This is a genomic window from Nocardia sp. CA-119907 (genome assembly GCF_050955995.1).
Classification (GTDB): Bacteria; Actinomycetota; Actinomycetes; order Mycobacteriales; family Mycobacteriaceae; genus Nocardia.
In genome coordinates this window covers 3277002-3332563 of the sequence record NZ_CP192091.1, presented here as the reverse complement: position 1 = coordinate 3332563, position 55562 = coordinate 3277002, and the positions used below count along the sequence as shown (strand labels likewise).

58 protein-coding genes, 4 tRNA genes and 2 pseudogenes (2 of these 64 cut by a window edge) are annotated in these 55562 nt (G+C 66.3%); 23 read left to right on the top strand and 41 right to left on the bottom strand.

Annotation, left to right across the window (positions count from 1 at the left end; all coding sequences use genetic code 11):
- On the bottom strand, nt 1–65 hold the 5' end (the start) of the coding sequence (locus ACQP2D_RS14770; RefSeq protein ID WP_433684263.1) for a flavin-containing monooxygenase. 1426 nt of this gene lie to the left of the window's left edge; 65 of the gene's 1491 nt are visible here — the first part of the coding sequence; it begins with the start codon at nt 63–65; its stop codon lies off the left edge, out of view.
- A 98-nt stretch (nt 66–163) separates the two neighbouring features.
- On the opposite strand from ACQP2D_RS14770, the gene ACQP2D_RS14765 reads away from it, so the two are divergent.
- Both ACQP2D_RS14765 and ACQP2D_RS14760 read left to right on the top strand, forming a co-directional pair.
- The gene (locus tag ACQP2D_RS14765) at nt 164–814 is read left to right on the top strand and encodes a TetR/AcrR family transcriptional regulator (protein WP_433684262.1); all 651 of its coding nucleotides are present in this window, start codon (nt 164–166) and stop codon (nt 812–814) included.
- Between the two features lie 164 nt (nt 815–978).
- Nucleotides 979–1554, top strand: a complete 576-nt coding sequence (locus tag ACQP2D_RS14760) for a DivIVA domain-containing protein (protein WP_433684261.1) — start codon at nt 979–981, stop codon at nt 1552–1554.
- A 10-nt stretch (nt 1555–1564) separates the two neighbouring features.
- On the opposite strand, the gene ruvB is transcribed toward ACQP2D_RS14760, so the two are convergent.
- From ruvB to ACQP2D_RS14740, 4 genes are all read right to left on the bottom strand, one after another.
- Nucleotides 1565–2647, bottom strand: a complete 1083-nt coding sequence (ruvB, locus tag ACQP2D_RS14755; protein ID WP_433684260.1) for a Holliday junction branch migration DNA helicase RuvB — start codon at nt 2645–2647, stop codon at nt 1565–1567.
- A 6-nt stretch (nt 2648–2653) separates the two neighbouring features.
- Nucleotides 2654–3259 carry a Holliday junction branch migration protein RuvA gene (gene ruvA, locus ACQP2D_RS14750; protein WP_433684259.1) on the bottom strand — a complete coding sequence of 202 codons (606 nt, stop codon included), beginning with the start codon at nt 3257–3259 and terminating at the stop codon, nt 2654–2656.
- Nucleotides 3256–3825, bottom strand: a complete 570-nt coding sequence (gene ruvC / locus ACQP2D_RS14745; RefSeq protein WP_433684258.1) for a crossover junction endodeoxyribonuclease RuvC — start codon at nt 3823–3825, stop codon at nt 3256–3258. The genes ruvA and ruvC overlap by 4 nt, the downstream gene beginning before the upstream one ends.
- Nucleotides 3826–3932: 107 nt before the next feature.
- Nucleotides 3933–4418 carry an MmpS family transport accessory protein gene (locus tag ACQP2D_RS14740; RefSeq protein WP_433684257.1) on the bottom strand — a complete coding sequence of 162 codons (486 nt, stop codon included), beginning with the start codon at nt 4416–4418 and terminating at the stop codon, nt 3933–3935.
- A 200-nt stretch (nt 4419–4618) separates the two neighbouring features.
- On the opposite strand from ACQP2D_RS14740, the gene ACQP2D_RS14735 reads away from it, so the two are divergent.
- Nucleotides 4619–6085: an alpha/beta hydrolase gene (locus tag ACQP2D_RS14735; RefSeq protein ID WP_433684256.1), complete on the top strand. Its 1467-nt coding sequence runs from the start codon at nt 4619–4621 to the stop codon at nt 6083–6085.
- Nucleotides 6086–6119: 34 nt separating this feature from the next.
- Here the strand turns inward: ACQP2D_RS14735 and ACQP2D_RS14730 are convergent, their stop codons facing one another.
- A complete protein-coding gene (locus ACQP2D_RS14730) occupies nt 6120–7109 on the bottom strand; it encodes a GlxA family transcriptional regulator (protein ID WP_433684255.1) in 990 nt (329 codons plus the stop codon).
- Here ACQP2D_RS14730 and ACQP2D_RS14725 point away from each other — a divergent pair.
- Nucleotides 7108–8130 (top strand): NADP-dependent oxidoreductase, encoded by a 1023-nt coding sequence (locus ACQP2D_RS14725; protein WP_433684254.1) that lies wholly within the window; start codon nt 7108–7110, stop codon nt 8128–8130. The two genes, ACQP2D_RS14730 and ACQP2D_RS14725, sit on opposite strands and share 2 nt — an antisense overlap.
- 10 nt (nt 8131–8140) lie before the next feature.
- Here ACQP2D_RS14725 and ACQP2D_RS14720 read toward each other — a convergent pair whose 3' ends face one another.
- Nucleotides 8141–8392 carry a hypothetical protein gene (locus ACQP2D_RS14720; RefSeq protein WP_433684253.1) on the bottom strand — a complete coding sequence of 84 codons (252 nt, stop codon included), beginning with the start codon at nt 8390–8392 and terminating at the stop codon, nt 8141–8143.
- Between the two features lie 203 nt (nt 8393–8595).
- Between ACQP2D_RS14720 and ACQP2D_RS14715 the strand changes: the two genes are divergently transcribed.
- Nucleotides 8596–8802, top strand: a complete 207-nt coding sequence (locus ACQP2D_RS14715; RefSeq protein ID WP_354950689.1) for a DUF5988 family protein — start codon at nt 8596–8598, stop codon at nt 8800–8802.
- Between the two features lie 167 nt (nt 8803–8969).
- Here ACQP2D_RS14715 and ACQP2D_RS14710 read toward each other — a convergent pair whose 3' ends face one another.
- Both ACQP2D_RS14710 and pdxT read right to left on the bottom strand, forming a co-directional pair.
- Nucleotides 8970–9725 (bottom strand): YebC/PmpR family DNA-binding transcriptional regulator, encoded by a 756-nt coding sequence (locus ACQP2D_RS14710; RefSeq protein WP_433684252.1) that lies wholly within the window; start codon nt 9723–9725, stop codon nt 8970–8972.
- A gap of 113 nt (nt 9726–9838) precedes the next feature.
- Nucleotides 9839–10489: a pyridoxal 5'-phosphate synthase glutaminase subunit PdxT gene (pdxT, locus tag ACQP2D_RS14705; protein ID WP_433684251.1), complete on the bottom strand. Its 651-nt coding sequence runs from the start codon at nt 10487–10489 to the stop codon at nt 9839–9841.
- A 195-nt stretch (nt 10490–10684) separates the two neighbouring features.
- Between pdxT and ACQP2D_RS14700 the strand changes: the two genes are divergently transcribed.
- Complete coding sequence (locus tag ACQP2D_RS14700; RefSeq protein ID WP_433684250.1) at nt 10685–12400, top strand: APC family permease; 1716 nt, start codon at nt 10685–10687, stop codon at nt 12398–12400.
- 113 nt (nt 12401–12513) lie between these two features.
- On the opposite strand, the gene ACQP2D_RS14695 is transcribed toward ACQP2D_RS14700, so the two are convergent.
- Nucleotides 12514–13335 (bottom strand): acyl-CoA thioesterase, encoded by an 822-nt coding sequence (locus ACQP2D_RS14695; RefSeq protein ID WP_433684249.1) that lies wholly within the window; start codon nt 13333–13335, stop codon nt 12514–12516.
- Nucleotides 13336–13455: 120 nt separating this feature from the next.
- Here ACQP2D_RS14695 and ACQP2D_RS14690 point away from each other — a divergent pair, with 120 nt between their 5' ends.
- Complete coding sequence (locus ACQP2D_RS14690) at nt 13456–14082, top strand: hypothetical protein (protein WP_433684248.1); 627 nt, start codon at nt 13456–13458, stop codon at nt 14080–14082.
- A gap of 397 nt (nt 14083–14479) precedes the next feature.
- Here the strand turns inward: ACQP2D_RS14690 and ACQP2D_RS14685 are convergent, their stop codons facing one another.
- The 3 genes from ACQP2D_RS14685 to ACQP2D_RS14675 all read right to left on the bottom strand — a co-directional run bounded on the left by ACQP2D_RS14685 (nt 14480) and on the right by ACQP2D_RS14675 (nt 15687).
- Nucleotides 14480–14974 (bottom strand): hypothetical protein, encoded by a 495-nt coding sequence (locus tag ACQP2D_RS14685; protein ID WP_433684247.1) that lies wholly within the window; start codon nt 14972–14974, stop codon nt 14480–14482.
- 92 nt (nt 14975–15066) lie between these two features.
- Nucleotides 15067–15372, bottom strand: coding sequence for a hypothetical protein (locus tag ACQP2D_RS14680; protein ID WP_433684246.1), 306 nt, complete (start codon nt 15370–15372; stop codon nt 15067–15069).
- Nucleotides 15373–15426: 54 nt separating this feature from the next.
- On the bottom strand, nt 15427–15687 hold the full coding sequence (locus tag ACQP2D_RS14675) for a hypothetical protein (RefSeq protein WP_433684245.1): 261 nt from the start codon (nt 15685–15687) through the stop codon (nt 15427–15429).
- A 58-nt stretch (nt 15688–15745) separates the two neighbouring features.
- On the opposite strand from ACQP2D_RS14675, the gene ACQP2D_RS14670 reads away from it, so the two are divergent.
- Both ACQP2D_RS14670 and ACQP2D_RS14665 read left to right on the top strand, forming a co-directional pair.
- On the top strand, nt 15746–16027 hold the full coding sequence (locus ACQP2D_RS14670) for a sensor histidine kinase (protein ID WP_433684244.1): 282 nt from the start codon (nt 15746–15748) through the stop codon (nt 16025–16027).
- A complete protein-coding gene (locus tag ACQP2D_RS14665) occupies nt 16024–16728 on the top strand; it encodes a response regulator (RefSeq protein WP_433684243.1) in 705 nt (234 codons plus the stop codon). Before ACQP2D_RS14670 ends, ACQP2D_RS14665 begins: the two co-directional genes overlap by 4 nt.
- A gap of 105 nt (nt 16729–16833) precedes the next feature.
- Here the strand turns inward: ACQP2D_RS14665 and pdxS are convergent, their stop codons facing one another.
- The 12 genes from pdxS to ACQP2D_RS14605 all read right to left on the bottom strand — a co-directional run bounded on the left by pdxS (nt 16834) and on the right by ACQP2D_RS14605 (nt 32310).
- Complete coding sequence (pdxS, locus tag ACQP2D_RS14660) at nt 16834–17736, bottom strand: pyridoxal 5'-phosphate synthase lyase subunit PdxS (RefSeq protein WP_355178285.1); 903 nt, start codon at nt 17734–17736, stop codon at nt 16834–16836.
- Between the two features lie 538 nt (nt 17737–18274).
- Entirely contained in the window at nt 18275–19318 is a 1044-nt protein-coding gene (locus ACQP2D_RS14655; protein WP_433685656.1) for an NUDIX hydrolase, read from the bottom strand.
- 47 nt (nt 19319–19365) lie between these two features.
- The gene (locus tag ACQP2D_RS14650; RefSeq protein WP_433684242.1) at nt 19366–20490 is read right to left on the bottom strand and encodes a glycosyltransferase family 4 protein; all 1125 of its coding nucleotides are present in this window, start codon (nt 20488–20490) and stop codon (nt 19366–19368) included.
- Nucleotides 20487–21452 carry a phosphatidylinositol mannoside acyltransferase gene (locus tag ACQP2D_RS14645; protein WP_433685655.1) on the bottom strand — a complete coding sequence of 322 codons (966 nt, stop codon included), beginning with the start codon at nt 21450–21452 and terminating at the stop codon, nt 20487–20489. Before ACQP2D_RS14645 ends, ACQP2D_RS14650 begins: the two co-directional genes overlap by 4 nt.
- A gap of 101 nt (nt 21453–21553) precedes the next feature.
- Nucleotides 21554–22237, bottom strand: coding sequence for a phosphatidylinositol phosphate synthase (pgsA, locus tag ACQP2D_RS14640; RefSeq protein ID WP_433684241.1), 684 nt, complete (start codon nt 22235–22237; stop codon nt 21554–21556).
- 1 nt (nt 22238) lies between these two features.
- The gene (locus tag ACQP2D_RS14635) at nt 22239–22829 is read right to left on the bottom strand and encodes an HIT family protein (protein WP_364777794.1); all 591 of its coding nucleotides are present in this window, start codon (nt 22827–22829) and stop codon (nt 22239–22241) included.
- Nucleotides 22826–24877, bottom strand: a complete 2052-nt coding sequence (thrS, locus tag ACQP2D_RS14630) for a threonine--tRNA ligase (protein ID WP_433684240.1) — start codon at nt 24875–24877, stop codon at nt 22826–22828. Before thrS ends, ACQP2D_RS14635 begins: the two co-directional genes overlap by 4 nt.
- 252 nt (nt 24878–25129) lie before the next feature.
- The gene (locus ACQP2D_RS14625; protein WP_433684239.1) at nt 25130–25978 is read right to left on the bottom strand and encodes a (2Fe-2S)-binding protein; all 849 of its coding nucleotides are present in this window, start codon (nt 25976–25978) and stop codon (nt 25130–25132) included.
- The gene (locus tag ACQP2D_RS14620) at nt 25975–26403 is read right to left on the bottom strand and encodes a TIGR02611 family protein (RefSeq protein ID WP_433684238.1); all 429 of its coding nucleotides are present in this window, start codon (nt 26401–26403) and stop codon (nt 25975–25977) included. Before ACQP2D_RS14620 ends, ACQP2D_RS14625 begins: the two co-directional genes overlap by 4 nt.
- A 151-nt stretch (nt 26404–26554) precedes the next feature.
- Nucleotides 26555–28810 (bottom strand): solute carrier family 23 protein, encoded by a 2256-nt coding sequence (locus tag ACQP2D_RS14615; RefSeq protein WP_433684237.1) that lies wholly within the window; start codon nt 28808–28810, stop codon nt 26555–26557.
- A 289-nt stretch (nt 28811–29099) separates the two neighbouring features.
- A complete protein-coding gene (locus ACQP2D_RS14610) occupies nt 29100–31364 on the bottom strand; it encodes a SulP family inorganic anion transporter (RefSeq protein ID WP_433684236.1) in 2265 nt (754 codons plus the stop codon).
- Nucleotides 31365–31752: 388 nt separating this feature from the next.
- On the bottom strand, nt 31753–32310 hold the full coding sequence (locus tag ACQP2D_RS14605) for a TetR family transcriptional regulator (protein WP_433684235.1): 558 nt from the start codon (nt 32308–32310) through the stop codon (nt 31753–31755).
- Between the two features lie 297 nt (nt 32311–32607).
- Here ACQP2D_RS14605 and ACQP2D_RS14600 point away from each other — a divergent pair, with 297 nt between their 5' ends.
- Nucleotides 32608–34179, top strand: a complete 1572-nt coding sequence (locus ACQP2D_RS14600; protein WP_433684234.1) for an LVIVD repeat-containing protein — start codon at nt 32608–32610, stop codon at nt 34177–34179.
- Nucleotides 34176–34823, top strand: a complete 648-nt coding sequence (locus ACQP2D_RS14595; RefSeq protein ID WP_433684233.1) for a DUF305 domain-containing protein — start codon at nt 34176–34178, stop codon at nt 34821–34823. The genes ACQP2D_RS14600 and ACQP2D_RS14595 overlap by 4 nt, the downstream gene beginning before the upstream one ends.
- A gap of 151 nt (nt 34824–34974) precedes the next feature.
- On the opposite strand, the gene ACQP2D_RS14590 is transcribed toward ACQP2D_RS14595, so the two are convergent.
- Nucleotides 34975–36483, bottom strand: a complete 1509-nt coding sequence (locus tag ACQP2D_RS14590) for an MFS transporter (RefSeq protein WP_433684232.1) — start codon at nt 36481–36483, stop codon at nt 34975–34977.
- Between the two features lie 19 nt (nt 36484–36502).
- On the opposite strand from ACQP2D_RS14590, the gene ACQP2D_RS14585 reads away from it, so the two are divergent.
- Nucleotides 36503–37042 carry a MarR family winged helix-turn-helix transcriptional regulator gene (locus tag ACQP2D_RS14585; RefSeq protein ID WP_433684231.1) on the top strand — a complete coding sequence of 180 codons (540 nt, stop codon included), beginning with the start codon at nt 36503–36505 and terminating at the stop codon, nt 37040–37042.
- Nucleotides 37043–37184: 142 nt separating this feature from the next.
- A complete protein-coding gene (locus ACQP2D_RS14580; RefSeq protein ID WP_433684230.1) occupies nt 37185–37517 on the top strand; it encodes a hypothetical protein in 333 nt (110 codons plus the stop codon).
- A 365-nt stretch (nt 37518–37882) separates the two neighbouring features.
- Here ACQP2D_RS14580 and ACQP2D_RS14575 read toward each other — a convergent pair whose 3' ends face one another.
- Nucleotides 37883–38353, bottom strand: a complete 471-nt coding sequence (locus tag ACQP2D_RS14575) for a MarR family winged helix-turn-helix transcriptional regulator (protein WP_433684229.1) — start codon at nt 38351–38353, stop codon at nt 37883–37885.
- A gap of 224 nt (nt 38354–38577) precedes the next feature.
- Between ACQP2D_RS14575 and ACQP2D_RS14570 the strand changes: the two genes are divergently transcribed.
- The gene (locus ACQP2D_RS14570; protein ID WP_433684228.1) at nt 38578–40173 is read left to right on the top strand and encodes a GMC oxidoreductase; all 1596 of its coding nucleotides are present in this window, start codon (nt 38578–38580) and stop codon (nt 40171–40173) included.
- A 129-nt stretch (nt 40174–40302) separates the two neighbouring features.
- Here ACQP2D_RS14570 and ACQP2D_RS14565 read toward each other — a convergent pair whose 3' ends face one another.
- The 5 genes from ACQP2D_RS14565 to mftA all read right to left on the bottom strand — a co-directional run bounded on the left by ACQP2D_RS14565 (nt 40303) and on the right by mftA (nt 44526).
- On the bottom strand, nt 40303–41250 hold the full coding sequence (locus tag ACQP2D_RS14565) for an undecaprenyl-diphosphate phosphatase (RefSeq protein WP_433684227.1): 948 nt from the start codon (nt 41248–41250) through the stop codon (nt 40303–40305).
- 358 nt (nt 41251–41608) lie between these two features.
- The gene (mftF, locus tag ACQP2D_RS14560) at nt 41609–42934 is read right to left on the bottom strand and encodes a mycofactocin biosynthesis glycosyltransferase MftF (RefSeq protein WP_433684226.1); all 1326 of its coding nucleotides are present in this window, start codon (nt 42932–42934) and stop codon (nt 41609–41611) included.
- A 14-nt stretch (nt 42935–42948) separates the two neighbouring features.
- On the bottom strand, nt 42949–44118 hold the full coding sequence (gene mftC / locus ACQP2D_RS14555; protein WP_433684225.1) for a mycofactocin radical SAM maturase: 1170 nt from the start codon (nt 44116–44118) through the stop codon (nt 42949–42951).
- Nucleotides 44115–44408, bottom strand: coding sequence for a mycofactocin biosynthesis chaperone MftB (gene mftB / locus ACQP2D_RS14550; protein WP_433684224.1), 294 nt, complete (start codon nt 44406–44408; stop codon nt 44115–44117). Before mftB ends, mftC begins: the two co-directional genes overlap by 4 nt.
- 4 nt (nt 44409–44412) lie before the next feature.
- A complete protein-coding gene (gene mftA, locus ACQP2D_RS14545; RefSeq protein ID WP_433684223.1) occupies nt 44413–44526 on the bottom strand; it encodes a mycofactocin precursor MftA in 114 nt (37 codons plus the stop codon).
- Nucleotides 44527–44597: 71 nt separating this feature from the next.
- Here mftA and mftR point away from each other — a divergent pair, with 71 nt between their 5' ends.
- On the top strand, nt 44598–45209 hold the full coding sequence (gene mftR / locus ACQP2D_RS14540; RefSeq protein WP_433684222.1) for a mycofactocin system transcriptional regulator: 612 nt from the start codon (nt 44598–44600) through the stop codon (nt 45207–45209).
- A 49-nt stretch (nt 45210–45258) separates the two neighbouring features.
- Here mftR and ACQP2D_RS14535 read toward each other — a convergent pair whose 3' ends face one another.
- Entirely contained in the window at nt 45259–45783 is a 525-nt protein-coding gene (locus ACQP2D_RS14535; protein WP_433684221.1) for a VOC family protein, read from the bottom strand.
- Nucleotides 45784–45969: 186 nt separating this feature from the next.
- Between ACQP2D_RS14535 and ACQP2D_RS14530 the strand changes: the two genes are divergently transcribed.
- Both ACQP2D_RS14530 and ACQP2D_RS14525 read left to right on the top strand, forming a co-directional pair.
- The gene (locus ACQP2D_RS14530; RefSeq protein ID WP_433684220.1) at nt 45970–49386 is read left to right on the top strand and encodes a protein kinase domain-containing protein; all 3417 of its coding nucleotides are present in this window, start codon (nt 45970–45972) and stop codon (nt 49384–49386) included.
- Nucleotides 49387–49609: 223 nt separating this feature from the next.
- Complete coding sequence (locus ACQP2D_RS14525) at nt 49610–50323, top strand: hypothetical protein (RefSeq protein WP_433684219.1); 714 nt, start codon at nt 49610–49612, stop codon at nt 50321–50323.
- Here the strand turns inward: ACQP2D_RS14525 and ACQP2D_RS14520 are convergent.
- From ACQP2D_RS14520 to ACQP2D_RS14510, 3 genes are all read right to left on the bottom strand, one after another.
- The gene (locus ACQP2D_RS14520) at nt 50277–50666 is read right to left on the bottom strand and encodes an endo alpha-1,4 polygalactosaminidase (RefSeq protein ID WP_433684218.1); all 390 of its coding nucleotides are present in this window, start codon (nt 50664–50666) and stop codon (nt 50277–50279) included. The genes ACQP2D_RS14525 and ACQP2D_RS14520 overlap by 47 nt on opposite strands.
- Nucleotides 50667–50846: 180 nt before the next feature.
- The gene (locus ACQP2D_RS14515) at nt 50847–51269 is read right to left on the bottom strand and encodes a tautomerase family protein (RefSeq protein WP_433684217.1); all 423 of its coding nucleotides are present in this window, start codon (nt 51267–51269) and stop codon (nt 50847–50849) included.
- Nucleotides 51270–51297: 28 nt separating this feature from the next.
- Complete coding sequence (locus tag ACQP2D_RS14510; protein WP_433684216.1) at nt 51298–51999, bottom strand: SDR family oxidoreductase; 702 nt, start codon at nt 51997–51999, stop codon at nt 51298–51300.
- A 177-nt stretch (nt 52000–52176) separates the two neighbouring features.
- Here ACQP2D_RS14510 and ACQP2D_RS14505 point away from each other — a divergent pair, with 177 nt between their 5' ends.
- Together ACQP2D_RS14505 and ACQP2D_RS14500 are read left to right on the top strand one after the other, a co-directional pair.
- Entirely contained in the window at nt 52177–52392 is a 216-nt protein-coding gene (locus ACQP2D_RS14505) for a hypothetical protein (RefSeq protein ID WP_433684215.1), read from the top strand.
- 58 nt (nt 52393–52450) lie between these two features.
- A complete protein-coding gene (locus ACQP2D_RS14500; RefSeq protein WP_433684214.1) occupies nt 52451–52621 on the top strand; it encodes a hypothetical protein in 171 nt (56 codons plus the stop codon).
- A 117-nt stretch (nt 52622–52738) separates the two neighbouring features.
- Here ACQP2D_RS14500 and ACQP2D_RS14495 read toward each other — a convergent pair whose 3' ends face one another.
- From ACQP2D_RS14495 to ACQP2D_RS14480, 4 genes and pseudogenes are all read right to left on the bottom strand, one after another.
- Nucleotides 52739–52906 (bottom strand): hypothetical protein, encoded by a 168-nt coding sequence (locus ACQP2D_RS14495; RefSeq protein ID WP_433684213.1) that lies wholly within the window; start codon nt 52904–52906, stop codon nt 52739–52741.
- Nucleotides 52907–52940: 34 nt separating this feature from the next.
- The gene (locus ACQP2D_RS14490) at nt 52941–53138 is read right to left on the bottom strand and encodes a hypothetical protein (protein ID WP_433684212.1); all 198 of its coding nucleotides are present in this window, start codon (nt 53136–53138) and stop codon (nt 52941–52943) included.
- Between the two features lie 6 nt (nt 53139–53144).
- Nucleotides 53145–53231 (bottom strand): annotated as a pseudogene (locus ACQP2D_RS14485) (YciI family protein); the annotation flags it as partial.
- Between the two features lie 48 nt (nt 53232–53279).
- A complete protein-coding gene (locus ACQP2D_RS14480; protein ID WP_433684211.1) occupies nt 53280–53777 on the bottom strand; it encodes a pyridoxamine 5'-phosphate oxidase family protein in 498 nt (165 codons plus the stop codon).
- Nucleotides 53778–54134: 357 nt separating this feature from the next.
- Between ACQP2D_RS14480 and ACQP2D_RS14475 the strand changes: the two are divergent.
- Nucleotides 54135–54315 (top strand): annotated as a pseudogene (locus ACQP2D_RS14475) (IS21 family transposase); the annotation flags it as partial.
- Nucleotides 54316–54716: 401 nt separating this feature from the next.
- Here ACQP2D_RS14475 and ACQP2D_RS14470 read toward each other — a convergent pair.
- Nucleotides 54717–54788 (bottom strand) — tRNA-Val (locus tag ACQP2D_RS14470).
- Nucleotides 54789–55320: 532 nt separating this feature from the next.
- Between ACQP2D_RS14470 and ACQP2D_RS14465 the strand changes: the two genes are divergently transcribed.
- The 3 genes from ACQP2D_RS14465 to ACQP2D_RS14455 all read left to right on the top strand — a co-directional run.
- A tRNA-Gly gene (locus ACQP2D_RS14465) sits at nt 55321–55393 on the top strand.
- Nucleotides 55394–55437: 44 nt separating this feature from the next.
- A tRNA-Cys gene (locus ACQP2D_RS14460) sits at nt 55438–55508 on the top strand.
- A gap of 1 nt (nt 55509) precedes the next feature.
- A tRNA-Val gene (locus ACQP2D_RS14455) sits at nt 55510–55562 on the top strand; it runs 22 nt beyond the window's last position.

Genomic DNA, 55562 nt, shown 5'->3' with positions numbered 1-55562 from the left:
TCGATACCCGCACCCATACCGCCGAATCCCGCACCGACCACGACCGCGTCGTACTGAGGCGCCACGTCGAACCTCCTGCTAATTACATTCCAACGGGAATGTAGGAACCGTCTCTCACAGAATGACATCTCATTCCGTTTGTGAACACAGTATCATCGGGTGCGTGACGAAGCCATCCACGCGTGCGCCCCGACCGGCGGCCGGTAATGCGATCCAGCGACGCAAGGCCGAGCTGCGCCAGGAGATCATCGACACCGCGTTCATCTGCTTCGCCGAAAAGGGCTATCACGCCACCGGCATCGCCGATATCGCCAACGAGCTGGGCATCGGGCACGGCACGTTCTACCGGTACTTCAGCAACAAACGCGAGATCATCGACGTGGTCATCGACGATCTGGCCGCGCGGATCATCGACGCGCTCGGCACCGATAACGCGCCCGACGCCGCCACCTCCCTTGACGAATACCGCGCCCAGATCGATCGCATCGGCGCCGCGCTCACCCGGATCCTGGTGGCCGACCGCCGGGTCGCCCAGCTGCTGCTGTTCCACGCCACCGGTATCGATGACGAACTCACCACCCGGCTCTACGGGCTGCTCGATATGGCCGACGCGCTCACCGCCGGTTACCTCTCGCACGGTGTCGAGCTGGGCTACCTGCGGGCCGACCTCGACACCAAGAACACCGCCAAGGCCGTTACCGGCATGCTCATCGCGGGCATCGTGCAGGGGCTGCGCAATCCGGACGAAACCGCGGTCAACGAACTGAACGAGGCGATCCGGCGACTGCTCATCGACGGTGTGCGCAAGGACTGAATCGGCTCCGGCGAAACCGACAAATCTCCACCGGTTCGCCGCGGCGATCAGCGCTAGGGTGTAGCCAGATCGACTGTGGCCAACGGGGGCAGCACGTGTTCGGTAGAGACCGCCGAGTTCGAAAAATGCGTATTCGACCAGAGCAGGGCACCGCCCCTGACACAATGTCGCGAGTGACCCCCGAAGACGTGAGCCGCATCCATTTCGCCATGCCGCCGATGGGACACCGCGGCTATCACGCCGATGAGGTCGACGCCTTCCTCGAACTCGTCTCCGCGACGCTCGATGGGCAGGGTGTGCTGACCGCCGACGATATCCGGCACGTCGCCTTCGACGCCCCCCGCTTCGGCGGCCGCGGCTACCAGGCCGACCAGGTCGACGAATTCCTCGACCGGATCCGCATCGAACTGGAATTCCGCCAGCGCGGCAGCCGCCCGGTCCCCGCGGGCGGCAATGGCTCCGGCCCCGCCCTGCTCACTCCCGACGATGTGCACCACATGCAGTTCACCCAGGCCGCGGTCGGCCGCCGCGGCTACGACACCGATGAGGTGGACGCGTTCCTGGACTTGGTCGCCGCCACCCTGGCACACGGGGGCCCCGGCAGCCTCACCGTCATCGATGTCCGCGCGGTCCGCTTCACCGAGGCCCGTCTCGGCACCCGCGGCTACACCCGCGAAGAGGTCGACGCCTTCCTCGACCTGGTCGTCACCGCCCTGGAAAACGGAGCCAACCACCGCTAGTGCCGGTGGGTCATTCGAAGAGGTCGAGGGTGGGATGGGGTTCGCGGCCGCGGACCTCGATGGAGCCGAAGACCAGGTCCGGGGGCGGTACGAGGCCGAGATGCTCCCAGGCGGCGGCCGTTGCGACACGACCGCGGGGAGTGCGCGCCACCATGCCCGCGCGCACGAGAAAGGGTTCGCAGACCTCTTCGACCGTGGCGGCCTCCTCGCCGACGGCGACGGCCAGCGTCGAAACCCCAACGGGCCCACCGCCGAAACTGCGGACCAGGGCGCCCAGGACGGCGCGGTCCAAGCGGTCCAAACCCAGCACGTCGACGTCGTAGACCTCCAACGCCGCTTGGGCGATGGGACGGGTGATCAGGCCGTCGGCGCGAACCTCGGCATAGTCGCGGACGCGACGCAGCAGGCGGTTGGCGATGCGCGGGGTGCCGCGGGAGCGTCCGGCGATTTCGGCGGCTGCGTCGCGATCGATGGTGACGCCGAGGATATGGGCCGAGCGCTGCAGGATGCGCAGGAGCTCTTCGGGATCGTAGAAGTCCATATGGCCGGTGAAGCCGAAGCGGTCACGCAGCGGACCGGTGAGCGCACCTGAGCGGGTGGTCGCACCGACCAGGGTGAAAGGCGCGATATCGAGCGGAATCGAGGTTGCCCCAGGGCCCTTGCCGACGACCACGTCGACGCGGAAGTCCTCCATCGCGAGATAGAGCATTTCCTCGGCGGGCCGGGCGATCCGGTGGATCTCATCGATGAACAGCACATCGCCCTCGACCAGGTTGCTCAGCATGGCAGCGAGATCGCCCGCGCGCTCCAACGCCGGACCCGAGGTGATGCGCAGGGCCGTACCGAGTTCCGCGGCGATGATCATCGCCATACTGGTCTTGCCGAGGCCGGGCGGGCCGGACAGCAGCACGTGGTCCGGAGTGCCGCCACGCTGTTTGGCACCGCGCAGCACCAGCGTCAACTGTTCGCGCACGCGGGGCTGGCCGATGAAATCGTCGAGGGATTTCGGGCGCAGGTTGGCCTCGATCTCCCCGTCGGATTTGAGATAGCCTGCGGTGACCTGGGATTCGGATTCGGTGTCGTCGTAGTCCATGACGGTTTACCGGTTCTTGGCGAGCGAGCCGAGTGCGGCGCGCAATGCGGCCGAGGTGTCGGCGGCGGGCTGTTCGGCGAGTACGGCATCGACCGCCGGTTCCGCCTGTTTGGCGGGAAAGCCGAGCCCGATCAATGCCTCCACAACCTGCTCGCGCACCGGCGTGAGCACCGGTGTCGGCGCGGTACCCGGCGGACCCGCCTGCACCGGAACGAGATTCACCTTGTCCCGCAACTCGACCACCATGCGCTCGGCGCCGCGCTTACCGATGCCGGGCACCCGGGTCAGCGCCGCGACATTGCTCTCCGCGAGCGCCTTGCGCAGCGCCTCGGGCTCGAGCACCGCGAGCACCGCCATGGCCAGCCGCGGACCGACACCGGAGACGGTCTGCAGAAGACCGAACAGGTCACGGGATTCGGTATCGGCGAATCCGTACAGCGTCATCGAGTCCTCGCGCACGATCATCGCGGTGAACAGCCGGGATTCCTCGCCCCGGGTCAGCGTCGACAGCGTCGCCGGGGTGACATTGAGTCGGTAGCCGACGCCCGCCGCCTCGAGCACCACATGATCGAGCGCGATCTCGAGCACCTCACCGCGTACCGACGCGATCACGGGCGCACCACCTTCCGTTGTTCGGCAAGCCGCTGGGTGTACCGCCGCTGTGCCTCGGCGGCGCGCGCCTCGGCCTCGGCCATCCGCGCCATCAGCGGCGCCCGCCAACAATGACAGATCGCCAGGGCCAGCGCATCGGCCGCATCCGCCGGTTTCGGCGCGACCTGCAGGCCGAGGATACGCGTCACCATCGCGGTCACCTGAGCCTTGTCCGCAGTGCCATTGCCGGTGACGGCGGCCTTCACCTCGCTCGGGGTATGGAAGGCGACGGGTATGCCGCGCCGCGCGGCCGCCAGCGCGATCACCCCGCCCGCCTGCGCGGTGCCCATCGCGGTACGCACATTGTGCTGCGCGAACACCCGCTCGATCGCGACCGCATCGGGTTTGTGCGTGTCCATCCAGTGTTCGGCGACATCGGCGACGCCCATGAGCCGGTGTGCGAGATCCATGTCCGCGGGGGTGCGCACCACATCGACGTCGAGCGCCGTCACCTTCCGCCCCAGCCCGCCCTCGACCATGCTGAGGCCGCACCGGGTGAGCCCGGGGTCGACGCCCATCACCCGCACACGATCCCCTCTCGAAGACACGAACAACTGTTCGAGAGTCTAGTGGACCGCGCGACGCCGTTCACCAACGACACGGCGCCCGTCCGGGATTCGGCGTCGGGACCGATTCAGTCGAAGGTGTGGTAGCAGCTGACGTACGCGTACGACCCCGAATCGGAATCCTCGACGACCACCTTGCCGTCGCGCAGGATCCGACAACTCACCGTGCCGCCGCTCGACCCGCTGACAGTCGCCGACACCCGGCCCGAGCGAACGAATCCGGTGAGGGTCACGGCCTTGGTCCAGGGCAGCGGCGCGTCGTTGGCGTTGGAGCTGTCGAAATCGCCGCTGGTGAAGGTGATATCGGCGGTGCCGGTGCCGGAGACCTCATAGGTCACCGCGACTTCCTTCTTCGACTCCTTGTCGATCCGATAGGCGATGGATCCGAATACCGCGACGCACCCGCCGACGGTGAGCACGATCGCCAGAAAGACACCGCCCAATACCCACGGCCACACCGGCTTCCCCTTGGGCGGCTGCGGCGGATAGCCCGGGTAACCCGGATACCCCTGCCCGGGATAACCCGGGTACTGCGGTGGTGGTTGATAGGTCACGTGCACCCCTCCTGAATCCTGCACAACCAGCGATAGGACCTTACCGGACAAGGCCGTTCGGACTCCGCCTCACCTGTGCACCTAAATCGCCCCGGAAGCCAGCGGCGTTTCAGTAAAGCGCACCGGGTCGGCACCGAGCCACAGTTTTGCTGGAGCGGATTCACAGGGTTTCTCGAGGAATGGTCTCGACAATGCCGTAGGTGCCCGTAGTCCGTGCCCTGCTCGCCGCGCCCGCGACCCCCGTGACACCGCCACCGCCGCCACGGCTGCCGTCGGCGAATCTGAATCCGAGCTATCAGTACGGCTCCCACCACGGGATTTCGCTACTGCACGGCTGGTTACCGCTGACCGTCGAGTTGGTCGCGGTCGCCCTGCTGATCCTGGCCATCGGCTGGCGGACCCGGCGCTGGCGGCTGGTGCTGCTGCCGGTGTGCGCGGCGCTCGGTGTGGCGGGTGCGGTGGCCGCGTGGGCGTATGTGAACGATGAGGGGTTGGCATCGGATCCGGCGCCGATCGAGTTGTGGGCCTGTGCCGGCGCCGCGGTCGCGGCGATCGCCGTCGCCGCGCTCGGCTGGCGCAGTGCGCGCTGGTGGCGGCGCGGCGTCTCGATCCTCGCCGTACCCCTGGCACTGCTGAGCACCGGCATCGTGCTCAATCAGTGGGTCGGCTACTACCCCACCGTGCAGTCGGCGTGGAATGCGCTCACCGCGGGACCGCTGCCGAACCAGACCGATATCGACGCCCTTTCCGCACTGCGCAATACGAACGTCACCACCGGCAAGATCGTGCCGGTACGAATTCCCGACGCGGGCAGCGGATTTCCGCATCGCACCGAATACGTGTACCTGCCACCGGCCTGGTTCGCCGGTCCGACGCCGCCGACCCTGCCGGTGGTCATGATGATCGGTGGTGAGTTCAATACCCCCGCGGACTGGATTCGCAGCGGCCAGATCATGCCCGAGGTAGACAAGTTCACCGCCGCCAATGGCGGCCGCGCCCCCATCCTGGTCTTCGTCGATTCCAGCGGCAGTTTCAATAACGACACCGAATGCGTCAACGGTCCGCGCGGCGATGCCGCCGACCACCTGACCCGAGATGTGCCCGGCTACCTCGAATCTCGCTTCGGCGCGTCGGCGGATCCGGCGAACTGGGCCGTGGTCGGCTGGTCGATGGGCGGCACCTGCGCGGTCGACCTGGCCGTCATGCACCCCGAGCTGGTGCGCACTTTCGTCGATATCGCGGGCGATCTCGGTCCGACCTCGGGCACCAAAGAGCAGACGATCAAACGCCTTTTCGGTGGTGACGCCGACCGCTGGGCCGCCTTCGACCCGATCACCGTCATGGCCGAGCACGGCCCGTATACCGATATGGCCGGTTTGTTCGACGATCTCACCCCACCCAAATCCGGTCCGGGATCCCATGGTGCACGCCAGTCCGCGGCGGTCGACGACGACACCGTCGGCTTCGGCGGCCACGACGGCGTTGTCGACACCGGCGAGGTCGGCGCGGCCGAAAAGCTGTGTGCCGCGGGACATGAGGTCGGCATCGACTGCACCATCCACACCACCCAGGGCGGCCACACCTGGCAGTTCGCCGCGGCCGCCTTCACCTCGTCGTTTCCCTGGATAGTCGCACGGGTCGGACTTCCGGTGCCGGACGCGACCTGAAACCGATTGCGCGGCTGATCAGTCGGGCCGCGGCTCAGCCCAGCGACTCCGCTGGCGGTATCGACTCGGAACGAAAGGTCCGGCGATACGCCAGCGGTGCGACGCCGATCGAATCGTGTAGGTGCTGACGCAGTGAACTACCGGTCGCGAAGCCGACCTCACCCGCTATGCGGTCGACGGTCAGGTCGGTCGACTCGAGGAGTTGACGGGCACGGAAGACGCGCTGCTGGATGAGCCAGCGGCCCGGGCTCATGCCGACCTCGTCACGGAAGCGACGGGCGAAGGTGCGCTTGCTCATTCGGGCCCGCACCGCGAGATCGTCCATGGTCAAGGGCAATTGGAGGTTCTCGAGGGCCCAGTGGCGGGCGGCAGCGGTGCCCGCCGAGGTCGACGGAGGCACCGGCTGTTCGATGTACTGAGCCTGGCCGCCGTCGCGCCACGGCGGCACGACACAGCGCCGCGCCACCGAATTGGCGACCGCACTGCCGTGATCGCGGCGCACCAGATGCAGGCACAGATCGATACCGGCCGCCGCCCCCGCCGAGGTGAGCAGGTCATCGTCATCGACGTACAGGACATCGGTATCGAGGCGAACCCGAGGGAAGGTGCGCCGGAACTGGTCGGCCACATTCCAATGCGTCGTCGCGGGACGACCGTCGAGCAGTCCGGCCGCGGCCGTCACGAACGCCCCGGTGCAGATCGAGACGATGCGTGTGCCCGGCCGGATCCGCGCGAATGCCTGCATCAGCGGCGGCGGTAGCGTGCCACCGAGGGTCATTTCGATATCGCAGGCCGGAATCACCACGGTGTCAGCGGTTGCCAGCGCCCGGCTGTCGTGCTGGACGGCAATGGCGAAATCGGATCGGCTCGGCACGGGTGCGCCGTCGACCGAACAGGTGCTCACCTCGTAGTGCTCCGCGGCGGTGCCGAATACCCGGCTCGGAATGCCGAGTTCGAACGGATACACCCCGTCCAGCGCGAGCACGACCACACGATGCCGCCGCGCATCCGAAGGTCCGATCATGGCACGATCGTATCGAATATTGGCAATCGTGCCATTTCCCGGCGTCGCCGTCCTCGGCAGGCTGAAGGACATGAACGACACCACCATGCACGCGATCGGTCAGGATACGATCGGCGGCCCCGAGGTCCTGACCGAGATCGAACTGCCGATTCCGACGCCCGGTCCCGGCGAGATCCTGGTTCGGGTGCGGGCCGCTGGGCTCAATCCGACCGATTGGCGCCATCGCGGCGTCGCGGGACTGTTCCTCGACGAGCCGCCCTTCGTCCTGGGCTGGGATGTATCGGGTGAAGTGGTGCGGACCGGTATCGGGGTCACCCTGTTCGAACCGGGCGACGAGATCTTCGGCATGCTCCCCTACCCCAACGGCCACGGCGCGTGCGCCGAATACGTTGTCGGTCCCGCCCGCGCCTTCGCACCGAAACCATTGAACCTGGACCACATTCAGGCCGCCGCGGTCCCGCTGGCCGCCCTCACCGCCTGGCAGGCCCTCGTCGACACCGCGAAACTCCAAGCCGGACAGCGCATCCTGATCCACGCTGCCGCCGGTGGTGTCGGACACTTCGCAGTCCAGATCGCCAAGGCCCGGGGCGCTCACGTGATCGGCACCGCGAGCGCAGCCAACCACGCATTCCTGCGTGAGCTCGGCGTGGACGAGACGATCGATTACCGCACAACCGATTTCGCCGATGCGGTCCGCGACGTCGATGTCGTACTCGATTCCATCGATGACGAGAACAGCGTGCGGTCGCTGCGCACACTCCGCCCCGGCGGTCTGCTCGTCTCCCTGCGCGCATTCGGTCCCACCGCATTGACCGCCGAGGCACAGCGATCGGGAGTCCGGGCGGTGCGCATGCTGGTGGAGCACGACCACGCCGGGATGACCGCACTCGCCCGGCTCGCCGAATCCGGGACGCTGCGTCCTACCGTCGCCGGAGTCTTTCCACTCGCGGAGGCCGCGAAGGCGCACGCACTGGGCGAAACCGGCCGCACCGTCGGCAAATTGGTCCTCACGGTGCCGTGATCCGGCCCGGTCAGCGCTTCTTCGCCGCGCCGATCAGAATGTCGGCACCCCACCGGGTCAAGCGCCCGGCAATCGCCACGTAGAGAAAGATCGCGAAGTACACCAGGCTTGCGCCGTAGTCGTCGGCCCAGCCGGGCATCAGGTTCACCGTCGCGAACGCGGCAATGAGCAGGATCAGTCCCGCCGCGACCGCGAGCGGGGCGAGGGTGACATTCAGGTCGGTCGAATGGCCGGGACGCTCGTCGGCAAGGGATCGACTCATCAAGGTTGGTCTCTTTCCGGGCGGGACAAGTTCTCGGTGTTCTGGAGCCTGATCGGGTCGCCGCGACGGTTGTCGCGGCACTCGAATCCGATATCAACAATTGAGCCGAAATCGTTACGTTGCTGACATGGTCGGCTGCGACCACGCTGGTTGTGCGGCCGCGTTTGTGGCATGCATCACATCGGAGATCTACCATCCGAAGGATGAGCAATGTTGTGAAGGCTGTCCTCGAAGGTGGGCCGAAAGACTTGCCAGCGCGCATCGTTCCGATCACGCCACCCGGCGTCGAGCTCAAAGTCGAATTCCGCGGCGGATACGAGCACTTCAAGGTCACCAACCGGGAAGCCGATACCCCCGAGGGGCGGCTTCCGGTGTACGAGTGGTCCGACCGCACCAGAATCGCGGAATAGACGAGGTTCGACCAGGCGCGGCGGCGTAGTACTGCGCCCTCGCCTCCGGCCCGCGCACCCCACTCACCGCCCGGTTCGCGCCGTCCGCCGGGACGGGCCGACCCGTGGACGCAGTCGGGGCGGTCCGCAGCTGTGCGAACCGCCCCGAATTGCCCGATGGGCTCGACTCAGTCCTCTTCGAGCTGAGCGCCGACCTCGTCGGGGATATCGACATTGGTGTAGACGTTCTGCACGTCGTCGCTGTCCTCGAGCGCGTCGACCAGCTTGAACACCTTGCGCGCGCCGTCGAGATCGACCGCAACCGATACCGACGGCTGGAAGCCGGATTCGGCGGAGTCGTAATCGATTCCGGCGTCCTGCAGCGCCTTGCGCACCGGGATCAGATCCGACGGTTCGCTGATGATCTCGAAGGATTCCCCGAGGTCATTGACCTCCTCGGCACCCGCGTCGAGCACCGCCATCAGCACGTCGTCCTCGGAGAGGCCGTTCTTGTCGAGGGTCACGACGCCCTTGCGGTGGAACAGGTAGGAGACCGAGCCCGGGTCGGCCATATTCCCGCCATTGCGGGTCATCGCGACACGCACCTCGCCCGCGGCGCGGTTGCGGTTGTCGGTGAGGCATTCGATCAGCACCGCGACACCATTGGGGCCATAGCCCTCGTACATGATGGTCTGCCAGTCGGCGCCACCCGCCTCTTCGCCGCCACCGCGCTTGCGGGCACGCTCGATGTTGTCGTTCGGAACCGACGACTTCTTCGCCTTCTGGATGGCGTCGTACAGCGTCGGATTGCCCGCCGGGTCACTGCCACCAGTGCGTGCCGCCACCTCGATGTTCTTGATCAACTTGGCGAAGAGCTTGCCGCGCTTCGCGTCGATCCCCGCCTTCTTGTGCTTGGTGGTGGCCCATTTGGAGTGGCCGCTCATTCCCTACTTCCTCCAGTCGACAGCACGTCTGATCGTGCGCACGGTACCCGCACCGGCCGGGTAGACAACTCTCTCAGCCTACTCGTCCGGTCGCGACGACTTTCCGAGGGCGACTACTGGGCGTTACGGACCAGATCGACGAACATCTTGTGCACCCGCAGATCACCGGTGACTTCCGGATGGAACGACGTCGCGACCACCCTGCCCTGCCGCACGGCGACGATGCGACCGGCGAACGGGCCGCTCGGGACGGTGGCCAATACCTCGACCTCCGCGCCAGCGCGCTCCACCCACGGCGCCCTGATGAAGACCGCGCGCATCGGACCGCCGTTCAGGCCCGCGAAGTCCAGATCGGTCTCGAACGAATCGACCTGGCGGCCGAAAGCGTTGCGGCGCACCGTCATATCGATACCGGACAGATGTTGGGCATCGGGGCGGGTGTCGAGCACCTCGGAGGCGAGCAGGATCATCCCGGCGCAGGATCCGAAGGCGGGCATACCCTCCCGCAGCCGCGCACGCAGCGGTTCGAGGAGTTCGAAGACTTCGAGCAGCTTGCTGATGGCGGTCGATTCGCCGCCCGGCAGCACCAGCGCGTCCACCGCGGCCAGCTCCGACGCACGCCGCACCAACACCGGTTCGGCACCGCATTGCGCCAGCGCCGCGACATGTTCGCGCACGTCACCCTGCAGCGCGAGCACGCCGATGGTGGGCCGGGTGGGAGATTGCTGCGCGCCAGGAACGGGCGAGGCGACCGATGCGTTCACGCCACGAGCTTACGAGGCGAGGGTGCTGTGGTCCTGCTCACGGTGACCGTCAACGTTGCATCAAGAGCGGGTTCATCGGGCGGAAATCGGTCGACACTCACAGATGTGATTGCCGTGTTGCCACGCAAGGCGTCTGCGCCCCGTGGAGAAGCGAATAGAGTCTCGACGCACCGCGGGCTGACGGTGTCGACCGGTTTGGCCGGACTGTCCCTCGATGCCATGGCATCGGTCTCCTACGGGCCGGAAGCCATCGTGCTGGTACTGGCCACGGCCGGTGGCACCGGACTCGGCATGACCTTGCCGGTCACCCTCGCGATCGCCGCACTGCTGGCGGTACTGGTCGCCTCTTATCGGCAGGTGATCGCGGCCTTCCCCGACGGCGGCGCTGCGTACGCGGTGGCCAAGCGACACCTGGGCCGGCGCACCAGCCTCGTCGCCGCGGCCTCGCTGATCGTCGACTACATCCTCAATGTCGCGGTCTCGATCGCCGCGGGGGTGGCGGCGCTGACCTCGGCCTTCCCGGCGCTGCACGCGTACACGGTGTGGATCTGCCCGGCCATCCTGGTCGGGATCACCGCGCTGAATATGCTCGGCATCCGAGAAAGCGCACGCGCCTTCATGATTCCGACCATCATCTTCGTCGCGGGCATCTTCGCAGTGCTCATCGGCGGTCTGCTGCGCTCGGAACCGGCCAGCGTCACCACCGGAGCCGCGGCCGTCAGCGATATCCACACCGTCGGTGTGCTCTTGCTGCTCAAGGCATTCTCCAGCGGCTGCGCGGCGCTTACCGGCGTCGAAGCGATCGCGAACGCGGTGCCCAGCTTCGCCGAACCGAAGATCAAACGCGCACAGCGGGCCGAGGTGGCGCTCGGCGCGCTGCTCGGCGTCATGCTGATCGGGCTGGCGGTGCTCATCAAGAAGTTCTCGTTGCAGCCGATCGACGGCACGACGGTGCTCTCCCAGCTGACCGAGGCCGCCCTCGGCCACGGGATCGGTTACTACGTTGTGCAATTCGCGACCGTCGTACTGCTCGCGCTGGCCGCCAACACGTCATACGGCGGACTGCCGACACTCACCCGGATCCTGGCCGACGACAACTGCCTACCGCACCGATTCGCGGTCAGTTCACCGCGTCAGGTGTACCGCTACGGTGTCCTGGCACTCGGCGTGACCTCGGGCGTGCTGTTGATCGCGGCGCGCGGAAATATGAATGCGCTCGTCCCGCTGTTCGCGATCGGCGTCTTCGTCGGGTTCACCATCGCCCAGACCGGTATGGTCCGCCACTGGTGGCAGGACCGCGGCGAGGGCTGGCGCTGGCGGATCGCACTCAACGGTTTCGGTGCGGGGCTCACTTTCGTCGCCGCGATCGTCACCACCGCCATGAAATTCACCGAGGGCGCCTGGTTGATCGTGTTGGTGCTGCCCGCGCTGGTGCTCGGCATGGAACGCGTACGTGGGGCCTACACCAAGATCGGCGGCTGCCGCCGCAACGGCACGATTCCGGACCAGCCCCGGGCCACCGGTACGGCGATCGTGGTGCCGATCTCCGAGGTCTCGGAATTGAGCCGCGAGGCACTCTCGGCCGCCATGTCCATCGGCAAAGACGTTGTCGCCGTCCATGTCTGCCTGCCCGGCGAATCGGTGCGGGCATTCGCCAAGGCGTGGGAGGCCTGGCATCCCGAGGTCGGACTGGTGCTGCTCGAGGACAGCGACGCCACCGTCGGCGGCCCCGTCGCACGCTACGTCCGCGAGAACTTCCACGGACGGCGCAAGGTCGTCGTCATCGCCGAGATCGATCCGCCCACCGGCTGGGACCGCGTGCTGCCCAGCCACCGCAGCGATGAACTCGAACGCGAACTCCGCCGAATGACCGACACCGTGGTCTGCCACCTACGCGTCCAGGTGGCATGAACCTCACGAGGGCTCACCGGTAGTTCGCGGGGTGCGCGGCGGCCACCCTCGCACCACCGCGGACGCTGGGTCACCGGGATGGGTCAGTGGGCGATTTTCGACCCTCCTGACGCTCAGTCCTCGCGCAAGGTGCGGATAAGGCCCTCTTGGACAACCGCCGCGACCAACTCGCCCTGACGGTTGAAGATCTTGCCGCCGGTCAGTGCACGGCCGAAGCCCGCGGACGGGGAGGACTGGTCATAGAGCAGCCAGTCATCGGCGCGGAACGGGCGCAGGAACCACATGGCGTGGTCGAGGGATGCGTTCTGGGTCGGCTCGTCGGGGTGGATGACCTTGGAGGAGCCGAGCAGGGTCATATCGCTCATGTAGGCGAGGGTGCAGACGTGTACGACCGGGTCGTCGGGCAGCGGATGCCGGTAGCGGAACCACACCTGCTGCTGGGAGACCACGCCGTCACGGCGGGCCACCACATCCTGGGGCACGGTGCGGATATCCCAGTGTTCCCACTCGCGCATCGCCCAGAGCCGTTCCGGACTCATCGTGGTGCTGGCATCCGGCAGCTCATCCGGCGCCTGCACCTGTGGCATCACATCCTGATGTTCGGGACCCGCGTCGCCGAGGTGGAACGAGGCCGACATGGTGAAGATCGCGGCGCCGTCCTGTACGCCGGTTACCCGGCGGGTACAGAAGGACCGGCCGTCTCGGATCCGCTCCACCAGATACACGGTCCGCTCTTCCGGATTGCCCGGACGCAGGAAGTACCCGTGCAGCGAATGCACCTGGAACCGCGGCTCCACCGTCCGTACCGCCGCTACCAGCGCCTGACCGGCAACCTGGCCGCCGAATGTGCGCGGGAGCTGGGTCTTGGTGGACGCGCCACGGAAGATATCCCGCTCGAGCCGCTCTATCTCCAGCGCCTCTTCGATTGTCGCCATGCGGCTGACATTATCCGGCCCGCCGACGCGGGCTCCGCTCGGCTGGCCCGTGATCCATCGGCAACGGCCGCAACCGCCGCCCAGAATGGGGTGCGCCGGCTCGTTTGATGGGATGGGCCGGTGCCACATTTCGATCCGATCAGCCATACCGGACTTGTCGAACTCCTGACGGACCGCATCCTCGAGATCAGCGGCCGCGCGGTGATCGCGATCGACGGTGCCGACGCCGCCGAACCCCTGGCGATCGCGGACCGCATCGCCACCGCCCTGCGCGATACCGGCCGCGCCGCAGAAGTGGTCTCGCTGCACGACTACATCCGGCCGGCCTCGCTCCGGATGGAATTCGGTCGCACCGACGAAATGTCTTATCGCGCCGCCTGGTTCGACTATGCGGCGCTCGATCGCGAGGTCATTCGCGCGCTTCGCGAGAATGCGCGCTGGCTTCCGGCACTGTGGGACGAAGAGCGTGACCGCTCCGCCCGCTCCCCCATCCGCAGCGCGGCGCCCGACACCGTCCTGCTGGTCGCGGGTCCTATGCTTTTCGGCCGGGGGCTGAGCTTCGATCTGACGGTGCGACTCGATATGTCCGAGGCCGCCCTGCGCCGCCGCACCGCGCCCGAGGCACAGTGGACCATTCCCGCCATCCTGCGCCACGACCGGGACAACCCCTATGCCCCAAGCTTTTTCATTCGCTGGGAACACCCCGATCGACCTGCGCTGCGGATCGATGACGACGCCGTGAAGTAGAAGCCTTCCGACTCGAAGGGTCTCCCCTCCTTGCGATTTTTTGATTCCGGCTCGCGGGACTTCTGATCGACACCTGCACATCACACATGTTTAAATGCGCATATCTAAGTATGTAGATGATTCATGGCGAGCCTGACCAACTGATTCACCCCGAAACCTCCGGCTCGTACCAACCGCCACCAATTGTCGGATGTGCCGGACGCGTGATGAGGTTCCCACAGGCAGGTTGGAAGCCAATCCTGTTCTTGCCGAGCGCAATTCGAGCGGCACCACTCCCCCACCGCCGACCCGAGGCCGGCCGCGCTCCGCAAACACCTCGGGTGGCAAGCGCCGCATGCGCCCGCCACCCGAGATGAAGCGTGCCCGGCCGAACCCACCGCGGTCGGGCAACAGCGAACTAGCCGCAGGCCGGCGACTGCTGGCCCAGGTTGGTCAGCATGGTGCAGGCCCAGGACTTCTCGATCTTCCACTTGCCGTTCTCGGCGACGAAGGGCACGTCGACCATGTTCTCCTGGCCATTGACGACGAACTTCGCCTTGGCGGTCACGCTGTCACCGAAGGCGGTGACGTCGGTGACCGTTATCTTTGCATTGGCGTTCTTTGCCGCCTCCGCCAAGCGGTTCGGCAGATCTGGATCGGCCTCCGCGCCCTGCACCGATTCCAATTTCTCGGCACTGGGCACCGACGGATCGAAGGCGCGTTCGAGTTCGGCATTCAACTCGGCCACCGTCGGCTTCGGCGGCAGGTTCGGGTTGGCCACCACCGACGTGCTGGTCTTGGACGCCTTGGTCGGAGTCGTCTTCGAGTCGTCGCTGCCACACGCCGACAGGCTGAGTGCGGCCACGGCGGCCAGACCCGCGATAGCGATACGCCCGGACTTATGAAGCTTCAATTGAATCTCCTTTGCCGTTCGGACAGGTCCGTGACCCCGACGGTGCCGCGCGAACTGCCCGCGCGGTCGCCGACGTGCACCGAATCCTGAAATTAGCCATCAACTCTGTGGGGCGAATAAGACAACTGTGTGGGATGCGCAACGGATTCGGTCCGCCCCGCGTTCGACCATACGCTCGACGCCAACCAGATCATGCCGACACCGGCAACGATATGGCCGGTCCGCACGACGGGAGCCGGGAGCAGGAAGGTCAGACAGAGGGCCGAGAGCCCCGCTGTATACAGCACGCTGGCGATCCGCGGCGCGGAATCGGTGCGCAGTAGGGCCGTGCCGAACGCGATGGTGCCGGTGAGGGCGATGATCGCGGTCGTGAGGAAGGCGAACCGCGCTGGACTCATGAGTAAGTCCTCGACGACCGGACGTTCCAGAAAGACCAGCACGAAGTTCTTCGTCTAGGCGACGCCAGCGAAGTAGCCGAAGCCGAGGAACTGGACGGCGAAGGCGGTCGCGCCGAAGCGGCCGAGTTCCCGGCGCACCAGGGTGTACATCGCCACCAGCAGGCCGATGCCGAAGGGGACGGCACCACCATTGAGCAGCTGGGTGAGCGCGATTTTATGGCCGAGGACGAGTTCGGAGCCACCGGCGAGGGCAATGGCGCAGCCGCAGATCAGGCCCGCGGCGGCGCCGAGGCGAAGCAACGCTCGAGTGTCCATATCGATTCCCTTTCTCCAGGTGCGGCCGACGCTAGGAATCCGGAGGTCATGTGGGTAAGTGGATCGCGGTCACCACCAGGAGGCATTGACCAATGCTCGCCGCCACTCCGGTGCCACCGCCGTCACGGTGCGCGTCGATCTCGCCGATTCGCCCGTGACACTCGAAATCACCGACAACGGTGGTGGTTTCGCGCCTGGATCCACCACCGGTCAAGGCTTGGCCGGGATGCGCGAGCGATTGGATCTGGTCGGCGGCACTGTCGAAATCACCTCTGGGCCAACGGGTACGCGGGTGGTCGCCACGGTGCCCGAAGCAATGCACCTGGAGTCGGCACGGTGAACGCGATCTCGAAACAGACGCCGGGGCAACAGCGCACCGACGACCCGGCACCGAGCGAGTCCGATGTGGCGAACGGCAAGCTCACGGTCCGGGTACTGATCGTCGACGATGAGCGCTTGGTGCGGGAGGGCATTGCGGCACTGCTCGCCCTGCAGCCCGGTATCGAGGTGGTCGGTATCGCCGAGAATGGTTCCGACGCAACAGAATTGGCATGGGATCCGCACCCCGACGTGGCGCTGATGGATGTGCGGATGGCGGGTATGGACGGGATCGAGGCGGCGCGATTACTGCGGGCGCGGGCAAAGGTGTTGATGCTCACGACCTTCGACGATGACGACTACATCGTGCGCGCGCTGCGCGCCGGAGCGTCCGGATACCTGCTCAAGGACCTACCCGCCGCGGAGCTCGCACAGGCGGTGCGCCTGGTCCACGCGGGTGTCGACCAGTATTCGGCGACGGTCTCCGGCCGACTCGCGGCACTGGTGCGCCCGCCCTTTACCGCACCGACCATCGAGCTGACGCCGCGCGAACTCGAGGTGCTGCGACTGGTCGCGGGCGGCGCGGCCAATCGGGAGATCGCGCGCACGATGTATCTCAGCGAGGGCACCGTGAAGAACCACGTATCGAATATCCTCAGCCGACTCGGCGTGCGCGATCGCATCCAGGCCGCGATCTACGCCCGCGATCACGGACTGATCTGAGCACATTCACCAACGGCACCACGCCATGGCGACGCAGGACGCCCGCGGCAGCGGATCGTGAAACCCTTGCCGCGGGCATCGATTCAGATCAGCGGTAGCGCCGGATCACCAACCGCGCTCGGCCAGTCGGTGATCGACCGGCAGCTCCTCGACATTGATGCCGACCATCGCCTCACCCAGTCCGCGCGAAACCTTCGCCAGCACATCCGGGTCGTCGTAGAAGGTGGTGGCCTTGACGATGGCGGCGGCGCGCTCGGCCGGGTTGCCGGACTTGAAAATGCCCGAGCCGACGAATACGCCCTCGGCGCCGAGCTGCATCATCATCGCGGCGTCGGCGGGAGTCGCGATGCCACCCGCGGTGAACAGCACCACCGGCAGCTTGCCGGTCTGCGCGACCTCGCGCACCAGCTCGTACGGTGCCTGCAGCTCCTTGGCGGCGACGAACAGCTCATCCTCGGGCAGCGACGACAGCCTGCGGATCTCGGCGCGGATCTTGCGCATGTGGGTGGTGGCGTTGGAGACGTCGCCGGTGCCCGCCTCGCCCTTCGAGCGGATCATGGCGGCACCCTCGGTGATCCGGCGCAGCGCCTCACCCAGGTTCGTGGCGCCGCAGACGAACGGCACGGTGAAGTTCCACTTGTCGATGTGGTTGGCGTAGTCGGCGGGGGTCAGCACCTCGGACTCGTCGATGTAGTCGACGCCGAGGCTCTGCAGAATCTGGGCCTCCACGAAGTGGCCGATGCGGGCCTTGGCCATGACCGGGATGGAGACGGCGGAGATGATGCCGTCGATCATGTCCGGATCGCTCATCCGGGAGACGCCGCCCTGTGCGCGGATATCGGCCGGAACACGCTCCAGCGCCATCACCGCGACCGCACCGGCGTCTTCGGCGATCTTGGCCTGCTCCGGGGTGACGACATCCATGATCACCCCGCCCTTGAGCATCTCGGCCATCCCGCGCTTCACGCGGGCGGTGCCGATGGTGTTGGTGGTCTCGGGCGTGGTCACGGCAAACTCCTGAGTCATGTGCGCCAATCGGGTCGCTTGGAACTAACGACACCGATTCTAGGCAAGCCGATCAGGCCACTTGATAGCCAGTTGCACAGCACTGGCCTTGCCCCGACCAGCGGGTCTGCATACCGCCCGCAACCACTGGACCGATCGGGCGGTGCTCGGAAGGGATATCGGCGGCACCAACACGGGGAGCCGCCGCAACTCGGATCCGCCGGGTCGGCGCACCGTTCCGCCGCCCCGACGAACACCGGGTTTTCGTGCTAGAGCGGGCCGATCACCAGCAGCTGCGCCCAGTACTCCGCCGCAGCGGGACCGAGCAAGGGCAACAGGAAATCGAACAACAGGTAGGACATGTACTACATACCTCCACGCACCAACGGACATCTCACTGCAGTGGAATCACCACCGGATTCCGAGCAGCACTTTCCCGTAAGCACTACCCGGGCGGCATCAATCCAGTCGCGACGCTATCACGATCGTGAAACACATCACAGGTGAAAGATGCGGCCGCGCAGGTGGATCGCCGCCGCGCTCAGCGGATGGAGCGAACCTCGGGATCGGAGTCACCGGATGCCGCCTCGGCGGCCTCGGGGAGCAGTTGGTCCAGGTGATAGGGGTAAACGGTTTCGCCCGTGTGGTCCAGCGCGACGATATCGGCACCGGTGCACCACTTATTGGCGGTAATGCTGCGGCGCTCGACCGCGGTCGGATTGCCCGGCTTCGGGTCGTAGGCCGGTACCCGCAGCGCGAAGAACAGCTCCTCGGCGCGGATGAGCTCGCCGTCGAAGGGGAATACCGCCACCCGTCGCCAGATCGGCCCGCGCAGGCTCGCCGGGGCGGCGGTGTAGCCGGTCTCCTCCCACAGTTCCCGCACCGCGGCGCTGCGCAGGGTCTCCCCCGGTTCGACGCCGCCGCCGATGGTGAACCAGAAGGAGACATCGGGGGTCTTGGGGTCGTTGCCGCGCATCAGCAACACCCGATCCTGTTCGTCGAGCAGCACCACCCGCGCGGAGGTGCGGACGGTATCGACAGCCAGACCCGTCGCGGCGGCCGGGGTGGCGCGCTCACTGATCTCGAAGTAGGTCGGCAGCGGCGCGGTACCGCCGAGGTGCAGGATGCGCACCGGACGACGGGTGCGCAGGGCGAGGGTGTCGCGAACGGCGTCATTGTGAAAGCGACGCGCGATCAGGACACGGGCCTCGGCGTCGGCCAGTTCGGCCACCTGCTGCGGACGCAACTGAGCGATATCGACCGCCGAAAGCGCCGCGGAGAGTTGGTTCTCCACGGTCTCGCGATCGGCGCGCCCGGCCCGCTCCGCACGATCCGCCAGCGCGGCAAGGCGTTTGGCCTGCTCGAACAGCGCCGACTCGGCGGTCGGGCCCGCGATCGCGACGGCGACCGACCTGGCCACCACCGCGCGCCGGGCCAGCGCCGAGTCCAATGCCTGCCACGACTGGTCCGAACGCACATGCAGCCGGTCGAGCCGGTTGGCGGTCGAAGCCGCCCATAGACCGATCGCGATGATCACCGCCGCGATCAGCGCGAGAACGAGAACCGTTGTCGCGGAGAAAGTAATCATCTGGGAGCCCTCACCATGCCGTCATTTGCCGCAGGTCGCGGAATTCATCCGGCGGCCCTGACCCGCGTATCGCCGATGGTCACCGTCTCGTACACGCGCAGGATCTGTTCGGCGACCACCGGCCAGTCGTATTCGCCGACCACCTGATCGGCGGTGCGAACCAGGGCCTCCCGGCGGACTTCATCGGTGAGCAGGATGTCCAGCGCATCGGCGAGACGATCCGAATTGCCCACCGGAACAAGCATTCCCGCGGTGCCGTCGCGCAGCACCCGACGAAAGGCGTCCAATTCGCTGGCCACCACGGCGGTTCCGGCGGCCATCGCCTCGATGAGAATGATGCCGAAGCTCTCACCGCCGAGATTGGGCGCGACGTAGACATCCGCGCTGCGCATCGCCGAGGCCTTGTCCTCATCGGAGACCTGGCCGAGGAAGCGCAGATGCCGGGCGAGCGGTCCGGCCTCGCGGCGCAGCCGGTCCTCGTCGCCACGGCCCACGATCAGGATCTCGATATCCGGATGCTTGCGCACCACTGCGGGCAGCGCGCCGAGCAGCACGTCCATGCCCTTGCGCGGTTCGTCGTAGCGGCCGAGGAACAGTACGGTTCCGCCCACGCGCGGATAACCCGGCAGCATCGGGGCGCGGGCGAAGGCGGGCACATCGACGCCATTGGGAATTTCCACCGCATCCGATCCCAAGGCCTCCACCTGCCAGCGCCGCGCCAGCTCCGAGACGGCGATGCGGCCGCTGATCTTCTCGTGATAGGGCCGCAGCACACCCTGAAAGGTGCTGAGCACCAAGGATTTGGTGGTCGAGGTGTGGAAGGTGGCCACGATCGGCCCCTCGGCGATCTTCAGCGCGAGCATGGACAGGCTCGGCGCATTCGGTTCGTGGATATGCAGCACGTCGAAGTCGTTGCCATCGATCCAGCGGCGAATCCTGGTGTAGGCCATGGGGCCGAAGGACAGCCGGGCAACCGAACCGTTATAGGGAATCGCCACCGCGCGACCGGCCGACACCACGAAATCCGGTAGCGGTGTGTCCTCCGACGCGGGCGCGAGCACGCTCACCTTGTGGCCGCGTTCGATGAACACCCGCGCCAATTCCACGACATGGGCCTGCACCCCGCCAGGGACATCGAACGAATAGGGGCAGACCATGCCGATTTTCATGGTGTCTTCTCCCCTGTAACGCCATTGATCCCGGCCTGCGCCGCGGCGATCCTGGCGCGTCGCTGCGCCGAAAGGTCCTGCTCCCATTGTGGCTGCAACATATGCCAATCGGCGGCATGCTCGGCGATATTGGCCGCGAACCGGTCGGCCAATGCCTGGGTGGCCGCCGCGACACCGCCCGAAACATCCAGCGGCGCTTCGGTCTTCATTCCCCAGCCCTCACGGCCGTCGGCATCGACGGTGAACCAGACGTGCACCGGGATCAGCGCGGCGCCGGTCGCGATGGCCAGCTTCGCCGCACCGGCGGGCAGCCAGGTGCGCTCGCCGTACATCGTCACCGGAACGCCCTTTCCGGTCAGGTCCCGCTCCCCCATCAGGCAGACGACCTTGTTCTCGCGCAGCCGCGCGGCCAGCGCGGCGAACGGCGGCTGCTCACCGCCGGTCAGCGGGAACACCTCGAAACCCAGACTCTCCCGGTAGGCGACGAACCGTTCGAACAGCGACTCCGGCTTCAACCGTTCCGCGACCGTGGCGAGGGTGCCGCTGTGGTTGACCAACCAGACTCCGGCCGCATCCCAGTTCCCGGAGTGCGGCAGCGCCAGGACCACACCGCGTCCCTGCGCCAGTGCGGCATCCAGATTCTCCACGCCCTCGACGAGTGAACCGGTCAGTGCCGAGTGATCCATCGTCGGGAGCCGAAATGCCTCACGCCAATAGCGGGCATATGAGCGCATACTCGCGCGAATGAGGTCGTCGGGCACTTCGGCCGGAGTCACGCGCAGCACACGCGCGAGATTGCGCCGCAACTGATTCGGTGCGCCACCGGCGCGGAATGCGCGATTCGCCTTATCCGCGGCTCGGTTGCCACCCCAATCGAATGCCCGTCGCACCGTCGATTCGGGCAGGGTACGCACGACCCGCCACCCCGCCGCATAGGTCAAGTCCGTCAGTCGGGAGGTGATCCGAGATCCGAGGCCGCCTTGCGTATCCCGGCTCCCGCCGAGTTGATGACCAGGCTCGCCGACAGGCCGCGTGGACTCCCCCGGCGAATCGAGCTGGGAACTCACGAGGGCGACTCCGTCGCGTCCGCGGGATTCTGCGGTTGCGCGGGCGGGATCACATCCCGCGCGCCCGGCGAGTTCCGGACTGCCAGCACCCGCTGGAATACCGTGACAATGCTCAGCACTGCCAGCATCCACATCGCCACATGCACGGCCCAGGTCAGCCATTCGATCCCCCAATAGCCGCCGATACCGGTCAATCCGGCGCCGACCAATACGATGATCAGCCGATCCGGCCGCTCGATCAGCCCACCGTCGGCGGAGAGACCACTCGCCTCGGCACGCGCCTTCGCATACGAAATCACCTGGGAGGTAACCAGAACCACCAGGGTCGCGAAGAACAGCGGCTTACTGTTCTCGTGATAGACCGCCCACCAGGCCAGCCCCGCGAAGATCGCGCCGTCGGCGACCCGATCACAGGTGGCGTCCAGCACCGCACCGTATTTCGTGCCGCCGCCGCGGGCCCTGGCCATGGCGCCGTCGAGCATGTCGAACATGACGAACAGCCAGATCACCATGGTTCCCCAGAACAGATGTCCGGTCGGGAACAGGGTGACCGCGGCCGTGATCGAGGCGACGGTGCCGATCACCGTCATCGCATCCGGGGTGAGCCCGGTCCTGACAAGCGCTCTGCCCAGCGGCGCAGTCGCTTTGGAGAACGTCTCGCGGCCGAAGAAGCTGAGCACCCTACTCGACTTCCTTCCACGCCGCCGACAGCAGCGCCCGAGTTTCCCGCAGCAACTGCGGCATCACCTTCACCCCGCCGACGACGGTAATGAAATTGGCGTCCCCACCCCAGCGCGGCACGATGTGCTGATGCAGATGGTCGGCGAGCGAACCACCGGCCACCCCACCCAGATTCAGGCCGACATTGAATCCGTGCGGCCGCGATACCCGCTTCATCACCCGGATCGCCTGCTGCGTGAAGGCCATCAGCTCGGCGCTTTCCTCCAGCGTGAGGTCTTCGAGATTGGCCACCTTGCGGTAGGGCACCACCATCATGTGCCCGGGGTTGTACGGATATAGATTGAGCACCGCGTAGACGTGCTCGCCGCGCGCGATGACCAGACCGTCCTCGTCCGACATCTTCGGGATATCGGTGAACGGATGGCCCGTCGCATCTTTCGGACTGGCGGCCTCGGCGATATAGGACATTCGGTACGGAGTCCACAACCGCTGCAACCGATCCGGCTCACCGGCCCCGGTATCCACGATGCTCCCCTGCTCGTCCGAGTCCGCGTTCACATCCGCGAACCCGGGCGCGGTCCACTCACTCATGCGCCGCCCTTCACCACAAAACCCTCGGCGGTCGGCGAGGCGTTCTCCCGGTTCGCGATCCATTCCACGATGGTGGCCACCGCCGCCGCGACCGGCACCCCGTTGACCTGGGTACCGTCGCGGAAACGGAAGCTGACCGCACCCGCGTTCACATCGCGCTCACCGGCGAGCAGCATGAACGGGATCTTCTGTGCGGTGTTGTTGAAGATCTTCTTCTGCATCCGGTCGTCGCTGCGGTCCACCTGTGCCCGGATGCCCGCGTCCCGCAGCTGTTCGATCACCGAATCCAGGTGCGGCGCAAAGGCTTCCGCGACCGGGATGCCGACAACCTGAACCGGCGAGAGCCAGGCGGGGAAGGCACCGGCGTAGTGCTCGGTGAGCACGCCGAAGAAGCGTTCGATCGAACCGAACAGCGCGCGGTGGATCATGACCGGCCGCTGCTTGGTGCCATCGGAGGCGGTGTATTCCAGGTTGAAGCGCTCGGGCAGGTTGAAGTCGAGCTGGATGGTCGACATCTGCCAGGTGCGGCCCAGTGCGTCCTTGGCCTGCACGGAGATCTTCGGGCCGTAGAACGCGGCGCCGCCCGGATCCGGCACCAGCTCGAGTCCGGAGGTCTCGGCCACCTTGGCGAGGGTTTCGGTGGCCTCGTCCCAGGTCTCCTCGGAGCCGACGAACTTCTTCGGGTCCTTGGTGGACAGCTCGAGGTAGAAGTCGTCGAGGCCGTAGTCGGCGAGCAGGCCGAGCACGAACTGCAGTGTGCTGGTCAGCTCGGCGTGCATCTGCTCCTTGGTGCAGTAGATGTGCGCGTCGTCCTGGGTCATGCCGCGCACCCGAGTCAGGCCGTGCACGACGCCGGACTTCTCGTAGCGGTAGACCGAGCCGAATTCGAACATCCGCAGCGGCAGCTCCCGGTACGACCGGCCGCGGGACCGGAAGATCAGGTTGTGCATCGGGCAGTTCATCGGCTTGACGTAGTAGTCCTGGCCGGGCTTGCGGACGGTGCCGTCCTCATTGAGTTCGGCGTCCAGGTGCATGGCCGGGAACATGCCGTCCCGGTACCAATCGAGGTGACCGGAGACCTCGAACAGGTGGCCCTTGGTGATGTGCGGGGTATTGACGAACTCGTAGCCCGCGTCCACATGGCGGCGGCGCGAGTACTCCTCGAGCTCCTTGCGGATGATGCCGCCCTTGGGGTGGAACACCGGCAGACCGGAGCCGAGCTCGTCGGGGAAGCTGAACAGGTCCAGTTCCAGGCCGAGCTTGCGGTGGTCGCGGCGTTCCGCCTCTTCGAGCAGGTGCAGATGCTCTTCGAGGGCCTCCTGCGACTCCCAGGCGGTGCCGTAGACGCGCTGCAGATCCTCGCGGTTCTGGTCACCGCGCCAGTAGGCGGCGGAGCTGCGGGTCAGCTTGAAGGCGGGGATGAACTTGGTGGTCGGGATGTGCGGGCCGCGGCACAGATCGCCCCAGACCTTCGCACCGGTGCGCGGATCCAGGTTGTCGTAGATGGTCAGCTCTTTGCCGCCGACCTCCATGACCTCCGGATCGTCGATGCCCGACTTATCGCTGATCAGCTCGAGCTTGAACGGCTCTTTGGCCAGTTCGACGCGGGCGTCCTCGACCTCGACCACGCGACGTGAAAAGCGCTGCGCGCCTTTGACGATCTTCTTCATCCGGGATTCCAGCTTGGCCAGATCCTCGGGTGTGAACGGCCGCTCCACCTGGAAGTCGTAGTAGAAGCCGTCCTTGATGGGCGGGCCGATGCCGAGCTTGGCCTCCGGAAACTCCTGCTGTACGGCCTGGGCCAGCACATGCGCGGCCGAATGCCGGATCACGCTGCGGCCGTCCTCGGTGTTCGCGGCGACCGCCTCGACCTCGACATCGGTGTCCGGGGTCCAGGACAGATCCTTCAGTCCCTCGGCATCGCGCACGACGACGACGGCGTCGGGCCCCTTGGTCGGCAGCCCCGCCTCGCGCACCGCGGCACCCGCCGTCGTCCCTGCGGGCACCCGGACGAGGGCGACAGGGCTGATAGGTGCTGAGGTGGTCACGGCGAGAGACTCCTTGGCGTTCCTGGCGGGCGGGTTCCCGCACTGGCGCGGGCGGTTGCCCACGGGTCATCGTCGGAGGCGGATTTGCTCCGGCGCGACCATGCTATCGGCACCCCAGCGGCCCCGCGTCGATGGACCGGGCTCGCCGCGTCGCGGGTCGGCCGGTCCGGATCCGCGAGACCCGAACGTGACATTCGCCGACCGGTTCGATGCGCCCCTCCCGCCATCCGGACGTGGGCCGGCGGACTATCGCTATCGGCTCTCGGCGGCGAGCTCGGTGAGCAGCGCCGTGCGTTCCGCGGCGGGCCTTTTCGGGCAGCTGGTGCACATCTCGCATCCGGGCACCTCGAAGACCAGACAGCACGAGATGCGGCGCACAAAGCTGCGCCCGCCGATCTCGACGAACCGTGGCACCGGCAGCTTCCCACCGACCTCGGTCGCAAGCCGGGCCCCCGCGTCCGGATTCCCCGCATCGAGCGCCCGATTACCGATGGCGTCGGCGGCAATCGCCCACAGCGAGGGCACCCCCGCACCGGATACCGCCGCGACGGGCCCGATCACCGCGGCCAGAGTCTCTCGCAGCGTGGTCGCAGCCGCACGGCTCAGCGCGGCAGCGTCCGTTGCGCGCCGCGGGCCCACGGCCTGCGAGCCGTGCGGCACGCGGACTCGAGGCCGATCGGCATCAGCGGATGTACAGGCGGGCCGAAGGTCGGAAACCTCGCGTACGTCGGCATCACGCCCAGGTAGCGTGCCGGTCTCGGACTCGGGCGGCAGTGCGGTCGCATCGACACCTCGCCCCTCGACGTCTTCCGCAGGCGGCTCGGCGATTGCCTCGATATCGGTGGCGGGCAGGATGTGCACGCGCTCGATACCGCCATCGGGGCGGACTTCACAGTCCAACCGGTCCAGAGCCGGCTCCGGTGCGGCCGACCCGGTCGCGTATGCGCGTGCGAGCTGTTCGACCAGGGCGGAAGCCACCATGCACCACCACAGCGTGCCCGAGACGCGCGGTTCGGTGGTGCCCCATGAGCAGCCCATTTCCGCGATCCGCGCGGACAGCCACTCCGGCTCGGTCAGATTCCGCCCCGGAACCGAATTCACCACGTCAGGGGACTGTGCAACCACTGCGATTCGACTCCGATCCAGCCGCCGAGCAACCCGAATGTTCCCACTACCCATAGTGTCGCGATGACCAGCGCGCAGGTGGCGGCGGCCGCGGACACCCGCATGGCCGGGCCCCGTGCGGAGTACCACGCCATACCCTGCCGATACCTGTCGCGCAGCCAGCCGAGTGCCCGGCGGGCCCAGGCGAATTCGGTGGCGAGGATGCCAAGCCCGGCGAATACGATCGCCCAGCCGGGTCCGGGGTAGGGAATCGCCAGGATTCCGATGACCAGCACCGCGATGCCGACCACCCCGACCCCGATCCGGTAAGCGAGGTTCAGCCTAGGTCGCCCGGTCAGTCGGGTGCGGAAGGCGCGCCACCCGGTGCGCTCGGTCGATCCGGATCCCAGCTCAACACTCATCGCCACCAGCCTACGAGCGCGCCGACGGAACCTCCGTCCGGTGCGCCGCGCGACGGTCGGACCCGCCGCGTTCTATCGACCCCGCGCCCGACTCGATCGGGGACCCGGCCGGACCCGCCCGAACAGATCGGGCGGGTCCGATGCCAGCCACTCAGACGAGTTCCGGCGTGCTGCGCGCGCCGGTGTCGTCGATGTGGGCGAGCCCGTCCACGGTGACCTCGATGACGCGCGCGCTGGCGATATCGAAGAAGAGCCCCGATACCGTCACACCGCGTTCGGCGATGGCCGCCCGCACCGCGCCATGGCGATGCAGGGTTTCCAACTGCACGGCCACATTGACCATGCTCAGCTGGTCGACCTCGCCGAATCCGGCGGCCGCGGCCGAGCGCGCCACCGGATGTCCGAGCCGGAACCGCTCCAGGCTCGGGTGGGCATGGGCGAGCCAGGGTCCGATTTCCGGACCGGTATCGGTCTCGGTGTGCAGCGCCTTCATCGCACCGCAGGACGAATGCCCGCACACCACGATGGACCGCACATTCAACTCGTTGAGCGCGAAGACGAGCGCGGCCTGCACCGACGCGTCGCCGCTGACCGGCACCAGATTGCCGACATTGCGGACAGTGAACATGTCGCCGGGACCGCTGTTGGTGATGACATTGGGCACCACTCGGGAGTCGGCGCACGTCAGGAAGAAGGTGTCGGGATCCTGGCGGTCCCGCAGTTCGTCCAGATGCGGACGCACGACATGGGCGTGGCTGCGGTGGTAAGCGGCGACACCGGAGGTCACCGGGTCGGCGTTCTTATCGTCGCCGCGCCACGGGCCGAGGATCTCGTCGAACACCGCGCGCCCGAAGCCGCGCGCGGGCGGCCCCGCGGTCGCGTGCGCCATCCGCGCGCTGCCGATTTCCACGAAATCGACTGTGCCGCCACCGCTTTCCTGCTGGCGCACCCACTCCTCGATGGCCTCGAAGGCGGCGTGGTCGAGGAAGTCGACGGTCATCTCGACGGTGACATCAACGCCCGCAGGCACTTTCGCGAATTCCGTGGACAGCTTCGGCAGTGCGAGGAAGGTGCAGGAACCGTCGATGGTCAGTAGCCAGCGTTGCGAACCGGGAATTTGCTCGGCCGCCACGGCGACCCGCACCACCCGCCACAGCAGCAGCCCGAAAGCCAGTGCCAGACCGATGATCACACCTTCCAGCAGATTCAGGAAGACCACCCCGACCACGGTGACCGCGTAGATGACCAGATCGCCGGTGCGCCTGGCCAACCTGATGTGGGCCAGCTTGACCAGTTGGATACCGATGACGATCAGCAGACCGGCGAGCGCGGACTTCGGAATCTGCTGCACCAGTCCGGCCAGCGCGACCGAGAAGACCAGAATCCAGCAGCCGTGCAGCACCGCCGAAGCGCGGCTGCGCGCACCGGCCTGCACATTGGTGGCGCTGCGCACGATCACGCCGGTGACCGGCAGACCGCCGAGCAGACCCGAGAGCACATTCGCCGAGCCCTGACCGATCAACTCCCGGTCGAAATTGGTGCGCTTACCGGTGTGCATCTTGTCCACGGCCACCGCCGAAAGCAGGCTCTCGACGCTGGCGATGAGCGCGATGGTGAGGATGGTGATCGCCACGGCGGACCAGTTGCCACTGGGGATCTGCGGCAGTCCGATGGCGTCGAACAGCGAGCCGTTCAATACGATTCGCTCGGCGTCGAAGGGCAGCACCAATGACAACACCGTGCCGACCAAGACCGCGACCAGCGGCCCTGGCACGACCCGTAGCTTGGCGGGCACTCGGCGCCAGCCGAGCATGATCGCGATGACCACCGCGCCGATGATCGCGTCGTCGCCGTGTAGCGATAGCAATTGCGACGGCAACTGGGTGATATTGGTCCAGGCGGAACTGTGCGATGACCCACCCAGCAGCACGTGAACCTGTTGCAGCGCAATGGTTATGCCGATACCGGCAAGCATCGCATGCACCACGACCGGGGTGACGGCCAATGCGGCTCGCGCGATCCGGCTGAGCCCGAACAGAATTTGCAGCACACCGGCCGCGACAACTATGAAAGTCGTTATCCGCCATCCGAATTGGCTGATGGATTCGGCGACCACAACGGTCAGACCGGCGGCGGGTCCGCTGACCTGTAGCACCGAGCCACCTAGTAGGCCAGCGACCACGCCACCGATGACGGCGGCAATGAGTCCGGCGGCGACAGGCGCACCGGAGGCGACCGCGATGCCGAGGGACAGCGGCAACGCGACCAGGAAGACCACGATCGAGGCGGGCAGATCGTGGCGCAGGATCGATGTCAGACGATCCGATAGCGGTTCGGAAGTGCGATCGCCTTTGCCCAGCTCGGCGGGCGGTATCGGTGGTGCGGCTACGGCACTATCAATAGCCATTGACTTCTCCTTCGCCGACTCGGCGCGAAAGCCGAGGTCGGTTGACGATCAACATGTCCAGCAGGGCACAGACCGCGAACCGGCATCTCGCGGTGAAGCAGTTCCCGACACGGCAATGGGTCGAGATGTAAACCGATTCAAGATTATTAGTAAAGACTTAGCAAAGCCTGAGAAATTGCCGGAAGGTGCCCGAATCCATACCGTCGAATCACTGTGATAAGAGCCATAGTCATGCCGAGTTCCCTTGCCGGGCAGGATCATTCGGCCCGGCTCGGTGACGCGCCCGGCGCTAGACCGGCTCCGCGGCAATACCGGGCACATCGGCCAACTCGTCCAGGGCAGCGACGCTCAGCGCATCGTCGAATTCGGCGATGCCGTCCATGGTCACCTCGATGACCCGGGCGGTCGCCAGATCGAAGAACAGTCCCGACACCGCGACACCGCGATCCTCGATCCCACGCCGTACCGCGGGATGGGCGTGTAGTCGCTCGAGTTGCAGTGCCACATTCACCAGGCCGAGCTGGTCGACCGGCCCGAATCCGGCGAATGCCGCGGCAGCGGCGACCGGATGCCCGAGCCGGAACCGGTCCAGGCTCGGTCGCGCATGGGCGAGCCAATCACCGAGTCCAGACCCGGTGCGGACCTCGCGATGCAGTGCGTCCATCGCACCGCAACCAGAGTGTCCGCAAACCACCACGGCCCGCACGTCCAGCTTCTCCAGCGCGTAGATCAACCCGGCCTCCACCGAGACATCGCTGCCCCCGACCGGGACCAGATTGCCCACATTGCGGACGGTGAACAGATCCCCTGGCCCGCTATTGGTGATGACATTCGGCACGATGCGGGCATCGGCGCAGGTCAGGAAGAACGTGTCGGCGTCGGGCCGATTGCGCAACCCGTGGAGATGCGGACGCATCAGATGGGCGTGACCGCGATGATAGGCGGCGATACCCGCGGCGATCCGATCCTCCGAATTGCCCGTGCGCCGCCACGGCCCGATGACCTCGTCGAGAACCTGCCGCGAGCGGCCACGCTCCGGCGGCCCCGCCACGGCGGTCGCCATCCGCGCACTGCCGATCTCGACGAAATCGACAGTGTCGCCCGCGGCTTCGCGTTGGCCGGCCCAGTCGGTGATCAGCTCATAGGAGGCGTGGTCGAGGAAGTCGACCGTCATCTCGATGGTCACATCCACGCCGGAGGGGACCTTCGTGAGTTCCGCGGTCAGCTTGGGCAGCGCCAGGAAGGTGCAGGTGCCGTCGATGGTGACCACCCAGCGCCGTGCGCTGGCCACCGGTTCGGCAATGATCGTCACCCGCACCACCCGCCACAGCAGTAGGGCGAAGGCCAGTATCAGCCCGATCACCATGCCCGCCAGCAGGTTCAGGAATACCACGCCGAGCACCGTCACCACGTAAACGAACAGGTCGCCGGTGCGCCGGGCCAATCGGATATGGGCCAGCTTCACCAACTGCACGCCGATCAGAATGAGCAACCCGGCCAGCGCCGCCTTGGGGATCTGCTGCACCAGCCCCGCCAGCGCGACCGCGAACAGCAGGATCCACACGCCGTGCAGCACCGTCGCGGCCCTGCTCTGCGCGCCGGCATGGGCATTGGTGATGCTGCGGACGATGACGGCCGCGATAGGCAGGCCGCCGAGCAGGCCCGACAGCACATTCGCCGAGCCCTGCCCGATCAGTTCGCGATCGAAATTGGTTCGATTGCCGGGTCGCGTTTTGTCCACCGCCACCGCCGAGAGCAGGGTCTCCACACTGGCGATGAGCGCGATCGTCACCATGGCCATCGCGACGGCGAACCAACTGCCGGACGGGATCTCGGGCAGGCCGATGGAGTCGAGCAGTGATCCGCTCAGCACGATGCGCTCGACATGTGTCGGCAGCACCAGCGACAGGACCGTGGCGACCACCACCGCGACGAGCGGCCCCGGCACCACGCCGATCGGGCGCGGGACGAACTTCCAGGCGATCAGGATGACGATCACCACCAAGCCGACGAACAGATCGCCGCCGTGCACCGACATCAACTGGTGTGGCAGTTGGGTGAGGCTGGCGAACGACGAACTGAGCGAATTGCCACCGAGCAGGATATGGACCTGCTGTAGCGCGATGATGACGCCGATACCGGCGAGCATCGCATGGACCACCACCGGCGCGATGGCGAGCGCGCCGCGGGCAACCCGGCTGAGCCCGAACAGAATCTGTAGTAGGCCCGCGCCAACGGTGATGAAACAGGTAGCGGCCCAGCCGAATTGGTGCACGCTCTCGGCGACGACGACGGTCAGACTCGCCGTCGGCCCGCTGACCTGGACCACGGAACCACCTAGTAGTCCGGCGACGACACCGCCGACAACGGCGGCAATGAGGCCAGCGGCCACCGGGGCGCCGGAGGCGACCGCGATACCCAGCGAAAGCGGTAGTGCGACAAGGAAAACCACGACCGAGGCGGGGACATCATGGCGGCCGACGGCGGCGAGACTTACTGGAAGACTTGCGCGAAGCGGCGACGTCCGTGGTGCGGAATCGGTGTCGGTGGACATTATTCTCCTTCGCCGAAACGGCGTGGAGCCGATCGGTTCTTCGGTCGAACATGTACTGGCATCGAAAACGAGCGGCGGGCGAAGCTGGTGGAGCGAGAACGCTGAACGCTTCATGCGCCTGCATGGAGCGACTTCGTCGAGCAATGACCCGGTGTTGCGAAGGTCAGCGCAATAGTAAAGACTTCGCAAAGCACATGGAAAGCTAGATTGTGCTGGTGGGACGAACCGCTACCAAACTGTGACCCAAGTCACAGTTTGACCAAGTGTTCCGGGGCGGCGAAGGGGTCGCGGAGTCAGGCCGATCACGGCGACGGCTGCAGAGCCAGCCAGCCCCCGTTGGATCGCTCGAGGCGAACGGCAACCGCGAACGCCGGGCGACAGAACCGCATCACCGAGTCAGCCCGCGCTCCAACAGCGCCCAAGCCTGTTGCGCCATTTGCTGTTTCGACCGCCCGTCGGTCTTCAACAGAATCGCGGCCAGCATCGCCACGGCCATGAATACGTCCGCCGCCGTGACATCCGCGCGCAGCGAACCGCGCTGGGCCGGGTCCTCGAGTTTGTCCGCGACCAGACTCATCAGGCGCGCGGCCACCTCGCCGACGCGCGGATCGTCGGTTCCGGAGGGATCGATGATCGCCACGAAAGCGGCCGAGTTGGTGATCTGCTCGACAATGACCGCGAGGACATCGTCGACAGTGGTCGACGGATTCGCCGCGAGTTCTTCGACCTCGGCGATGTTCTCCTCGAATACCGCGAGCGCCAAGCTCTCCCGGGTCGGAAAGTGCCGGTACAGCACACCCTGACCGACCCCGGCGGTGCGCGCGATGGAACTCAGCGTGGCATCGAAACCGTTCTCCGCGAATACGTCCCGCGCCGCCCGAATGAGAGCTGCCCGATTGCCCGCCGCGGCCTTCGGCCCCCTGTTCGCGCGACCCGAGGCTGTCATTGTCGCAACGTTACCGCACCGAACGGTGCCGCTCCCGCGACGGCGGCGATGCTGACGCATAGCTCGCAGACACGACGAGCAGGTGTGACCCCGACGCCCCTTGACTCCCAAATATGCCGTGGCGCACACTACCGCCGGGCAACCGGACAACACAGTCCGGCTATGTCCACTCGCACCGCCACACCACGGCAGGCGCATCCGAACAGACGTCCGCGGCCGCGCACCGGCCGATCACGAGCACCGCGGCCGATCCGGTATCGACCACACGAAAGGCAACCCTCGTCGCCGAGGGCTCCCATGAAATCTTCGTTGCATCCCTGGACCCGGCGTTCTTTGGTGACCGCGGCGGCCGCGGCGCTGCTGCTGCCGACCGGAACACTCGCCGCCCAACCACCGTCCGGCGCGTCCGGGCACGTCGAAGAAATCGCTGGCCTCACCGATATCGCCGCGGCGCGCGCCGAATGCGAACCCGACGCGTCCCCCGAATCCGGCCTGCAGGGTGATGTCCCGGCCGATGACCGTAATAGCGGTCGCAGCAGCCAGGGCTACCGCTGCAATCTGCGCCAGATCGGCGGCTACTCCGGGCGCGGCGGCGCGATTTCCTCGGTCAGCTTCGAGAACTGCGTCTATGTCGGCACCTTCTTCCCGGGCAATCTGCTCGGGCCCGAACAGGGCGTGCAGGTTCTCGATATCTCCGACCCCACCGCGCCGGTACTCACCGCGACCCTGAACGAACCGGCGATGCTGGCGGGCACCTGGGAAAGTCTGAAGGTCAACGCCGAACGAAAGCTGCTCGTCGGCGCGGGTGCGCCGGTGCTGACCGGTGCCGGTCTGCTTTCGGTCTACGACATCTCCGATTGCGCCCATCCGCGTCTGCTCAATCCGGGACCGGGGACCAGCCTGAATATGCCGCTGCCGATCACCGCGCACGAGGGCGGGTTCTCCCCCGACGGCAATACCTACTGGAGTTCCGGCGTCGCACCCGGACTCGTCAGCGCCGTGGACCTCACCGATCCCGCCAACCCGCGCGTCATCTGGCAGAACCTGCCCGGATTCGCCATGCACGGCTTCGGATTCAGCCCCGACGGCAACGTTATGTACCTGGCGAACAACTTCGGCGGACTCATGGTCATGGATATCAGCGCCGTACAGCGCCGCGATCCGAATCCGCAGGTGCGCCAGCTCGCCAACATCACATGGACCGATGGATGGGCAACCCAGCACAACATCCCGGTCAGCTATGACGGCAAGCCCTACATCTTCGCCACCAACGAAGCCGGATCCGGCGGCGTGAAGCTCATCGATGTCACCGATAGCGCAGACCCGCGGATCGTCAACACCATCAAACTCGAAATCGATCTGCCCGAAAACGAGGACGTCGCAATGGCTTCCGCCGCGGGCGGTTCGCTCTTCGGCTACGACGCGCACTACTGCGCCGCCGATCGGCCGACGAATCCGACCGCATTGGCCTGTAGCTGGACCTCATCGGGCATCCGCGTATTCGATGTCCGCGACCCGTTCGCCATTCGCGAGATCGCCTACTACAACCCACCCGCCCGCACCGGCCACAACACCGAGTTGACGAACTCACCGCACGCCCTCGCATCCATCATCGGCCCACCGCTGCTCGCCGGGCCGACGGTGGTCCAGACCATGCTGCAGGGACAGTTCGATTTGTCCCAGGCCACCGGTCCGCGGTCCGGCATGCTCGCCTTCGGTGACCTGTCCACGGACTGGTGCTTCTCGGCTCCGGAATGGCGGGGCAACCAGTTGTGGACCACCTGTGCCGACAACGGATTCCTTGCGCTGCAATTTGATTCCGGCGTCTACCGCCCACCCGCCGACCAGCGATCGACCATCGGTTCATGACCCGACGAAGTTGGGTCGAGACCGCCGCGCTCGGCTGCCTGGCAATACTGCTGCTGGCGGTCGGCGCGGCGCTGCGGCCATTGGTGGCGGCCGACGACCGACCCGCACCACCCGTGCTCACCGACACCGAAATCGGCTTCGCCCAGGACATGCTCGCCCATCACAATCAAGCCCTGCTCATGGTGCAGCGGCTCGATTCGGGCATTAACCCGACGGTACGTACTCTGGCACAACAGATTTCGGATACCCAGCGCACCGAGATCGGGATGTTGCTCGGTTGGCTGCGCATGGCCGAAGCGCTCGCGATCAACCCCCAGCCGATGGCATGGATGTACGCCGACCGATCGGAGACCACCGACCATCACCACACCGGTCCGGCAACGAGCACGGCGGCCACGACGAGCGCCGCGATGCCCGGCATGGCGACCCAGGCCGAACTCGACGCCCTGGCCGCCGCCCGGGGCGCCGACGCGGAATCGCTTTTCCTGCAATTGATGCGGCGCCATCACTACGGCGGCATTCAGATGGCTCAGGCCGCCGAGCGCCAATTGTCCAGCGGCATTGTCAAACAGGCCGCGCGCGACATGCTCGATACTCAGAGCCGGGAAATCGGGGTGCTGGGTCTGCTGCTGTCACGATCCTGAACACGCGCCGAGCGCATTGCGCCCGACACCGTGCAGTGCGGTAAGCCGCGTCGGCACATCCTCTTTCGAGGAATCGATGACCGCGTCCGCACCGACCGCCAATGCCGTCTCCAGCCGGGATGCGATGATGTTGGCGATCGACAGTTGGGGCTCAGACCCGGGACGCGACCTTCGGTTCGTCGACGATCCGGTCCGCGACGGCCGCGCGCCGGACCGGAATGGTCAGTGCGACCGCCGCGCCGAGCAGGGCTACGCCGCAACCGATCAGCAGGCCGACGCGGAACCCGTTCTCGGTCGGAATGGCGTGGGTGCCCATGGTGACGGTCATTTGCGCCAGCACCGCACCGATCATGGCCGCCGCCACCGAGGTACCGACCGAGCGCATGAGCGTATTGAAGCTATTGGCCGCCGCGGTCTCCGAGACCGGCACCGCGCCCATGATCAGGGCCGGCATGGCGCCGTAGGCGAATCCGACGCCGGTGCTGATCACCAGGGTCACCACCAGCAGACCCCACGGGGAACCCATGAGCGCCATCGAGATTCCGTAGCCGAGCGCGATGATGAGGCCGCCCGTGACCAAGGTGACCTTGGGGCCGCGCGCCGCCGACAACTTCGCGCCGAGGGGTGAGATCACCATCATCGTCAGACCGGACGGGGCCATCCACAGCCCCATCGCCATCATCGACTGGCCCAGACCATAGCCGGTGGCCTCGGGCAGTTGGAGCAACTGGGGCACGAGCAAAGCCTGCGCGTACATGGCCATCGCGATGACGATCGATGCGGCATTGGTCAACAGCACCTGTGGCCGCGCGGTCACGCGCAGATCGACCAGTGGATCCGAGTTGCGCAACTCCCACCAGCCCCAGATCGCGAGCACCACGACCGCGGCGGCGAAGAGTCCGAGGATGCTGCCGCTGGTCCAGCCCCACGCCGCACCCTTCGATACCGCGAGCAGCAGGCAGACCAATCCGGTGCCGAGCCCGATCGCGCCCAATGCGTCGAAGCGTCCCGGGGCGGCGGCGGACGGGGTATCCGGAATCAGCACGAAGATCAAGGCACCGACGACCGCGGCCAACACGGCCGTACCCCAGAACAGCACATGCCAATTGCTGTACTGGATAACGGCGGCCGATACCGGCAGACCGAGCGCCGCGCCGATCCCCAGCGACGAACTGATCAGGGCGATGGCCGCACCGAGCCGCTCCGGCGGCAGTAGGTCCCGCAGCGCGCTGATACCGAGCGGCACGATGCCGACGCCCATGCCCTGCAGACCGCGGCCGATGATCATCGGCGCGAGCGAGGTCGCGGTCGCGCACACCGCCGAACCGACGACCAGCGGCACTGTCGACGCCAGCAGAATGCGCCGCTTGCCGTACATATCGCCGAGCCGCCCGGCCACCGGTGTGGTCACCGCGCCGACGAGCAGGGTCACGGTGACCACCCAGGTGGCATTGGACGCCGTGGTGCCCAGCAGCTGCGGCAGCTGTCCGAGCAGTGGTACCACCAGCGTCTGCGTCAGCGACGCGACGATGCCGGCGGTCGCCAACACCGCCAGGATGCCGCCCGGGCGGGCGGAGTCGGGCTCGACCACGCGAATCTCCCTCGATCTCGATCTGATTTGCACTATACAATCAATATGTATGATGCATGCTGATTGCATAGTACAAGGAGTACGAGTGATGCACATCTCCAGCGCAATTCCGGCCCGCACCTCCCGCAGCGCGGCGGATGAACGGAAGGAAGGCATGGATAAGCCCGTACACCTGGTCGAATTCGAAACCATGCTGCTGAGCAGGTATCAGCTCAGCTCACGCCGCCGCGCGCACGGAATGCTCGAACGCAGCTCCTACCTGCTCCTGAGCCGGTTGGCGATCGACGGCCCACTGTCCATCCGGCAGCTCAGCGACGCCCTGCATCTCGACGCATCCACCCTGAGCCGCCAGATCGGCACACTGCTGCGCGACGGACTGGTCGAACGCATTCCCGACCCCGAGGGCGGTATGGCGCGCAAGTTCCGCACCAGCGCGGAGGGCGAGCAACGGCTGGAGGCCGAACGCGCGGCCACCGTCAGCGGCCTCGAATGCGTCATGCACGACTGGACGCCCCAGGACGTGGCCGCCTTCGCCGATTACCTCCGGCGTTTCAACGGCAGCATCGAGCAGCTCGATGGCCGCCCATGGCCGCGACCGACCACCAGCGGCCGACTTCCTCATCGATGACGAGACGATCAAGCTGATGGTCGCAGGACCCGAGAGGCCGGAATTCGGATCCACTTACAGGGCTCGGCGCCCAGATTCGCGCAGTTGTCCCACTGAGTGGACACAACCACTGACGTGACCATGAATTCCTGGTACCACGGCAATGACCGACCACACACTCGCTGATCAAGGCCAGCTGCCCATGAAGCCCTTCCGCACCGCAATCGGATATCTGCGCAGCGACGTATCCGGCACCCGCCAGGCCTGGGATGAGATCCAGATCCGCAGTCTGGCGCGACGCCTCGGTTACACCCTTGCCAAGACCGTGACCTGCAACGGCAGAATGGATGACCCGATAGCCCGGCTCATCAACACGGTCCGCACAACGGCCGCCGATGCGGTCATCACACCCGATGTCACCCACCTCGGCGGTACCATCCCCGCAGCACTCGACCGAGCCGCCGCCGTGATCACGATTGCCGCGAAACCCGCATAAACCAACCTCAGCGGTCGCCGATCTCCAAGACGGCGCGAACCAGCTGGCCGCCGGGCGCGGCCCGGAGATCATGGCCGACGCCGCCGTCGAAATCGTTGCCCGCCCCGCAGATCAGCTCCCGGCACCTGTTCGATCGACGCGAACATGCTGACCACCTACTTCGGAGTCGACGACCTGTCCCACTACTGCGATGGCAACCATCCCACCCCGGAGCCGCTCCTGGACTGAGCGAAAGTCATTGCTGGACATGGCCATTGATGCCAGGGAGGGAATGCCATGGAGGTGGACTTCAGGTCTGGCGGAAGAACGGGGTACCGATGCAGGTGAACCCAGCTGTTACCGGGTAGGGCGAGCCTCCCCGTCGATCAACGCTCGGAGGGTGCGGATCGGGGCCATGCGCGGCCCTCCAGTCGCTCGATATCGGCATTGAAGCGGCGGAGGTAGGCCGCGAAGCCGGCGACTTCCTCGGGGGTCCAGTCGGCGAGTACGACACCGAGGCCCTCGATATTGGCGGTGCGTTCCAGTTCGAGTCGGTGCTGACCCTCGTTGGTAATGCGGAACTTTCGGGCCATGCCGCCCTCGGGGTCGGGGATGCGTTCGACGAGTCCGTCGCTGAGCATGGCGTTCGTCTGGCGGTGCACGGTGGACGAGTCGAGGCCGAAGGCGTCGCTGAGTTGGCCGACCGACATCGGGCCCTCGACCGCGATGCGGCTCAGCAGCACATAGGAGCTGTACCGGTCGATGTGGGCGCCCTCGCGCCTGCGGGAGGTGCCCGGGTTCATCCGCCGTCCGAGCAACATGGTCTCTAGCTCGATTTCATCGATTGGCTTATCCATCCCGACCCTTCCCGCCGATGCGCAGCAGCCCGCGACCGGACCCGTGGTGCAGATATAGCACAGCGACGCCTGCCCCTCTTGACGCCCACTGCGGTTTCCCGCAGACTACGAGCCCTACCGGACATTACTGTCCGGTAGCCGAATCCGCACCGCACTGCCGGGACATCCGATGTCCGCGGCCACCCGCAATTCCCGCGGGTAACGACTACCGACGAAGGTTTGGAATGGCATCAATCACGCGCCGATCACTGTTGACCGGGGCTGCCGCGGCCGGAGTGCTGCTGGCGTGCTCGCGAACCACCGCTCCCACAACCGGAATCGCGGCACGGGTCAACAGCGTCCCGCTCACCCGTGAGGAACACCGGGTAGTCGTCATCGGATCCGGATTCGGCGGCGGCGTGACCGCCCTGCGCCTGGCCCAGGCCGGAGTTCCGGTGCTGCTGCTCGAACGCGGTATGCGCTGGCCGACGGGTCCGAACTCGGAAACCTTTCCCCGGGCATCGGCGCTGGACAAGCGCGTGCTCTGGTATCGGTCGAGTCCCCAATTGTTCGGTCGGCCACTGGTTTTCGAGCCGTATACCGGATTGGTCGAGGCGGTTCCCGGGGAGAATATGACCGCGCTGTGCGCCGCGGGCCTGGGTGGCGGATCCCTGATCTACCAGGGCATGTCGCTGCAGCCCACAGAAGCGGTATTCAATGCGAATCTTCCGCAGGAACTCGACTGGGCCACCATGGATCGCGTGCACTACCCGCGCGTCGCGGGCATGCTCGGCATTGCGGTCGCGCCCGACGACTTGGTCTCCAGTCCGAACTACACCGCCTCGCGGATTTTCGCCGAACATGTGCGCGAGGCCGGGCTCCCGCTGTCGAAGATCCCGATGCCGATCGACTGGAACTACGCGCTGGCCGAACTGCGCGGTGAGATGAAGCCGTCGTACACCAATGGTGACGGGGCCATGGGCGTGAACAACGGCGGCAAGAATTCGGTCGACGTCACCTATATCGCCGCGGCGGAAGCGACCGGTCGGGTCACGGTCCAGACGCTGCACCAGGTCACCGATGTCGAACGCGCCCCCGACGGACGCTGGGTGGTACACGTCGAGCGACTCGACACGACCGGAGCCGTACGGGAGAACAAGATCATCACGACCAATGCCCTGGTCATGGCGGCGGGCAGCCTCAACACCACCCGGCTGCTGGTGCGCGCCGCCGCCAAGGGGCAAATCCCGGATATGCCCGACGCCCTCGGTCTGGGCTGGGGCACCAATGCCGACCGGATCTACGTGTGGCTGAATCCGACCGAGCGTTTCGGCGAGGAACAGGGCGGTCCCGTGGTCTATGGCAGTAAGAACTGGGACGATCCGCGGGCCGCGTTCACGGTGATCCAGGCGGCCATGCCGCCGCTGGCGATGGATGCCGCGAGCACCATGATGGTCGGGTACGGGGTGAGCGAGGGACGCGGCGGGTTCGTCTACGACTCGGCCAACGACGATGCGATCCTGCACTGGCCGTGGGACGGTGACTCCCATATCCAGGACAACCACATCGGTCCCGCCGCGCACCAGATCGCCGGACCCGCCAGCACTCTCATCGATACCAACGCGCTGTTCCCGTCCACCTGGCATCCGCTGGGCGGTGCGAGCATGGGCACCGTCTGCGATCTCGAGGGCCGGGTGCACGGCCAGCGCGGGCTGTATGTGCTCGACGGCGCGTTGATGCCCGGCAATACCGCGGCCTGCAATCCGTCGATGACCATCGCCGCAGTCGCCGAACGCGCGCTCGACAAGATCGCCGCGCAGGATATCGGCACGCTCATCTGACCGTCCCGCCCGTCGATGGCCGCCGCCTCGACGGTGGCGGCCCCGGATCTCAACTGGCACCGGTGCCCGACACCGACGAACCACAACCAGCGTCCGGTGCCGTCATGGCAGGGTCGCACCAGCAGAGATTCAGCTGAATCGGATGATCGAAAGTGTCCCGACGACAACGCAGTACAACGCGAACGGCAGCAGTTTGTGGGTTCGGAAATACCGTTCCAGGAACCGCACCGCCAGCCACGACGACACTCCGGACGCAATGGCGCCGACGAGCACCGGTCCCCGGATACCGATGGTCTGCGGCCCGAACAGTTCCGGTATTTCCAGCAACCCCGCACCCAGGATCGCCGGAGTGGCCAGCAAGAAGGCGAATTTCGCCGCATGCTCATGTTCGAGTCCACGCCACAAACCGCCGACCATCGTCAGACCCGCTCGACTGAATCCGGTCAGCAGCGCTCCGACTTGGGCGAAACCGATGCCAACGGCATCACCGTAGCTGAGTGCGGCCAGTGGTCGATCGGATTGGCGGCGCGTTTCCGCTTCGGCGGTCAGCACGCCGCCGTGCTGGCTCCGTAGCGCGAACCGACGCCCGTATTCCGCCAGTGTCGGTTCATTGCGGCGGCGCAATCCCTCACCGACGAACAGTACGACGCCGTTCAGCGTCAGAAAGATGCTGGCGTAGATCGGCGCCGCGAACAACGCGTGCAGCGGATGGTCCAGCAACGGTCCGAGAACACCGACCGGGACGGTGGCGATCACGATCAGCCACGCCAGCCGCTGCGGAATGGTGTCGAGCCGCCTGGTCCGCAAGGTCGTGATGAAGCCGGCCACAATGGCACACCAATCGCGCCAGTAATAGCCGAGCAGCGCCAGCGCCGTCGCCACATGCAATGCGACGACGAATGCCAGATACGGTGTGTGCGTTGCGGACTCGCCACCCTGGCTGGCCAATTTCATCCAATCACCGCCGAGCCACGCGACAAGGAGCACCGTGTGCCCGAGGCTCGAGATGGGAAACAGTTCGGTGATCCCCTGCACCGCACCGATGACCGTCGCTTGAAAGTAAGTGAGCATCGTCACGAGTGTCGCACGGCACACATCAGCAACCCCGCAGCGCCCCCGGCCCGAACCCCCTCTGCCCGAGTAGCTTTCGCCTCATGTAGGCAAGTCCCCCGCCGGCCACACCCGGTACCGCGGCACCGCTGCGGGCGGAGCCGAAACTCCTCTCCCGCAACCATGCTTCCAGCCAGAATGTCGGTTCCGTTGCAATCCGCGGACGTGTATCGCTCTGATGACCGGTGTGCGCGGTTCGTCGACCAGGAACTCGGCCGCCGATCCGGTATGGCGACAACGGGGCTACCCTGACCGAGCGACCGTCAGCGAAACCCGGACAGCGACAATGGCCTACGGAGTCGCGTGGTCGGCATCGGCCGACGTCTCAGTTCGGCACGTCCCGGGACCGATGGCGTTGCGGCAGTAATGGTTCAGCCCTGCGATGCCGGAAGCAGCCCGCCCATACGCCGAGGCCGTAGGCGAGATCCGCGGCGATGCGCGGGCACGGGTTCCGGCCGCGCGCGAGCTCCGCGGCCGCCGTCGAGAGCACGGCCGCCGCCAGCACCGCGCGGCCGCGACGGCTCAGCAATGCCAACGGCCACCACACCCGACGCAACGCATCGGCGACCTGCCGAATGAGCGCGAATTGTCCGGCAGCCGCGACGGTGAATGCCGGCCGCACCGGTATGCCGTGCCCGTGCAGGCGGTGCGCCGACCGTCCGGCCTCCAGGATTCCTGACGCCGCGGCCACCGCGGGATGTCCGGTGAGCACCAGCGCGCATTGTGCGGCGAATACTTTCGGCAGATGGGCGCAACCGAGCCGCCCGGGATGCCGGGCCGCGAGCGGCGCCGCCGAGGTGCCGTAGTCGTATTGCTGGCGCAGCCATGCGCGCACGGTGCTGCGCGGCGCGTGGCGGACAATCGAAAAGGGCTGATAGCGCATGGTTTTTCCGGTGGCAAGCAGTCGCCACACCAGGTCGACATCCTCGCCGAAGCGCAAGTCTTCGTCGAATCCGCCAATGGCCTCCAGGTCCGAGCGGCGGACCACCAGCGCGGCGGTGGGCACATACCGGACCCGGCCGTCGTGGCGCACGGTGGCCGGTTCCGGTCCCATATCCAGGCTCGAACGGTCCATCTCGTATCGCCCGAGCGGTCCATCGGGCAATGACCGGACCCGGGGCGCGACGGCGGCCACCGACGGGTCGTCGAACAGCGGGAGCACACTGTCCAACCAGCCTCGATCGGGGATGGTGTCCGAGTCGAGAAAGGCGATCAATGCGGTACCGGCAAGCCGCCAACCGGCATTCCGCGCTGCCGCCGGTCCACGCGAGTCACGGTGGCGGACAGTCGCTTCCGGCAGCGGTACCGACGATCCGTCATCGACGACGACGCGATGCGCCAGATCCGCACTCGCGGCGAACAATCGCTCGAGGCCGACCGCATTGTTCTTCACCGGCACGACCAGGGTCACATCATCGCGGGTAAGAGCTCCCCCGTCCGGTACGGGGTGCATGATCCCGGCGTCCAGCAATCGGCGGGCCAGCGCCTGCTCGTGCGGCCGCGCCCCGACCGGCTCACCCGCCGACCACGCATCGATACACTCGACCCCTGCCGGACCGAGGCGAAGCAGCCGAAGCGGTGCACCGCCCAAGAGGATCCGCCCGCCCTGAAACCGACGCACCCGCGTATCCAAGCGCAGCCGGACCGTCACGACATCGAACTCGATCAGTGCAGGCCCGCCACGGGACTGGTATCGCAGGCGCGGTCCGGGATGCGGGCGACGGACGGCAACCCGAGCGTCACCGGTCGCCTGCCGGTGCGGGAATGATCCTTATCCGGCTGCGGCGGTGCGCCCGCCGCGGCGAGCGCCAGTTCGGCATTGCCGCGCACACATTCGGGGTCCGGGCCGTCCAGCGGCAGTCCGGTGAAGAACTTCGCGGCCATGCAGCCGCCCTTGCACGCGTCGTACGCAGAGCACGATACGCACGCGCCGCCGGTCTGCGGCTTGCGCAGCTCGGTGAACAATTCCGAAGTGCGCCACACGGTTTGGAATCCACCCGGATCGCGGACATTGCCCGCGAGGAATTCGTCGTGGATGGCGAACGGGCAGGCGTAGACATCACCGACGGGGTCGATCAGGCAGACCACCCGGCCCGCGCCGCACAGATTCAACCCGGGCAGCGGTGTCGAGCCGAGGGCGTTGAGATGGAAGAAGGAGTCGCCGGTCAGCACCTTTTCACCATTGGCAACCAGCCAGTCGTAGATCCGCAGTTGCTGGTCCGTGGTGGGGTGCAGGTCGTTCCAGACATCCGCGCCCCGCCCGGACGGACGCAGCCGGGTAATGCGCAGCTGGGCGCCGAATTCATCTGCGATGGCCTTGAATTCGTCGAGTTGGGCCACATTGTGGCGGGTCATGACCACCGAGATCTTGAAGTTCTCGAAGCCCGCGTCGGCGAGGTTTCGCATGGCCCGGTGGGCCATGGCGAACGAGCCGGGACCGCGGACCGCGTCATTGACCTCGGCGGTGGCGCCGTCGATGGAGATCTGGACGTCCACGTAATCGGTGGCCGCGAGCCGTCGCGCGCGCTCGGGGGTGATCCGAATTCCATTGGTGGAGAACTTGACTCCGACCTGGTGGTCGATCGCGTAGTCGAGCAGTTCCCAGAAGTCCGGCCGGATGGTCGGCTCACCGCCGCCGATATTGACGTAGAACACCTGCATGCGCTGCAGCTCATCGATGACCGCCCGGCATTCGGCGGTACTGAGCTCGCGTGGATCACGCCGCCCCGACGAGGACAGACAGTGCTCACATGCCAGATTGCAGGCGTAGGTCAGCTCCCAGGTCAGACAGATCGGCGCGTCCAGGCCGTGTTCGAAGTGCTCTACCAGTTTCATGATCGTTCCTGTCCGCAGTCGACCGCACGGAGCCGGATGGTGCCCGCCTCGGACAATCCGGCAAGCGCACGCAGATAGCGGTCGTGTTCCGCGGCCGGGACCCCGGCCATCGCGAGCGCGGCGGTCACGTCGGGCTGATGCGCCAGCTCCCGCACGACCGATACCAGCAAGGGGGACTTGAGGAAGGAGAGTCGGCGCGTCCCGAAGTCGTACAGCAGGGCACCGAACCGTTCGGGCCGCAACGACACCGATGCCGCCAGTGCGTACGGGCGGGCCGGGTCGAAGGGCATGGTCTCAGTAGACACCGCACATGCCGTCGATCGAGACATCCTCCACCAGGAGGTCCGTTTCGACGGCGGTGTCGTCGTCGGTGCGGGTAGCGGTCGGCTCGGTTTCCACTCGGCGCATGACATGCTCCTATCGAAAGGCGGATCTGTGATCAGGAGCATAATGTCACCGAGTGTCGAAATGGAAGGGCAATGATCGCTCAGCGGGCGGCCGAGCAGCGCAACCGGCGCGGAAGACGCCCCTCGACCAGCGCGATCGAGTTGGAACATGCCGCTTTCGAACTCTTCGAGCGCAATGGATTCGATGCGACCACGGTCGAGGACATCGCCGGCGCGGTCGGCATTACCAAGCGCACGTTCTTCCGCTACTTCGAATCCAAGAACGATGTCGTCTGGGGTGACTTCAGCGAACAGTTGCGGGTGATGCGCGATCGGTTCGCCGGCTGTCCCGCCGACCAGCCGATCATGGACGCGGTTCGCACCGTCGTGGTGGATTTCAACCGCTTCGACGCCGCGGAACTGCCCCGGCACCGACAGCGCATGCGCCTGATCCTCACGGTCCCGGCCCTGCAGGCGCATTCGACACTGCGGTACCGCGAGTGGCGCGACGTCGTCGCCGAATTCGCCGCCGCCCGGCTCGGGGTATCGCCACAGGATCTCATGCCGCAGGCCCTCGGCTATTCGGCGCTCGGCGTCGCCATCGCCGCCTACGACACTTGGCTGGCCATCCCCGACACCGATCTCCCCGCCACGCTGGATCGCGCATTGCGCGGTCTCGCCAGCGGATTTACGGACGCCGAATAAGATTCGGCGACATACCGGCCTGCGCACAGAGCTGATCCACGATTTCGGGCTAATCCGCGAGGAAGCGCCGCCAGATCGCATGATCTGTCCGAGGCCCGCCGGCTGTGTCCGCCCCGTACCGGGCGATCTCGGCCGGCAGATCGAGTGGCCGGGTCGGCGCGGTCATCTCCTCCAGCGCCGGCCCGACCGCCGCATCCGGCACCAGCCAGCACACCTCGAATTCGATGCCGTCGGGATCCGACCCGTACACCGCCTTCGTGCACCCGTGATCGGAGGCTCCGGTCAGCGCCGCGGCATCGCGCAGCACATCCCTGACCCGCCCCAGTTCGCGCAGCGTATCCACCTCCCAAGCCAGGTGGTAGAGCCCGACCCGGCCGGTGCGGTGCGCGACGGCCGGATCCGAGGACTGGAACAGCCCCAGGTCATGGTCATTGGCCGAGCCCGCGGCCTGCAGGAACACACCGCCGGGGAACCCGCCGATCCGCCGGAACCCGAGGACCTCACCGTAGAAGGCGGCCGAGCGCTCCACATCGGAGACGTACAGGACGGCATGGTTCAGTCGCTGAATAGGCATGGGGGCGGCTCCTTTTCGACGCGGTCACTGTGATGAGCCGACCATGATCGCGCACCCGCCACAAGAGACCCGCCCACTGGGCGGTCGATATCGCGATTCCGGAGTTCGCCAGGCATAAACTGAGAAGCCAGCGCGGTAGCACCGCGGACCAACGACACCGAGCAGCACATGGCCGAGGGCGATCCCATGGCAACACAGACCAACCGGCCGCCGGATATCGACAAGGAACTGGCCGGCACGGGTCTCGACGATCCGCAACTGGTCGGCCGTGGCGGATTCGGTGTGGTCTATCGCTGTCGGCAACAGGCATTACACCGCGACGTCGCGGTCAAAATCCTCACCTCGGGCGAGTTCGAGACGGAGAGTTCCGAACGATTCCTGCGCGAGCAGCAGGCGATGGGCGCGCTGTCCGGGCATCCCAATATCGTGCACATCCTCGAGGTCGGCACCACCCGCAGCGGGCGTCCCTATCTGGTGATGCCGTATCACGCCCGTGGTTCGCTGGAGGACCGTATCCGGACTGCGGGGCACTTACCGCTTGCGGAGGCATTGCGAATCGCGATCAAACTGGCGGGCGCCCTCGAGACGGCACATCGGGCCGGGATCCTGCACCGCGATATCAAGCCGGGCAATGTCCTGCTGACCGACTACGACGAGCCCCAACTCACCGATTTCGGCATCGCGCGCGTCACGGGCGGCTTCGAAACCACGACCGGCGTGGTCACCGGCTCCCCCGCATTCACCGCTCCGGAGGTCCTGCAATCGGGCGACTCGTCGGTGGCTTCGGACGTCTACGGACTCGGCGCGACCCTGTTCTGCATGATCACCGGCCACGCCGCCTACGAACGCCGCTCGGGCGAGCAGGTGGTCGCGCAATTCCTGCGCATTGCCGCCGAACCGCTGCCGAATCTGCGCCCGGAGGGCATCCCGGAGGACGTATGCACCGCCATCGAGGCCAGCATGTCGCACAACCCGGCGGACCGCCCGCAGTCCGCCGCGGAATTCGGTGAGTCATTGCGGGCGATCCAGCGCGCCAACGGCGTGCCCGTTCAGGACATGACGCTGCCGAGTGTCAGCCCCATCGACACCGCGGCCACCGGCACCCCGTCGGACGCCACCGCCGCGGCGTCGATCGCGCCCGACCGGATATCGTCCGGACGGCCGACACCGGCCAGCCCGGAAACCAAATTCCGTCCGACCATGTCCGGGCGCCGAATGGTCCAGCGAGACAGGCTGATCGACGCGATGCGAGCCGACCATCGGCGGCGTCTGATCGTCATCCACGCGCCCGCGGGATTCGGCAAGAGCACCTTGGCCGCACAGTGGGCCAAATTCCTGCATGAGGACCAGCAGGTGGCGGTCGCCTGGTTGAACGCCGCCGACGACGACAACAATGTCGTATGGTTCCTCGCCCACCTGATCGAGGCGATCCACCGGGTGCGGCCGGAACTGGCACCCGCACTGGGCCGAATACTCGAGGAAGAGGGCGAGCAGTCCGCCCGCTATGTGCTCACCACACTGATCAACGACATCCACGAACAGCGCCAACGAGTGGCCGTGGTGATCGACGACTGGGATCGGGTCACCGATCCCGACGCGGTGGCGGCCCTGCGTTTCCTGCTGGAGAACGGCTGCCATCACCTGCAGATCATCGTCACCAGCAGGTCATTGGAGGGAATACCGGTCGCCACCATGCGAGTTCGCCATGAACTCATCGAAATAGATTCCACCGCAATGCGTTTCGATGAGTCCGAGGTGGGCTCGCTACTGGTCGGACTCGGTGGCTTCGCCCTGGACGACGATGAGGTCGCCGCATTGCGCACCGGCACCGAAGGATGGATCGCGGCACTGCAACTCGCCTCACTGTCGCTGCGCGAACACCGCGATCCCACCACGCTCATCGACCACCTATCGGGGCGACATCAAGCCATCGCCGAATATCTGGCGGAGAACGTACTCGACACGGTGGATCCCGAATTGTTCGATGCCCTGCTGGAAACCGCACTGCCCGAACGGATCTCCGGTGACCTCGCCGCGGCGCTGACCGGACAGCAGCACGGGCAGGCGCTGCTGGAAAGTATCGAACGGCGAAATCTGTTCCTACACCGTATCGACGAGGACGGTGAATGGTTCCACTACGACCAACTGTTCGTCGAATTCCTGCGCCAGCGACTCGCACGTGACCGCCCCGAGCGGGTTGCCGACCTGCACCGCACCGCTGCCGCCTGGTTCGCCGAGCACGGCATGCTCAGTGAGGCAGTCGATCACGCGCTGGCCTCCGGCGACGACGACTACGCGGTGGACCTCCTCGAAGCCCGAGCCATGGATCTCGTCGAACATGCCCAGCTGTCGACATTGCAAGGGCTGGTCGCCAAACTTCCGCCTCGGCTCACCTCGACCCGGGCTCGACTTCAGGTCGCCCTCGCCTGGACCTACGCGATACTGCGTCGTCCGACCGAACTGCATACCGCGCTGCGCCTGGCCCGGACGGCATTGGACGCGGCACCGGATCCGACACTCACCGCCGAAGCGGACCTGATCGGCTGTTCCGAACGCGCACTGGCCGATCAGGTCGAGGGTATCGACGCCGTGGTGACCGACTGTCTGAAGCGAACCGACACACTGTCACCGTGGGCGCTGTCCGCGGCGGCGGCTTTCGCGGCGTTTCTGGCGACCGACCGCTTCGATTTCGACCGAGCGCGGGCGTGGCACCACTGGGCCGCGCCCTACCACCAGCAGGCCGGCGCAACGTTCAGCCTGGTCTACAGCCACTGCCTGATCGGCCTCGCCGAGCGCGAATTACTCGATATCGCCGCCGCGGAGCACAGCTTCCGCACCGCCCTCCAGATTGCCGTCGACGCCTCCGGCACCCGGTCCTACGCGGCGCGACTGGCGAGTTCGCTGCTCGGTGAGCTGCTCTACGAACGCGATGAGCTCGACGCCGCCGAGCAGCTGCTCGATCAGGCCGTCGAACTCGGAATCGGCGGCGGCCCAGTGGACTTCATGGTGGCGAGCTACGCGACCGGCGCCCGCATCAAGGCGGTGCGCGGCGATCTCGAGGGCGCGGCGCAGCGGCTGGCGGACGGCGCGAGAACCGCGAAGGCCTTGTCCCTGCCGCGACTGGCCGCGCGCATCACCAATGAACAGGTCCGGCTCGGCCTCGCGACCGCGTCGACGGCCGCCATGGTGCAGCCGACCAGCGACAGCGCCATCGCGATCATCACCGCCGAACTGGGCGAGAACTCCGCGATCCGGACACTGCTGCGGACCGAAGACCCCGCACTGATCACCACCGCCTGCGTCCGGGCTCGCGCGCTGCGCGATTCCATCGACCCCGCCCGCCGACCGCGAGCCGCTCTCGACGCCGAACTCCTGCTCGCGTCCTGCCTCGCGGCAGCCGGACAGACCGACCAAGCCCGAGATGCCCTCATGCCGGTACTGGCCACCTGCGCCGACACCGTCCTGATCCGGCCACTGCGCGACGAAGGCCCGTGGCTGCGATCCCTGCTCCGCGGACTCGAACACGATCTGCGCGAAGGCAATTGGCGCGACGAATGGCCGCAGATCCCGCAGGCCTTCTTGACCATGGTTCTCGACGACTGAGGGCTCGCGTGGATCAGCGGCGGGCACCGGTGAGTTCGGTCGGATCGCAGCGACTCGCAAGTCGGTGTTGCTTTCGACGTTGCCACACCTTTGGTCGCGACGTGTAGGACAGAAGCTCCTACCGCAGATGGCGTATGGCAAGCTGTGCCGACCCCGAGTGACGTAGGGCTGGAACAGACAAGTGGGCAGCGGCCTGTTCGCGGTCGCCCTACACTCGACGCACATGCATGCTCTCGACGGAGGTGATCGGCGGTTGAACTCCAGGGATCCGCGCGACCAGCACACTGCACGTTACGAAACCGGTTATCAGCCAGGGAACTACCGCGACCCCGCGTATAGCCAGGATCACGGATACAGCCAGGATCACGGATACAGCCAGGATCACGGATACGGCCAAGACCGGGGATACCACCAAGACCAGGAATACCACCAAGACCGGGGATACCGCCACGACCAGGGATACAGCACGTATCAGCAGTCCGGTTATCCCGACCGGCAGTCTCGACCGCAGCAGGGGCCGGACGTCAACATCGGTACGTTCGCTGGTGGTGTGTTCGCGGCGGCGGTGGTGACCGCGCTCGCGGCCTGGCTGTGCGCCTGGATCATCGAGATCATCGCCAACCGGGTGACAGAAAGCGGCAAGTTCGGGGTGTGGAACCCGATGGCCCAGGACGCGTACTGGTTCGCGGTCGTGGCCTTCATCTGCGCGTCGCTGGCCGGTGTGCTCTGGTATCTGCTGCGCCTGGGCACTCCGTCACCGGAATTGTTCTTCAGCTGGATCGTGGGAATCCTTACCGCCGCGGCAGTGATCATTCCACTGGCACTGTCGAGCCACCTCTGGGTGGGTATCTCCACCGCGGTCGAACATTTGGTGATCGGCCTCCCGATTCTCAGCATGGTGCGCATGGTGGGCGCGAAGAGCGTCGTAAACCGGTGACGAACGGACGACTCGTCCAACAAGTGCGATGGAAGTACCCCGAGGTGCCCGGCGTCACCAGTTGACTATCGCGAATGACGGTGGATCGGGGCCGATCAGGTCTGGCGCACACGGCATCTGGTGTGCAACGCGCTTGCCGCCTGCCTTGTTCGCTGAGTTCGGCGGAATTCATCTGGCCGGCGAGCAGGCCGGCGGCATGCGCCGTGCTTGTCGGTGCCGCCGCGAGTTCCAGGTTGTCGGCGGCGGTGAGTTCGCCGCGCGAGCGGCTGGAGGAATCGAGATCGTCGAATTCCAAAGCGTGGAATCCCTGTGTGGCGCAAACGCTGACCGTCGCCGATGACACTGCCGAGCTGGGTCCGCTTCGCCGCTGTCGAGGTGTCGACAATCAGCTCGTCGGGCCCGTCCTCGTCGATCACCGGACGGCTGTCACCTCCGATGAGGATGAGGTCATGTCGCTGACACAGCTATAGCTCACGCTCGCCGGGTTGCGTCTGGAAACCGTCGACAGGTGCCGTCGCCGGCTTCAGTACGGGATGGGCTTGTTCTCCTTGGCCCAGACCTGCTCGATATCGCTACCGATCGGCGGCGGGAAGAGCCCGGAGATCATCCAAGTGTCGCGCGGGACCTCGTTGATATTGAATTCGAGGTACAGGCCGCGGTCGTGCGTGTAGGGAGCCATGAGGGTGTCGAGGCCGCGGATCATGCGTTTTCGCATTTCAGGGTCGTCGAGTTGACGGGCGAGGTGGTCGATGGTGATGCGCACCGAGGCGGCGGTGGGTTTGCCGCCGACATAGAAGGAGTCGGTGGGCAGTTCGTGGAAGAGGACTACGGCGTAGAACTCCGGGAGGCCGACGCGGGTGTAGTAGGCAGTGATGTCCTGGGCGAAGTTCTGCTTGTCCACGGCGGTGTAGGTGGTCGCAGGGTGGTAAATCTGCCAGAGCGGCATGGTGAATTCCTTTGGGCGAACCGGTGTCTCAGCGACGGAAGGGAAGGACGAGGTTTTCGACGGGACCGGACAGGGTGGCCTTCACCTGCCGGGTGAACTCATCGACGAGGACTTCGTTCGCACCCTGTTCCAGGCCATCGACGAGTGCCGCGGCGACCGTGGCAGGGCTGAGTTTCACGGTATCGATGGCCTTGACCATGTCGGTCTCGGCGAAGCCGAGGTGGACACCGACGACCTGGGTGCCCTGCGCGGCCAGTTCGATGCGCAGGGAGTTGGTCAGAGACCACAGGGCGGCCTTCGACGCACCGTAGGCCGCGGCCCCGGAACTCCAGGACAGCACTGAGTGGATATCGACCAGTGCGCCACCACCATTGGCGGCGAGGATGGGAGCGAAAGCCTGGGCGATGCGTAGCGGTCCGAAGACGTTGGTCTCGAATGTTTCGACGACATCGGCCATTTCGGCCTGCAGTAGCGGCGCCGGGCGCAGTACACCCGCGTTGTTGATGACGATGTTCACATCAGTGGCCCGATCCGAGACGGCCGCAACCGAATCCGGGTCGGTAACCTCCAATTCGAGCGGGACGATGCGGGAGTCATCGGCCGCGCCGGGCTTGCGGGCGGTGACGTAGACCTTGGCCGCGCCGCGCGCCAGCAATTCCTCGGTGAACGCGCGGCCGAGGCCCCGCTGCCCGCCGGTCACCAGGGCGATAGCGCCTTCGATTCTTGTCATGTCTGCCTTCCTTTATTCGTTCACGGCCTAGCTGACTATATATAACTATAGCCAACACTTCGATGCGGCGACAGGAGGGTGGCACGGCATGTGCATTCGCCGCCCGTCAGCGCACGATCGCTCGGCGGAAGACTTCGCCCGCCGCACCGCGGCGGCCTGGATCACCGCGGCCGCCCGATGAACCAGATCGGTGATCTCGGCGACTTCCGCGCCCTGGACCCGTTCTTCCGGATCATCGAGGAAGGCGTAGTCGGCCACGTTCGGCAGCTCTGCCCAAGGCGCCGGATCCGGACCGCCGCAGGCCGAACCCTGAGGGCATCGGCCGAGGAGTTCCTGAACACGATCCGCTCGGCGAACACCCGCCGCCTACAGCATCGCCGTCAAGACCGTTGACCAGGTCGATGGCCGGGGCTTCGACGGACTGTTCGCACTGAGCCGCCCACTGACGTCGGTGTCCGACACCGAGATCGGCGCCGCGCTGGAAATCCTGTGGGGCACAGCCGCGGTCAACACCCGGAATGCCCGCCGCACCCTGCGGCGCAAGATGCTTCACCGATGTCTGCACTTCGTCGGTGGCCACACCGCGCAGGGCGGCGGTCACCAGCGTTCTGGCCCCGCATGACTGAGCATGTCGACCGTGCGGCACGGCGACGACGCACTCGAAGATGGTCGCCGCCAGACGATTCCATCGCAGCAGCGACCGGCACACGGTAGAAGTACTTACCCAAAGCGTTCGGGCTCAGTAGCTCTGCCCATGCGGCGGTATCCGCCACAGACCAGATGATGGCGGTAGCACCGCGGTGTCGGCGGTTGGGTCGACCCGCAGGACGCGGATGAACCCATCCAAGGTGAACCCGGCGGCAAGGATCTCTGCGAGCAACCGCGCAGCGGCGTTCCTCGAATCCATGCGCTACATAGTGACCCCAGCATGCCCACCGCAATCAGGAAATCACGCGAACAACAACAAAATTCCACCACATCGGTGGCGGTGGGTAACGATTCGGCAATCCCGGCACAGACGGCACGAATGCGCCCCACCTCCAGGGAAGCTGAAGGGCTGAAAACACTGCAGAAACGAAGAAACCGCCTCCGACCTGGAACTCGCCGGTGGCCTCGAGTCGCGCGGCGAAATCCTCCATGTACTACACCTCCGGCGTCCAGCGGTCCATCGGGACGTCGTTGACCGGTGCCGGCGGGCCTCGGTAGTGCTGGAGCAGCAGGTATTTCGCCATGACGTTCTTCTCGGTTCGTTACGGCTGAGTCTGGCCGCGGTGATCGGTTCAGGCGCGCTGACGCTCGGCCCGCTGTTGAATCAGCTCCTCGACCGCGGTGGGCAGGGTGGTTTCGAAGTCGATGAGTTTGACCCAGGTCGGGGTGATGACTATCCGGACCATGCCGTCGTAGAGCGAGCGGACCTCGGCCTCCCACTCGACGCGCTGCTCGGGGGTCATTTCGTAGCTGCCGTTCATCTGCAGGTACTCCTCCGGGATGCCGTCCACCACGTCCAGCTCCGCGCGACCGCGGATGAGCAGGATCTTCGGCGGGTGCACCTCGGTGTCGATCGTCAGCGCGACCTCAGGGTTGTGCCGCAGGAAGGGCAGCTTCGGGGCGTTCTTCGTGGTGCAGACGACGATCTCCGAGCCGTTCCAGGTGAATGCGATCGGGACGTTGCGGGGTGTGCCGTCCTTGGCGACGTAGGCCATGCGGAGCAGGTCGCGGGCCAGGAGCTCCTGGCTGATTGGGAGGTTCAGGATCTCGGTGATCTCGTTCGGTTGCATGAAGGTCGCTCCTTCGTCGGTGTCGTCGAGGCCGTTTTGGCTGCTCGTACCCCTGGGACGGAGCCGCCCGAACGTTCTCGACATCCACGGCGCAGGAATTTCAGGATTCTTTATGGACCCGGGCCCTGGACTCCTTGATCGCCATCGCCAAGGATTGGCCCGATCCGGTGGAGGGGCGGGCCGATATAGAGGCCGCGACCCAGATTCAGCTCGCCCGGGTTCGCGTAACCAACGGCATCACGAGCGCCGAGTCCGGTAGCAAGAAGGCCGAACGCAATGTGCGCCAAGGCTTCCGGTGGGTGTCCTCGGCACTCTTCTCGTGTTGTGGGTCTTCTCGGTCTTGATTCGATGCTCGACCTCGCCGACCACGAGCGGATCTGGGCCTGGCATCAAACCCTGTCCGACCCCCATCACGGCGAGGCGGCCAAAGCGCTGCGGCGCGGCCGCATCGGTGTCCTGCACGCGCCGCCTGCACCCGAAGTCGAGCGGCGTCCTCTGATCGACTACGACACCCACCCTCGGCATCGACCTCGACGGCGGGGTGGCCAGATGCCCGGCCCCAGAACCACCGCGAAAACATCCACTGCCACAAGGGATTCACTACCATCAGCATGGACACATCAGGCGGATGATCGCTGATGGCAGCCTGCCTACCGATTCTGGGGCCAGATCCGCATTGCGCTCGAAGACATCGACAAGGCCATCCGCGCACTGCGTTGAGCGGAACCGGGGCCCCTTCGCCGAATCTCGAATCCGGACCATTCACAGTCCACACCGGAGCCCTTGGTGTGCACACGGTTGCCGAACATCACGAACCTACATGCGACGAGGACCCGATTGGGGGCTCAGTGATGGATTATGGGTCACCCAGGAACGGCCACATATTGCATGAGATAGGAAAACGGTCATCCCAAAACGCTCTGACCTGAAATTTCAGAGTGGTCCCAGCTGGTTTCGAACCAGCGACCTTCCGCGTGTGAGGCGGACGCTCTCCCGCTGAGCTATGGGACCGAAGTGGTGTTCGAGCGGGGCCGGAGCGGCTGTTCGAACGAGATGGAACCTTAGCACGCATCACCGGCGTCCCACCAAATCGCCACCCCGTGGGTGCGGAATCCAGGGAGTTCGGCTACGGAGTCCTGACACGCGACGCTCGAATTCCCATGGTTCCCAGCCGAACCGATGCTTCGATCGAGCGGCGGCCGACTCGTTCACTCCGGCGAGTCGAAAGTTCCTGCGGTCCGCCACAGACCTCCGGCTGACACCTCCGCAGATCACCGGATCACCGGATCACGTCAGCCCCGATCGGCATATGCCGTCCCGACTTCTCGATACCGGACGACAGCACAATGCTGAGCCCACTCACCCGGTCGAAACCGACATCGAACCCCCGATGCGCCGTATTCAGCCCCGATCAAGCCTCCGAACAACAAGCGTGTGATTCCAGTTCGGCCCGTCCTACCAGCGGATTTGTAGGTTGCGGCGAACGTCGGCTAATGTTCTGTCTCGCACCACGGAGGGCAGCGAGCCCCCCGGAAGTGCAAATGCGGATGTAGCGCAGCTGGTAGCGCATCACCTTGCCAAGGTGAGGGTCGCGGGTTCGAATCCCGTCATCCGCTCGAGGAGTAGGGCCAGGCAATATTCAAGCCTTCCCCCTTCGCACGGTGGAGTGGCCGAGTGGTGAGGCAACGGCCTGCAAAGCCGTGCACACGGGTTCGATTCCCGTCTCCACCTCGCGCGATTAGCTCAGCGGGAGAGCGCTTCCCTGACACGGAAGAGGTCACTGGT

Excerpts from the sequence above, each read along its gene's own strand:
- ACQP2D_RS14760 (WP_433684261.1), top strand. The coding sequence starts at position 979 with ATGTCGCGAGTGACCCCCGAAGACGTGAGCCGCATCCATTTCGCCATG.
- ruvB (WP_433684260.1), bottom strand. The coding sequence starts at position 2,647 with ATGGACTACGACGACACCGAATCCGAATCCCAGGTCACCGCAGGCTAT.
- ACQP2D_RS14725 (WP_433684254.1), top strand. The coding sequence starts at position 7,108 with ATGGCACGATCGTATCGAATATTGGCAATCGTGCCATTTCCCGGCGTC.
- ACQP2D_RS14730 (WP_433684255.1), bottom strand. The coding sequence starts at position 7,109 with ATGATCGGACCTTCGGATGCGCGGCGGCATCGTGTGGTCGTGCTCGCG.
- ACQP2D_RS14720 (WP_433684253.1), bottom strand. The coding sequence starts at position 8,392 with ATGAGTCGATCCCTTGCCGACGAGCGTCCCGGCCATTCGACCGACCTG.
- ACQP2D_RS14715 (WP_354950689.1), top strand. The coding sequence starts at position 8,596 with ATGAGCAATGTTGTGAAGGCTGTCCTCGAAGGTGGGCCGAAAGACTTG.
- ACQP2D_RS14710 (WP_433684252.1), bottom strand. The coding sequence starts at position 9,725 with ATGAGCGGCCACTCCAAATGGGCCACCACCAAGCACAAGAAGGCGGGG.
- ACQP2D_RS14695 (WP_433684249.1), bottom strand. The coding sequence starts at position 13,335 with ATGGCGACAATCGAAGAGGCGCTGGAGATAGAGCGGCTCGAGCGGGAT.
- ACQP2D_RS14680 (WP_433684246.1), bottom strand. The coding sequence starts at position 15,372 with ATGAGTCCAGCGCGGTTCGCCTTCCTCACGACCGCGATCATCGCCCTC.
- ACQP2D_RS14675 (WP_433684245.1), bottom strand. The coding sequence starts at position 15,687 with ATGGACACTCGAGCGTTGCTTCGCCTCGGCGCCGCCGCGGGCCTGATC.
- ACQP2D_RS14650 (WP_433684242.1), bottom strand. The coding sequence starts at position 20,490 with ATGAAAATCGGCATGGTCTGCCCCTATTCGTTCGATGTCCCTGGCGGG.
- ACQP2D_RS14635 (WP_364777794.1), bottom strand. The coding sequence starts at position 22,829 with ATGAGTGAGTGGACCGCGCCCGGGTTCGCGGATGTGAACGCGGACTCG.
- ACQP2D_RS14620 (WP_433684238.1), bottom strand. The coding sequence starts at position 26,403 with ATGAGTGTTGAGCTGGGATCCGGATCGACCGAGCGCACCGGGTGGCGC.
- ACQP2D_RS14615 (WP_433684237.1), bottom strand. The coding sequence starts at position 28,810 with ATGGCTATTGATAGTGCCGTAGCCGCACCACCGATACCGCCCGCCGAG.
- ACQP2D_RS14610 (WP_433684236.1), bottom strand. The coding sequence starts at position 31,364 with ATGTCCACCGACACCGATTCCGCACCACGGACGTCGCCGCTTCGCGCA.
- ACQP2D_RS14605 (WP_433684235.1), bottom strand. The coding sequence starts at position 32,310 with ATGACAGCCTCGGGTCGCGCGAACAGGGGGCCGAAGGCCGCGGCGGGC.
- ACQP2D_RS14600 (WP_433684234.1), top strand. The coding sequence starts at position 32,608 with ATGAAATCTTCGTTGCATCCCTGGACCCGGCGTTCTTTGGTGACCGCG.
- ACQP2D_RS14595 (WP_433684233.1), top strand. The coding sequence starts at position 34,176 with ATGACCCGACGAAGTTGGGTCGAGACCGCCGCGCTCGGCTGCCTGGCA.
- ACQP2D_RS14590 (WP_433684232.1), bottom strand. The coding sequence starts at position 36,483 with ATGCAATCAGCATGCATCATACATATTGATTGTATAGTGCAAATCAGA.
- ACQP2D_RS14585 (WP_433684231.1), top strand. The coding sequence starts at position 36,503 with ATGCACATCTCCAGCGCAATTCCGGCCCGCACCTCCCGCAGCGCGGCG.
- ACQP2D_RS14580 (WP_433684230.1), top strand. The coding sequence starts at position 37,185 with ATGACCGACCACACACTCGCTGATCAAGGCCAGCTGCCCATGAAGCCC.
- ACQP2D_RS14575 (WP_433684229.1), bottom strand. The coding sequence starts at position 38,353 with ATGGATAAGCCAATCGATGAAATCGAGCTAGAGACCATGTTGCTCGGA.
- ACQP2D_RS14570 (WP_433684228.1), top strand. The coding sequence starts at position 38,578 with ATGGCATCAATCACGCGCCGATCACTGTTGACCGGGGCTGCCGCGGCC.
- mftC (WP_433684225.1), bottom strand. The coding sequence starts at position 44,118 with ATGAAACTGGTAGAGCACTTCGAACACGGCCTGGACGCGCCGATCTGT.
- mftB (WP_433684224.1), bottom strand. The coding sequence starts at position 44,408 with ATGCCCTTCGACCCGGCCCGCCCGTACGCACTGGCGGCATCGGTGTCG.
- mftA (WP_433684223.1), bottom strand. The coding sequence starts at position 44,526 with ATGCGCCGAGTGGAAACCGAGCCGACCGCTACCCGCACCGACGACGAC.
- mftR (WP_433684222.1), top strand. The coding sequence starts at position 44,598 with ATGATCGCTCAGCGGGCGGCCGAGCAGCGCAACCGGCGCGGAAGACGC.
- ACQP2D_RS14535 (WP_433684221.1), bottom strand. The coding sequence starts at position 45,783 with ATGCCTATTCAGCGACTGAACCATGCCGTCCTGTACGTCTCCGATGTG.
- ACQP2D_RS14530 (WP_433684220.1), top strand. The coding sequence starts at position 45,970 with ATGGCAACACAGACCAACCGGCCGCCGGATATCGACAAGGAACTGGCC.
- ACQP2D_RS14525 (WP_433684219.1), top strand. The coding sequence starts at position 49,610 with ATGCATGCTCTCGACGGAGGTGATCGGCGGTTGAACTCCAGGGATCCG.
- ACQP2D_RS14515 (WP_433684217.1), bottom strand. The coding sequence starts at position 51,269 with ATGCCGCTCTGGCAGATTTACCACCCTGCGACCACCTACACCGCCGTG.
- ACQP2D_RS14510 (WP_433684216.1), bottom strand. The coding sequence starts at position 51,999 with ATGACAAGAATCGAAGGCGCTATCGCCCTGGTGACCGGCGGGCAGCGG.
- ACQP2D_RS14505 (WP_433684215.1), top strand. The coding sequence starts at position 52,177 with ATGAACCAGATCGGTGATCTCGGCGACTTCCGCGCCCTGGACCCGTTC.
- ACQP2D_RS14495 (WP_433684213.1), bottom strand. The coding sequence starts at position 52,906 with ATGGATTCGAGGAACGCCGCTGCGCGGTTGCTCGCAGAGATCCTTGCC.
- ACQP2D_RS14490 (WP_433684212.1), bottom strand. The coding sequence starts at position 53,138 with ATGGAGGATTTCGCCGCGCGACTCGAGGCCACCGGCGAGTTCCAGGTC.
- ACQP2D_RS14480 (WP_433684211.1), bottom strand. The coding sequence starts at position 53,777 with ATGCAACCGAACGAGATCACCGAGATCCTGAACCTCCCAATCAGCCAG.